We start from the raw sequence: 56,793 nt of genomic DNA, 5'->3' as shown, positions 1-56,793 counted from the left end.
TCCCCGCGACCGAGGCGACCATGACGCCCGGTGCTCGTTGTATGTGTCGAATGTGCGCCTTCTAGAGGGCCCCTGCACCACCCCCGAGCTCGCGCCCCGAAGCGAGACGCGGCCTGTCCGCACGCCCTGAGCGTCGCGTGACCCGAAGCCGCCCCGCGCACATGTTCTCCCCGGTTCCCCTCCCCAGCGAGAACCGTGTCGCGTCCCTGACCGAATGCACCTGTGCCCGGGCACACCCACGCCCGCGCACTCGACAGTGACGGAATCCCAGTGATCATCACCTCGGGCCTGACCAAGGTCTACCGTGCGCGCGGCCGTGAGGTCACCGCCCTGGACGGCGTCGACCTGCACGTCCGCGAGGGCGAGGTGTACGGCGTCATCGGCCAGTCCGGCGCCGGCAAGTCCTCGCTCATCCGCTGCGTCAACCTGCTGGAACGCCCCACCGCCGGCACCGTGACCGTCGCCGGGCAGGACCTGACCGCCCTGGCCGGCCGCGGCCCGCGTGCCGGGAAGGAACTGCGCCAGGCGCGCAGCCGCATCGGCATGGTCTTCCAGCACTTCAACCTGCTGTCCTCCCGGACGGTCCAGGACAACGTCGAGCTGCCGCTGGAGATCCTCGGGAAGTCCGGGCAGGAACGCTCCCGCAAGGCGCTGGAGCTGCTCGACCTCGTCGGTCTCGCCGACAAGGCCAAGTCCTACCCGGCGCAGCTCTCCGGTGGGCAGAAGCAGCGCGTCGGCATCGCCCGCGCCCTCGCCGGCGACCCGAAGGTGCTGCTGTCCGACGAGGCCACCAGTGCCCTCGACCCGGAGACCACCCGCTCGATCCTGGCGCTGCTGCGCGACCTCAACCGGCAGCTCGGCCTGACCGTCCTGCTCATCACCCACGAGATGGACGTCGTGAAGTCGGTCTGCGACTCGGCCGCCCTCATGGAGAACGGGCGCATCGTCGAGTCCGGCACCGTCAGCGAACTCCTCGCGACCCCCGGCTCGGAACTCGCCTCGGCGCTGTTCCCGCTCGGCGGCGAGGCCTCCGGCGAGGACCGCACCGTCGTCGACGTCACCTTCCAGGGCGAGAGCGCCACCCAGCCCGTCATCTCGCAGCTCGCCCGCACCTACAACATCGACATATCGATCCTCGGCGCGGCCATCGACACCGTCGGCGGCCTCCAGGTCGGCCGCATGCGCATCGAACTGCCCGGCCGCTACGAGGACAACGTCGTGCCCATCGGCTTCCTGCGCGAAAAGGGCCTCCAGATCGACCTCCTGGGCAACGACTCCGAACCGGTGAAGGAAGGTGCCAAGTGACCTGGTCCGAGATGCAGCCCCTGCTGGAGCAGGCGTGTTGGGACACCCTCTACATGGTCGGCTGGTCCACGCTCATCGCCGTCGTCGGCGGACTGCCGCTCGGCATCCTGCTGGTCCTCACCGACCGCGGGGGCCTCCTGCAGAACCTCGCCGCCAACAAGGTCATCGGGCAGGTCGTGAACATCGCCCGCTCCCTGCCGTTCATCATCCTGATGGTCGCGCTGATGGGCTTCACCCGCTCGATCACGGGCACGACCATCGGCGTCGAGGCCGCCATCGTGCCGCTCGCCGTCGGCGCCATCCCGTTCTTCGCGCGCCTGGTCGAGACGGCCGTCCGCGAAGTGGACCACGGGCTCGTCGAGGCCGTGCAGTCCATGGGCGGCAACACCTGGACCATCGTCCGCAAGGTCCTCGTCCCCGAGTCCCTGCCGTCGCTGATCTCCAGCACCACCACCACGATCGTCGCCCTCATCGGCTACTCGGCCATGGCGGGCACCGTCGGCGCGGGCGGCCTCGGCGACATCGCCATCCGCTACGGCTACCAGCGCTTCGAGACCCAGCTGATGTGGATCACCGTCGCGATCCTCGCCGTCGTCATCTCGGTCATCCAGTTCGCGGGCGACTACGCGGCCCGCTCCCTGCACCGCCGCGGCGCCCACTCGGGGCCCGCCCCCAAACTGCGGCTGCTCAAAGCCGCCTCCTGACCCCCCGGACACCCACACGGGGTCGCACCACTCGCAAGGCCATAAGGAAAGGCACTTTTCGTGCGTAACACCGCCAAGATCACCACCGCCGTCCTCGCCGCCGGAGCCCTCACCCTCGGGCTCAGCGCCTGCGGCGCGGACAGCTCGGACACCGACGGGCCCCTGATCGTCGCCGCCAGCCCCGTCCCGCACGCCGAGATCCTGAACTACGTCAAGGACAACCTCGCCCAGAAGGAAGGCCTCGACCTCCAGGTCAAGGAGTTCACGGACTACGTCACGCCGAACACGGCGACGCAGGACGGCTCCGTCGGCGCCAACTACTTCCAGAACAAGCCGTACCTCGACGACTTCAACAAGAAGAACGGCACCGACATCGTGCCGGTCGTCACGGTCCACCTGGAACCGCTCGGCCTCTACTCCCACAAGGTCAAGAAGGCCGACGACCTGAAGAGCGGTGCGACGGTCGCCATCCCCAACGACACGGTCAACGAGGCCCGCGCCCTCAAGCTCCTCGCCGCCGACGGGCTCATCACCCTCAAGGGGGGCGTAGGCAACGAGGCGACCCCCTCCGACATCGCCAAGAACCCCAAGAACCTCAAGTTCAAGGAGCTGGAGGCGGCCCAGACGCCGCGCTCCCTCGACGACGTGGACGCCGCCGTCGTCAACGGCAACTACGCCATCGAGTCCGATCTCAAGCCGTCCAAGGACGCCCTCGTCCTGGAGTCCCCGAAGAACAACCCCTACGGCAACTTCCTCGCCGTGAAGAAGGGCAACGAGGACGACCCGCGCGTGAAGAAGCTCGCCAAGCTCCTCACCTCTCCCGAGGTCAAGAAGTTCATCCAGGACAAGTACGCCGGCTCCGTGCTCGCCTCCTTCTGAGCCCACACCCGGCACCCGCGCACGGGGTTCTTCCCCCACCCGGTGGGAAGGGCCCCGTGGTGCGGATCAGTGCTTTCATGCTGCATGCTGGACAGTTCAGCATGCCCTGAAGGTTCACCGAAGGTTACGGAGCGGCGCATGACGAGCACCTTCCCCAACATCTCCATCAGCACGGAGCGGTTGGTGCTGCGTCCCCTCGACGAAGACGATGTCGCCTCCCTGGCCGCGATGATGAACGACGAACAGGTGGCGGCCTGGACCTCCGTCCCCCAGCCCTTCACGGAGAGCGGCGCCCGCACCTGGATCACCGAGTACGCGCCCGCGCAGCGCACCGAGGGACATGGAATCGACTTCGCCGTCACCGAGTTCCTCACCCAGCGCCTGGTCGGCGTCATCCAGCTCGGCAAGACCAACTGGCACGTGCGCTCCGCCGAGTTGTCGTACATCATCGCCCCCTGGGCACGCGGTGAGGGCTACGCCTCCGAGTCCGCCCTGGCCACCGCCCAGTGGCTCTTCGGGGACCAGAAGTTCGAACGTATCGAGCTGCGCACGGCGGCCGACAACACAGCCTCCCAGCAGGTCGCCCAGAAGATCGGCTGTATCAGCGAGGGCGTGCTGCGCAACGCCTGTATAGCCCGGACCCGTGCCGAGGACGGCACATGGACCGACGTACGCACCGACTTCATCGTCTGGAGCCTGCTCCCCGAGGACCTGGAGGGCGTCGGCGAACAGCTCCGCGACGGCTTCACGTCCTTCGGCGACTGGAACTGACCGGAACCACCCGGAGGACACCGGCGCCGACGGCACCGGTACTCCCCCCTTCACCTCCACCGGGTACCCTCACGGAGCCCGCCCCCGGGCTGCTCCCTCTCACGCCACGCAGACGACCTGCGAAAACCCCTGGAGACTGACGACGATGGCCGACCGCGTCACGGTGATCGGCTGGGACGGTTCGCCGCTGACCGCCGCGGCGAGCGCCGCCCTGGGCGCCGCCACGCTGGTGGCCGGCGCCGCCCACCACCTGGCGCTCCCCGAGGTGCCCGCGGGTGCCGAGCGCATCCGCCTCGGCAGTGTCGCCCTCGCCGCCCGCCGCATCGCCGCCCACCGCGGCACGGCCGTGGTCCTCGCCGACGGCGACCCGGGCTTCTTCGGCGTCGTACGCACCCTGCGGGCCCCCGAGTTCGGCCTCGAGGTGGAGGTCGTCCCCGCCGTCTCCTCCGTCGCCGCCGCCTTCGCCCGTGCCGGGATGCCCTGGGACGACGCACAGGTGGTCGTCGCACACCCCCGTACCCTGCGGCGCGCGGTCAACGTGTGCCGAGCCCACACCAAGGTGGCGGTCCTCACCTCACCCGGCGCCGGCCCCGCCGAACTCGGCCTGCTCCTCGAAGGAGTCCACCGCTCCTTCGTCATCTGCGAGGAACTCGGCACCGCACGCGAACGCGTCGCCGTCGTCACCTCCGAGAAGGCCGCCGACCACACCTGGCGCGACCCCAACGTCGTCATCGTCCTCGGCGGCCCGGCCCGGCCGGACACGGCGGGGGAGAGCGGCGGCTGGATCTCCGGCCGCGACCCGTCCGCCGGGCCGCGCGGCTGGACCCTGCCCGCCGACGCCTACGGCTCGGACCTCGGTGAGGGCGAGACCCAGCTGCTGCGCGCCTCCCAACTCGCCCGTCTAGGGCCCCGCGTCGGCGACCTCGTGTGGGACATCGGCTGCGGCAGCGGCGCCTTCGCCGTCGAGGCCGCCCGGGCCGGCGCCGCCGTCCTCGCCGTCGACGGCGACCGGACCGCCTGCGCCCGCACCGACACCGCCGGCCGCCGCCTCGGCGTCCAGCTCCAGATCGTGCACGGCACCGCCCCGCACATCCTGGAGAACCTCCCCGAACCGGACGTCGTCCGCGTCGGCGGCGGCGGAGCGGCCGTCGTCTCGGCGGTCGCCGACCGCCGCCCGCAGCGCATCGTCACGCACGCCGCCACCCGTGACGCCGCCGAACTGATCGGCCGCGACCTGACCGAGCACGGCTACGGCGTCGAGTGCGCCCTCCTCCAGTCCGTCGAACTCGAAACCAGGGCCTGGACGGAGAAGGAACGGAGCGTCGCGTTCCTGCTCAGCGGCGTCCTGCCGAAGCGCGGAGCCTGACCCCGCGACCGTCCCCGTGATCGGTTTGTCGTACTGCGCGCGGTAGGCTGGCCGATCGCTGCACCGCACAAGGACGCCCGGCGCTTCGTCGGTCAATGTCCGGAAAACCCGCCCGTTTTGGGGTGTGTGTGGTACGGCAGAACCGGAGGGCGCGCAACGTGGCGCAGTCCACAGCGGAACCGTCGCGGATCAAGCTGCCGTGGGGGTGGTTCGACCGCGACAATGCCAGTGAATGGCTTTGTCGCCTTTTCCGGACGGACCGTTCGTGCCGCTGGGGACGCACGCTCGTTCTTCACTGCGGGGCGGTCGGTGCGCCGTCCCGGGCGAGCTGGTCGTAGGAGCACTAACCGATGGGCGAGGGGTACGCATGACCGACACCGGCCAGGTCCCGGGCGAGGGACTGCCGGAGAGCGCAGGCATGGTGGAGCAGCCGGACGCCCCCGCGCCCGGTGCGTACCCCTACCTCTCCGAGACCACCGCCGAGGACGAAGACCTGCTGCTGTTGCCGGGCGCCCAGGGCGCCTGGGGCAACGAGGTCCCGCCGCCCGCGCCGGAGCCGGTCCAGGAGGCCGTGCACCAGCCCGGCCCGCACGAGATCTCCGGCCGCGACAGCGGCTCGGTCGACCTCGGCGGCGTCCGCCTGCCCGACCCGCCGCCGATCCCGCCCATCACCCCGCGCCGGCCCCTGCACCTCGGCCCGCCGCTGCCCGACAGCTCGGCGAGTCCCGTGCGCTCCCTCGCAGACCGCGGCCCCGCCGACGCGCCGGTACGCCAGCCGGCACCGTCCCCGGCGGGTCCCGAGTACCTCGACGGCCCCCATACCCCCGAGGCGCAGGCGCAGCCCGCCACGCCCTGGGGCGTACCGGCCCCGCACCCGGCCCAGGTGAGCGCCGGGGCGGTGCCTGCGGAAACGGTTGTTCCGGCAGCGGAACCGATGGGCACGGCCCAGGCGGTCGCGACCCAGGTGCCGGCGGAGGCGAACCACACGGCACCGTCGGCCCAGGCCGCACCCGCGCAGCCCCTTCCCGCCGAGCAGCCCACCGGGGTCCCGGCGACCGCCGAGCCCGAGCAGGTCGTCCCCGAGACGGAAGCGGCTGCGGTGGGTGACCCCGTGGTTCCGGCTGGTGTTCCCGGTGTGGGCCCGGCGGAGGGGCAGCCGGCTGCGGCCGAGGCCGGTCAGGCTCCTGCGCATGTTCCCGTCGGTGCGGCTGTCCCCGCCGGTGCGGGTGCCGGCCCGGACGGGGCCCAAGTCGCCGCCCCGGAGCAGGTCGTGGCAGCGCAGGGGGAAGACCCCGCGGTCCTGGACGTGGACGCGGCGGCGGGCCGAGTGACTGCCGCCCAGATCGGCCTGGTCGCTGCCGCTGGTTCCGCCGGTGTGGCAGAGGCCCAGCCGGCCGAGGCCGGGTACGTGACTCCCGAGCAGGCTGCGGCCGCCGCGGGCGACCCCGCCGGGCCCGATGCGGGCCAGGTGGCCACCGCCGACGCGGGGGCGGTGGCTGCGCCGGAAGCGGTGGCGCCGCCGGCACCGGAGCCGGGAGCGGTCGCGAACGGCCCTGCGCGCAACGGTGAACCCGCCGGTGTGTCTCCTGAGGCTCCCGGACCGGACGCCACCGTCGGACAGCCCCCGACGACCGCTGCCGAGCAGACCGTGGCACCGGCTCCCGCCCCGCAGGCCGACCCTGCTCCGCAGGCCGACCCTGCTCCGCAGGCCGTCCAGGTCCCCCAAGCGGTCCCGTTCCCGGATGCTGCCGCTGCCCCGGAGCACGCGGCCGTCACCCCGCCCGAGCCGACCGGTGGCGAGGCCCCCGCCCTGGTACCGGACGAGGCAACCCCCGACGCCGCCGCTCCCGCGTCCGAGGTGGCAACCCCGGCGCCGGAGGCCGTTGCGCAGACGCCGGCTCCGGGCGTTACCCCCGAGGCCGCCGTGTCAGCCCCGCACGAGGCCGCCGCGCCGGGTGCGGACGCCACCGCCTCCGAGACCGTGATGCCGGAGCCGGAGCCGGAGCCGGAGCTCGAGGTCACCGCCGAAGACGCTGGGCCGCAGCCGCAGCCGCAGCCGGTAATTGACGCCGCGTCGGCCGCTCAGGAACCTGAGGCGGCGGCTCCGCGACCCGTCCCTGCCGGCCCCCACCTCGAGGCGCCCGGCCAGGTCGCCGTTGCCCAGGCCACCGAACCGGTCGGCCCGGAAGATACCGCTCCACCCGTCGGGGCCGCCGCCTCTGGCCCGGCCCCGGTCGCCGAGGGGGCCGCAGCCCCGACAGCCGAAGGTGTCGTCACCCCGGTCCCGGAACCGGAACCGGCAGCCCAGGTCCCCGCACCCGCCCCCACTCCCTCGCCGGACACCACCCCGGAGGCGACCGTCCCGGCCCAGCCCCCCGCGGCAGCGACACCCGCCGAGGCCCCCGCACCCGCTCAGGCACCCGAGGCAACCGAGGAACCCGTGCCTGCCCCCACCGCCGACGCGGCGGACCCGGCCCCGGCTCCGGAGGCGGTCACGGCCGCCCCCACCACCGAGACCGTCGAGCCCGCCCCCGCCCCCGAGGCACCTACATCCGCCGAGGACGTCACCGTCGTGCTCCCCGCCCCCGCCTCGGACGAACAGCCCGGACAGCCGGTGCAGGGCCCGCAGCAGTCGCGGCCGGCGACGCCCGGGACGCCGGAGCCCCCCGCACCCGCCGTCACCGTCCCGGCACCCCGCGACGGCGACGCCGAACTCGCACAGAACGCCGACGACCTGGACACCCGGGCCGCCGAACAGGAAGACCTGGCCGACCAGGAACGCCGAGAAGAGAGCGCGGCCGCAGTGGCAGAAGCCCGTCAGTCCACCGGCCCCGCGGCCCCCGGCTACGACCCCGCCGAGCGCGAGGCCGTCCTGAAGGTCATGCGCGAACGCCGTGACATCCGCAACGGCTTCCGCAGCGACCCGATCCCGCACGAGGTGCTGCTGCGCGTCCTGGAGGCCGCCCACCACGCGCCTTCCGTCGGGCACTCACAGCCCTGGGACTTCGTCGTCATCCGCTCCGCCGACACCCGGCGCGCGATGCACGAACTGGCCATGCGCCAGCGCGACGCCTACGCGAAGTCCCTCCCCAAGGGCCGGGCGAAGCAGTTCAAGGAACTGAAGATCGAGGCCATCCTCGACACGCCGGTGAACATCGTGGTCACCGCCGACCCCACCCGCGGTGGCCGCCACACCCTCGGCCGCCACACCCAGCCCCAGATGGCCCCGTATTCGGCCGCCCTGGCCGTGGAGAACCTCTGGCTCGCCGCCCGCGCCGAGGGCCTCGGCGTCGGCTGGGTCAGCTTCTTCGACGAGCGCGAGATGGTCCGCGCCCTCGGCCTGCCCGAGCACCTGGAGATCATCGCCTACCTGTGCGTCGGCTACGTCGACGAGTTCCCGGACGAGCCCGAGCTGTTGCAGGCCGGCTGGTCCAAGCGCCGCCCGCTGTCGTGGGTCGTGCACGAAGAGACATACGGCCGCCGTGCCCTGCCCGGAGAGGAACCCCACGACCTGCTCGCCGAGACCGTCGCGCAGATCCGCCCGTTGGACGCCAAGGCGCTCGGCGAGGCGTGGGAGCGCCAGAAGCGTATGACCAAGCCGGCCGGAGCGCTGGGCATGCTGGAGATCATCTCCGCGCAGCTGTCCGGCCTGTCCCGCCAGTGCCCGCCGCCCATCCCGGAGCCCGCGGCCGTAGCGATCTTCGCGGGCGACCACGGTGTGCACGCCCAGGGCGTCACCCCCTGGCCGCAGGAGGTCACGGCCCAGATGGTGGCCAACTTCCTCGGCGGCGGAGCCGTCTGCAACGCCTTCGCCACCCAGGTCGGTGCCGAGGTCTGCATCGTGGACGTGGGTGTCGCCGCCGACCTCCCGGCCACCCCGGGCCTGCTGCCCCGCAAGATCCGTGCCGGCACGTCCGACCTGACGACCGGTCCCGCCATGACCCGCGAGGAGGCCAAGCAGGCCATCGAGGTCGGCATCGAGACCGCCCGGGACCTGGTCGCCGCCGGCAACAAGGCGCTGCTGACCGGTGAGATGGGCATCGCGAACACCACCGCGTCCGCCGCCCTGATCTCCGTCTTCACGGGCGCGGACCCGGCGGAGGTCACCGGCCGGGGCACCGGAATCAACGACGAGACCCTCGCCCGCAAGACCGAGGTCGTCCGCCGGGCCCTGGAGCTCCACCAGCCGGACCCGGCCGACCCGATCGGCGTGCTCGCCGCGATCGGCGGCTTCGAGCACGCCGCCATCGTCGGCCTGCTCCTCGGTGGCGCCTCCCTGCGTACGCCGGTGATCCTCGACGGCGTCAGCGCCGGCGCCGCCGCCCTGGTCGCCCGCGCGATCGCCCCGGAGGTCCTGGCCGCGTGCATCGCGGGCCACCGCAGCGCCGAGCCGGGCCACGTCGCCGCCCTCAACAAGCTGGGCCTGCGCCCCCTGGTCGACCTCGACCTCCGGCTCGGCGAGGGCACCGGCGCCCTGCTCGCCCTGCCGCTGGTCCAGAGCACGGCCCGGGCGATGCACGAGGTGGCGACGTTCGACTCGGCAGGAGTCACGGAGAAGTAGGGCTCGACGCCGGCCCCGTGGGTGTGTGGGCGGGCGGTCCGCGGGGCGGATCGCCCGCCCACGGACCCACGGGGCCGCCCACCGGCGGCACCCTCGGGTGCCCAGTCACTGGACCACCTGAGCCGCCCTCCCTCCCGCCCACTAAAATCCGCACGTCAGGGCACTGAACACCGCCGCAACAGGAGCCGCACCTCATGGCCGAACATCCCGCCTACCCCGTAGGCCTCCGCCTCACCGGCCGTCGTGTGGTCGTCCTCGGCGGCGGCCAGGTCGCCCAGCGCCGCCTCCCGGCACTGATCGCGGCGGGCGCGGACATCCTCCTCGTGTCCCCCGAGGCGACGCCCTCGGTCGAGGCCATGGCGGACGCCGGCGAGATCACCTGGGACAGGCGCCCGTACCGGGAGGGCGACCTCGCGGACGCCTGGTACGCCTTGATCGCCACGAGCGACACGGAGGCGAACGGCAGGGCATCGGCCGAGGCGGAACGCCACCGCGTCTGGTGCGTCCGCTCCGACGACGCCGACAGGGCCACCGCCTGGACCCCGGCGACCGGCCACAGCGAGGGCGTCACGGTCGCGGTCCTGACCACCGACGCCAAGGGGCGCGACCCTCGCCACACCGCCGCCGTCCGCGACGCGGTCGTCGAGGGCCTGCGCGACGGCACGCTCGTCGCCCCGCACCACCGCACCCGCACCCCCGGAGTCGCCCTGGTCGGCGGCGGCCCCGGCGACCCGGACCTGATCACCGTGCGCGGCCGCCGCCTGCTCGCCGAGGCGGACGTCGTCATCGCGGACCGCCTCGGCCCGCGCGACCTCCTCGCCGAACTGCCGCCCCATGTCGAGGTGATCGACGCGGCGAAGATCCCCTACGGCCGCTTCATGGCCCAGGAGGCCATCAACAACGCGCTGATCGAGCACGCGAGGCAGGGCAAGTCGGTCGTCCGCCTGAAGGGCGGCGACCCGTACGTCTTCGGCCGCGGCATGGAGGAGCTCCAGGCCCTCGCCGAGGCGGGCATCCCCTGCACGGTCGTCCCCGGGATCTCCAGTTCGATCTCGGTCCCGGGCGCTGCCGGCATCCCGGTCACCCATCGCGGCGTCGCCCACGAGTTCACCGTGGTCAGCGGCCATGTCGCGCCCGACGACGAGCGCTCCCTCGTCGACTGGCCCGCCCTGGCCCGGCTGACCGGCACGCTGGTGATCCTCATGGGCGTAGACAAGATCGGAAAGATCGCCGAGACGCTCGTCGCCCACGGAAAGCCGGCCGGCACCCCCGTCGCCCTCGTCCAGGAGGGCACGACCGCCGCTCAGCGCCGCGTCGACGCCACCCTCGCGACGGTCGCGGAGACCGTGCGCACCGAGGACGTGAAGCCGCCGGCGGTCATCGTCATCGGCGAGGTCGTGAAGGTCGGCTCCCCCGCCCCGGCGACGAATGAGTAACCCCGGGTAACCCAACCCGTCCCGAGCCGTTGGCACCACACCCAGGACAAGGCAGTATCACCCTGTGGCCGATCTCATCACCGTCGAGGATCCCGACGACCCGCGTCTGCGCGACTACACCGGCCTGACCGACGTGGAGCTGCGCCGCAAGCGCGAACCCGCCGAGGGCCTGTTCATCGCCGAGGGCGAGAAGGTCATCAGAAGGGCCAAGGAAGCGGGCTACGAGATGCGGTCCATGCTGCTCTCGGCCAAGTGGGTCGACGTCATGCGCGACGTCATCGACGAACTCCCCGCCCCGGTCTACGCCGTCAGCCCGGAGCTCGCCGAGCAGGTCACCGGCTATCACGTGCACCGCGGCGCGCTCGCCTCCATGCAGCGCAAACCCCTGCCCACGGCCGCCGACCTCCTGCGGACCGCCCGCCGCGTCGTCGTCATGGAGTCGGTCAACGACCACACCAACATCGGCGCGATCTTCCGGTCGGCCGCCGCCCTGGGCATGGACGCCGTCCTGCTCTCGCCCGACTGCGCCGACCCCCTCTACCGCCGCAGCGTGAAGGTCTCCATGGGCGCGGTCTTCTCCGTCCCGTACGCCCGCCTCGACACCTGGCCGAAGGGACTGGAGTCGGTCCGCGAGGCGGGCTTCACCCTCCTCGCCCTCACCCCCGACGAGAAGGCCCGCTCCCTCGACGAGGCCGCCCCGCACACCATGGACCGCGTGGCCCTGATGCTCGGCGCCGAGGGCGACGGCCTGTCCACCCAGGCCCTGGTCGCCGCCGACGAATGGGTCCGCATCCCCATGTCCCACGGTGTGGACTCCCTCAACGTGGGCGCGGCCGCCGCCGTGGCCTTCTACGCCGTGGCCACCGGCCGGCCCACGGCCTAAGGACGCCCGTGGAGCAGCGCGAGGCGATCGTCGCCGTACTCCGGCGCGGCGAGCGCCTCCTCGCGATCCGGCGCGGTCCGGCCGTCGCCCGGCCCGGCTACTGGCAGCCTCTCAGCGGCAAGGTCGAGCCGGGCGAGACCCAGGAGCAGGCGGTCGTCCGGGAGACCCGCGAGGAGGTCGGCCTCACCGTCGTTCCGCAGGCGAAGGTCTGGGAGTCGGAGACCGACGACCACCGCTTCCGTCTCCACCGGTGGACCGCCCGGGCCGACACCGGCGAGGTGGTCCCCGACCCGCGCGAGGTCGCCGAGACCCGTTGGGTCACTCCGGGGGAGTTCCTGGCCCTGGACCCGGTCTTCGACGGCGACCGCGAGTTCTTCGAACGGATCATGCCGCGGCTGTGACACCCCGCTGAGACCGGACGTCGTTCCACGGCCCGGGTCGCGCGATGCGGGCCCCTACGGCGCGAAGCTGCGCGGAGGGTCGTCCTGCTGGACGTGCTCCTGCCGCACGCCGACCCCGTCGCCGCCGAGTCCCCGCGCCGGCCCCTGGCAGCCCTGCACCAGGGCGATACCCACCGCCACCAGCAGCGTCACCACGACGAACACGAACAGCCGCTGCCGCAGCAGCCGCGGATTCGCGGGCCGCAGCCGGGTTCCCGTGTTCCTGGACGCCGGGCGTCCGGCGCCGCTGTGCGGAGCGGGGCGCCCGCCACTGCCCGATCGCGTCCCATCGCGTCCGGCGGGCGTCGGCCGCGCCCCCGACCGCGACGGGGCGCCGCCACGCGAGGCGCCGGGTCCGCGCATCGGGGTCCTGCCGCGGCTTCCGCTCCCCGTCGACCGGTTCCCGCCCCCGGTCGCCCGGACTCCGCCCCGCGCACCCGTCCCGCTCTGCGAAGCCGCACCGTCCGGCGAGGCATGGCCGTCCCGGGAGGGAGCGGAACCCCGGGGCGGGGGAGTGCCCCGGCCCCGCTGCGCCCCGGAACTCTGCTGCCCCTGCGGACGCCGGACCCGCTCGGGGTAGGTGTCGACGGGCCGGTCGCCGTCGGCACCGCGCGGCGCGGGCGGCCGGACACCGGCCAGATCCTGCGACTCCCGGGCGGCGATCTCCTTGAGGCGCAGCGACAGTTGGAGCGTGCTGGGCCGCTCCTCGGGGTCCTTCGCCAGACACGCCCGGACGAGCGGAGCCAGCGCGTCGGGCACACCGTGCAGCTGCGGCTCCTCGTGCACCACGCGGTACAGCATCACCTCGGAACTGCCGTGCCCGAAGGGCGAGTCGCCCATCGAGGAGTACGCGAGCGTGGCACCGAGCGAGAACACGTCCGTGGCCGGTGTGACGGCGGCCCCGCGCACCTGCTCCGGCGCGAGGAAGCCGGGCGAGCCGACCGCCGTGCCGACATGGGTGAGCGTCGAGGCGCCGGTGGCCCAGGCGATGCCGAAGTCGATGATCCGCGGCCCCTTCGGGGACAGCAGGATGTTGGACGGCTTCAGGTCCCGGTGCACCACCCCGGCCTCGTGCACCGCGACCAGGCCCTCCGACAGGGCGGCACCGACGGCCGCGACATCGGCCGCGCAGAGCGGGCCCTCGGCCGCGACCTTGTCGTGCAGTGATGGGCCGGGTACGTACTGCGTGGCGAACCAGGGGCGGTCCGCGTCGAGGTCGGCGGCCACCAGCCGGGCCGTGCAGCCGCCACGGATCCGCCGGGCCGCCGAGACCTCACGGGCGAACCGGGAGCGGAACTCCTGGTCCTCCGCCAGGTCGGGACGGATGACCTTGAGCGCGACCCGCTGCCCCTTCTTGTCGGAGCCCAGGTAGACCACGCCCATCCCGCCCGCGCCGAGCCGCCTGTGAAGCTTGAACGAGCCGACGACGCGCGGGTCCTCGCGCCTCAGGCGCATCATCGCCATGTTCATCCCCGCTGCCCGGTCCTGTGACGAGCCACAGCTTACGTTTCCGCGGCCGCCCGCGCGCAGAGGCCGCGCCCTCTCAGGGTGATGGATTGTCAGTGGTGGGTGGGAGACTTGAAGAGTGGTCAGGGAGGGCGCGGAGAGGCGGACTTCGCGTGCGGAGTGATCCCAACCACCCGTCGCAGAAGGGGGATTGGTCCTGTGAAGGGTGATCGTGTGGAGATAGTCGTGGATGCGGGGGACACGACGCGCACCTACGAGGTCGTGGCGAGCAGAGCGGGCCGCAGGGTGGAGACCGCGGTGCGCCGAGGTGTCGTGGAAGTGAGCGAAGTCACCCGAAGCGGGACGGTCGTCCGTACCGCCCGCTTCATGGCGAATCGGGTGCTCGCGCTCGTGGAACAGCCCGTTCCGCGGGAGGAGAGCTCAGACAAAGAGGGATGATCCCGGCGTCCCGTCGGGGAAGACCCTGAGACCCGCGGCTGCGTCTCCACCCAGGGGAGTACATCGCAGGTGGCGGCTCATCCTAGGGGAGGCCCGGCAATCGGTACGAGGGCATGACGCCGGGGAGGGGCCGGACGCCTAGATTTGAGGTCAAGCGGCGGGTGGCAGCACTCGTCCCCCGAGGTCAGACGCTCGCCGCTGTAAACCACAACGGAGAACGGTCAGGAGAGGGACCATGGCCCAGACGGCACCGCGGACACTGCTCCGCGAGGAGGGACGCAAGGCGTACGCCGCCGCGTTCCGCCCCCGCCGCCAGGGCCGTCGCCACCCGCTGGTGGCGACGCTGATGGCCCTTCCCCTGGCGGTCCTGCTCCTCCTCGTCTTCGACGGGTGGGAGACAGTGGCCACACAGGCGTCGTCCGTGGGAGAGATGCTGGGGCGCTGAGCGGCGACCCCAGGCCCGGAAGAGCGGTCCGGGCGGGAACATCACACCCATGAAACCCCGTGGGGACGGGGGTGCGGCGGACGGCACAGATGCCGGCGCAGCTGGGGAGCTGCGCCGGCATTGCTTTGCCTTCAGCCGGTTGCCCCGCCTCCGCTGCGGGGCATGCGTGCCGCCGAAGGCGCCACCGACGGCCAGAGCGAGCACCCCAATCCAGGCCGCCACGCCCCACCCGGACGCCGAGCACCTATTGCCCGCAGTTCCTGGCGCCGTGCACCGGACACCGGCAGCTCCGGACGCCGAGCACCTGATGCCCGCAGTTCCTGGCACCGCGCACCGGACACCGGCAGCTCCGGACGCCGAGCACCTGATGCCTGCAGTTCCTGGCGCCGTGCACCGGACACCGGCAGCTCCGGACGCCGAGCACCTGATGCCCGCAGTTCCTGGCACCGCGCATCCGATGCCGCCACTTCCCGACGCCGCGCACCCCACCGCACGTACCCTCACCCCGTGACCCCCGCCCCACTCCTGCGCGCGCTCGCCGTCAGGGCCCGAGTCGCCGCACACGCGCGCTCGTCGGCCTGTCCCTGCGGCGCGGCCACGCTCGCGGACCGCCCCGACGGCGTCGTCGTACGCCACGCGGACACCGTCGCGAAGGCCCACCCACCGGACAGCGACCCGGCCGAACTCGCCGGCCGCCTCGATCTGGCCACCCGCCTCCCCGGCATCCTCCTGCCTCCACTCGACCCCGCCCCGCTCGCCCTGCACGGACGCCTCGTGACGTTCTGGCCGTACGGCGCACCCGTGGATCCCGGCGACCCGGACGCCGCCCCTTGGGAAGCCGCCGCCACTCTCCTCGCCCGCCTCCACCGCGCTCCGGCCCCGCCGGACCTGCCTCCCATGCGCGGCCCCGCGAAGGCGGCCCGGGCCGTGGCCCGGCTCCGCGAGGCCGGTCCGCACCCCGCGGCCGCCCCCGTCCTGCGCGCCTGGGCCACCCTCCCGCCCTGGGCCCGGGCCGAGGCCCCGATGCCGCACACCGGCACCCTCTGCCACGGCGACCTCCACCTCGGCCAGCTCGTCCGCCGTCCCGCCCCCGACGGCCCCTGGCTGCTGATAGACGTGGACGACCTCGGCACCGGCGTCCCCGCCTGGGACCTCGCCCGCCCCGCCGCCTGGTACGCCTGCGGCCTGCTCCCGCCCGGGGAGTGGACCCGATTCCTCACCGCCTACCGCGAGGCCGGCGGTCCCGCCGTCCCCGTCGAGGGCGACCCCTGGCCCGCCCTCGACGTCGCCGCCCGCGCCCTCACCGCGCAGACCGCGGCCCGGGCCGTCGCCAAGGCGGTCGCGGCCGGGCGCCCGCTGGACGAGGTGGAGCAGGCGGTCGTGGACGCCTGTGACCGAATGGCTACCGTCCCGGCACAGTTGGCGCAGGAGCACGCGAAGTAGGGTGCAACCGACTGCAGCGGGACAGAGTCTGTCCTGGCGAGATGTGAAGCAGGACCGACCGGCGAGGAGTTGAACCACCATGCAGTGTCCGAAGTGCCGTGCACCGATGCACACGTACAACCGCAACGGTGTCCAGATCGAGCAGTGCAGCGGCTGCCGCGGGATCTTTCTCGACTACGGCGAGCTGGAGTCCCTGACCCGCCTCGAGGCACAGTGGTCCCAGCCCGCCCCGCCGCCCCCGCCCGGCCCGCAGGCCTACCCGGCCCCGCCGGCTCCCGCCTGGGGCGCCCCGCACGGCGGCCACGGCCATCATGGTCATCACGGCCACCACCGCAGCAAGAGCTTCGGCCACATGCTGTTCTCGTCCTGACGCGCCTCGCGGGACGACGACGCGAAACGCAAGGAGCCCCCGGCCGCGAACGGCCGGGGGCTCCTGTGTGATGTGGACGATACTGGGATTGAACCAGTGACCTCTTCCGTGTCAGGGAAGCGCTCTCCCGCTGAGCTAATCGTCCTCGGGGCCATGTGTACGGACTGTGTCCGCTCATGGGCACTGCGTGCGCGATACTGGGATTGAACCAGTGACCTCTTCCGTGTCAGGGAAGCGCTCTCCCGCTGAGCTAATCGCGCGGGTGGGACCTTGAGAGATCCAGTGGACGATACTGGGATTGAACCAGTGACCTCTTCCGTGTCAGGGAAGCGCTCTCCCGCTGAGCTAATCGTCCTTGGAGGTGGAGACGGGATTTGAACCCGTGTAGACGGCTTTGCAGGCCGTTGCCTCGCCTCTCGGCCACTCCACCAGGAGTGCAGGGGTTCGGGAAGATCCCCTTGCTCTTTCGAGCGAACGACGAGGTTCGAACTCGCGACCTCAACCTTGGCAAGGTTGCGCTCTACCAACTGAGCTACGTTCGCCTGTCTTTCCGATCCGCTCTCGCGGCCCGGCGACGTGTTGAACTCTAGCGGATACCGGGGCCAGTACAAAAACGCGTTTGTGCAGCGTGCTGCGCTTCCCCTGCTCAAGGGCGTCACAGGGCCGTCGGCGGGGCATCGCGGCCACCCGCGAGACGCCCGCCATAGACTCGACTGCGTGCTCGACCTCCCTCCTCTCGCCCGCTTCGGCGACCGCGTCGCCACCGGGCTCCTCGACGTCACCGACGACCCCGAAGCCCTGGAGTCCAGCGGTTTCTGGGCCGTCTGCGCGGACTTCGAGGGCCGGCTGACCTGCGCCCGCTTCGCGCAGGTCCGGACCGCGGACGTGCCCGCCCCCGTGCCCGGCGCATGGCACGGGCCGGCGGCCGGTGACTGGACGTCCTCGCTCGACCGCGCCGCGTACACGGCCGCCGTCCGGCGGATCCGCGACCACATCGCGGCCGGCGAGGTCTACCAGGCGAACCTGTGCCGGGTGCTGTCGGCGCCCGTCCCGCCCGGCGCCGACGTGGACGCCCTCACGGCACTGCTCGCCCGCGGCAACCCTGCACCGTATGCGGGAACGATTCGCCTGCCCGGGCACGGCGTGGAGATCGCCACCGCCTCGCCCGAACTGTTCCTGCGGCGCGACGGCCGGATCGTGGAGTCCGGGCCGATCAAGGGCACCGGCAGGACGGAGGCGGACCTGCTGGAGAAGGACTACGCCGAGAACGTGATGATCGTGGACCTCGTCCGCAACGACATCGGGCGGGTGTGCGCCACGGGCAGTGTGACGGTGCCCGACCTGTGTGCCGTCGAGAAGCACCCGGGGCTGGTCCACCTCGTCTCGACGGTCCGCGGCGAGCTCGATCACGGGGCCGGCTGGGCCGAGCTGATCGGCGCCGCCTTCCCTCCCGGCTCGGTCACCGGCGCGCCCAAGTCCAGCGCGCTGCGGATCATCGACACGCTCGAGACGGCGCCCAGGGGGCCGTACTGCGGCGGGATCGGGTGGGTCGACGCCGACCGGCGGGTCGCAGAGCTGGCCGTCGGCATCCGTACGTTCTGGATCGACCGGGCGGAGGGCGTACTGCGCTTCGGCACCGGCGCCGGCATCACCTGGGGCTCCGATCCCGAGGGGGAGTGGCGCGAGACCGAGCTGAAGGCGTCCCGGCTGCTCGCGATAGCGTCGGGAGCGTACGAGGTGAGTGGAGAGGACCTCCGGGAGGACCTGACGTGAAGATCTGGCTCGACGGCGGACTGCAGGACACCGAGTCCGCCCGCGTCTCCGTCTTCGACCACGGCCTGACCGTGGGCGACGGCATCTTCGAGACGGTGAAGGCCGTGCACGGCCGGCCGTTCGCCCTCACCCGGCACCTCGACCGGCTGACCCGGTCCGCGCGCGGCCTGGGGCTGCCGGATCCGGACCACGACGAGGTGCGCCGCGCCTGCGCCGCGGTCCTCGAAGCCGGCCCCGTGCCGCTCGGCCGTCTCCGCATCACTTACACCGGTGGCCACGGCCCCCTCGGCTCCGACCGCGGCGACCACGGCCCGACCCTCGTCGTCGCCCTCGGCGAGACGACCCGCCGCCCCGACTCCACCGCCGTGATCACCGTGCCCTGGACCCGCAACGAGCGTGGCGCCCTCACCGGCCTGAAGACCACCTCGTACGCCGAGAACGTCGTCGCTCTCGCCCGGGCGCGTGAACAGGGCGCCTCCGAGGCCCTGTTCGCCAACACGGTGGGACAGCTGTGCGAGGGCACCGGGTCGAACGTCTTCGTCGTCCTCGACGGCGAGATCCACACCCCGCCGGTCGCCTCGGGCTGCCTCGCGGGCATCACCCGAGCGCTGGCGGTCGAATGGACCGGCGCGAAGGAGACCGACCTGCCGCTGGACGTCCTGGAGCGGGCCGAGGAGATCTTCCTGACGTCCACCCTGCGGGACGTACAGGCCGTGCACCGCGTCGACGGCCGAGAGCTGTCCGGCGCGCCCGGTCCGGTGACCGCCAAGGCCATGCGGCTCTTCGAGGAGCGGGCCGGCAGCGACCTCGACCCCTGACAGCCCCCGGAAAATCGGCTGAAGGGGGCCGTGGTTGCGGGTAGAACACCCCTGATGACCACGACCCTGCGGCCGACCGAGCCGCTTCAGCAGAACGCCGACGGGACGCGCTCGCGCCGCTACCAGGTGTGCGTGAACAGCCGTCCCGTGGGGGCGATACACCTCGGCACGCATCCCGTGTTCGGCCGGGCGGTGGCCCGGATCATGGAGCTCCACATCGACGAACCGGACCGCAGGCGGGGCCGGGGCACGGTCGCCGCGCTCGCCGCGGAGGAGGTGGCGCGCGGTTGGGGGTGCCGCCGCATCGAGGCGGCCGTCCGCGCCACGTCCGAGGCGGGCCTGCGGCTCGCCACGGCGCTCGGCTACGTCGTCCGCAACCGCGGCATGGAGAAGCAGCTCGGCGACACCCCGCCGGAGCTGCCCGGGGGCAGCCGCGCCCGGCCCATGACCGAAGCCGAGTTCGGCCCTTGGCTGGAGAAGGGCAAGGAGGAGTACGCGCGCAGCTGGATCGAGCGGGGCGTCCCGGAGGCCGAGGCCCGGGCCAAGTCGGAGCGCGACCACGCCACTCTGCTGCCCGACGGTCTCGCCACCCCCGGCATGCTGATCAGCGTCGTCGAGCACCTGGGGACACCGGTGGGCACGCTGTGGCTGGCGGTGCGCGCGGACAGCGCGTTCGTCTTCGACGTGGAGACCGACGCCGCCCACCGCGGAAAGGGCCACGGCCGCACCCTGATGCTGCTGGCCGAGGCCCAGACGATCGCGGAGGGCAGGCGGACGCTCGGGCTCAACGTCTTCGCCGGCAACACCCCGGCCGAGCGGCTGTATGCGTCGCTCGGCTACGAGACCGAGCGGTACGCCATGTACAAACCGCTGCTCTAGCGTCCCGGGAGCCGGGAGCGGAGCGGGGGAGTCAGTGCTCCCGCCCGGCCAGCAGCCGGTCCGCGATCTCCTCGATCCGCTCGCGCAGCCCCTCCTGGCTCTTGCCGCCGTCGAGCCGCTCACCGCCGATGACGTACGTCGGGGTGCCGGTCACGCCGATCGCCTTGCCCTCGGCCTGGTCGGCGTCCACGATCAGGATGTGCCGGCCGTCGACCAGAGCGGTGTCGAACTCCTCGGCGTCCAGGTCCAGTTCGCGGGCCACCTCGACCAGGAAGGGTTCCCCCTTACGGGCCAGCTCCTCGACCCGCCCCAGCAGGGCCTCCGCGTACGGCCAGCCCCGGCCCTGCTCCCATGCCTCCTCCGCTGCCTGGGCGGCGGCGAAGGCGTGCTTGTTCTTCTCCAGCGGGAAGTGCCGCAGCCGCAGCTCCAGACGGTCGCCGTAGCGGGCGCGCAGGGCATGGAGATCGTCCAGCGCGGTACGGCAGTCCGGGCACTGGAGGTCGCACCAGATCTCGAGGACGGGGGCGGTGGAACGGTCGGAGGAGGGGTCGCTCATACCGACAGTCTTCCAGCAGGCGCGACCGGGAGCGCGGCCCGCATCGGAACCTGCGGAGGAGGGGACCCGGAGATGTCCCTGATGTCGGGCCCGGAGCATGGCCCGCCGGGGTGCGGCGGGTGCAGGATGGAAGGGACGAAAGTGTTCCGACCCGATGCGCCACGCCTGGAGGACCGGATGATTGCCGAGACCGTCTGCTCCGCCGTGTCCGCGGCAGGCCTGGGCATCGCGGTCGTCACGGCGTACCGCAAGCGCTACCTCACCGCGGTGCGTGTCGCGGCCTACTCCCTCGTCCCGATCGGCCTGGTGATGACGGGGGTGGTCGAGTGGCTGGCCGACACCGCGTTCAGCCCGACGGCCTGGGCCGGATTCGGGGTGCTCGGTCTCGCGTGGGTGCTGTTCATGACCACGCGAGCCGTGGAGCGCCGGCGCGGTGGCACCCGTAAAGAGCGCAGGGCCGCGGCCCGGGCGGCCGAGCGGCCCGACGCGGTGGCACCCGCCTCGGCGCCCTCCCTGGGTCAGGGCTCCCGCCCGGCGAACCGGCCCGCGCCGGCGTCCCGCGGCGAGGACGACTTCAGCGACATCGAGGCCATCCTCAAGAAGCACGGCATATGACGGCCGCCCCGCCCGGGACTGAATCGTCACAGTGAGTCCGCTGACGCGCGGAAGTGATCACAACCCGAACCGGACCTCGCGGAATCGGCGCACTCCCGCACGGAACGAGCGCACTGATCGCGTTCGGCCGGGCGACTGCGTCATCATCGCCGCGAGATGCTGGACACGACGAAACAGAGCGACCCCGCCCCGCCGCAGGACGAGCCATGTCCTCCGCGGGAGGAGCCCTTTCTCCCGCCGGACGAGCCACGTCCCCGGCAGGACGAGCCGCGCGGTTGCCTCTTCGCCCTCTCCCAGCCACCGCTGATGATCTTCCTGGCGGTGATCGGGAGCCTGCTGCTCATGGCCTCGTTGCACGATCTGCTGTTGCTGTGAGCCTGACCCGCGGTACCCGGCGCCACCCGCCGGGGCCGCGCCGGCATCGACGGCCTCGGCGCGAGGCGGTCGGCATCGACGACCTCGGCATGGGCCGGTAGGTGCCGGCGACCTCCGGGGTTCCGCGAACCGGCGGCGGCGGTCAGCCCGCGGCTTCCTTGCGGCGCGCGCGATACGCGGCCACGTGCAGGCGGTTTCCGCAGGTGCGGCTGTCGCAGTAGCGCCGCGAGCGGTTACGGGACAGGTCGACGAAGGCGCGCCGGCAGTCGGGCGCCTCACAGCGCCGCAGCCGCTCCTGCTCTCCGGCGACCACGAAGAACGCCAACGCCATCCCGCAGTCGGCGGCCAGGTGATCGGCGACGGAGGCACCGGGGGCGAAGTAGTGCACATGCCAGTCGTAGCCGTCGTGGTCCGTGAGCCGGGGGGTGGTTCCGGCGGCCGCGACCAGGTCGTTGATCTGCCCGGCGGCGGCCCGGGCGTCGGGGGCGGCGAAGACGGCGGCGAAGCGTCCGCGGATCTTGCGCACCGCGGACAGGTCGAACTCCGAGAGCACCCCGACATCGCTGATCTCGTGGTTCCGCACGAAGTCCGTGAGGGTCGCCACGTCCGGCAGCCCGTCCGCCGCCGTGTCGTCCTCCGGTGCGGTGTTCACCAGATCGACCACGGTGTCGAGGGCGCACCGGGTGTCGTGGGTGATCAGCACGATTTGCTCCCTGGCCTGAGGGTCGGGCGGGCGCCCGCCGATGCTGGCCGATGGTAACGGCTCCGCCATCGCCGGACCCTCCAGATGCCCGCACATGGCTTCGAATACAACGCCGCAGGGCGCTCGGGGGTTCCCGAGCGCCCGGCAGCGGTTGCGAGTGAGCGGGGGAGGGCGTACCCGCGAACCGGCGCCGAGCCGCGTGAGCCGCGGTATCGGCGCCGGTGTCATCCCGTGTGCGGTTGTCCTGGCCCGAGCCGTCTCCCCGAGTGGACGGCGCCGGGCGGCTTTGTGGGGGCCTCGCCCTAGCTTTCCGCCAGGATGTGCGAGAGCTCCTGGTCGAGGTCGAAGTGCCGGTGTTCCGTGCCGGGCGGCACGGCGGCGTCGGTCCGCTTCAGGAAGGACTCCAGCGCCCGCGCCGGGGCCTCCAGCAGGGCCTCGCCCTCCGGCGAGCTCAGGGCGATGCACACGACGCCCTGACCGTGACTGCGTGATGGCCAGACGCGGACGTCGCCGGTGCCCGTGGGGCGGTGAAGTCCCTCGGCGAGGAGGTCGCGGGCGAACACCCACTCGACGGTCTCCTCGGCTCCGGTGTGGAAGGTGGCGTGCACGGCGTAGGGGTCGGCCGTGTCGTACCGCAGGCCTGCGGGGACAGGCAGGGAGGACTCGCTCGACACAACGAGGCGCAGGTGCAGCTCGCAGCTGACCGTGGTGTTCATAAGCGCCAGGGCCTTTCGCTCAGTGTGCGCTCGGGGATTCGCACGTCGGCGAAATCGACATGCCACCTACGGTGCCGTTGTAAACCCCTCTGAGTGTTTTGCGTGCCTTTACGTAACTCTTCCGGCCGAGGGGTCGTTCGCGTCGTGCGTCCATTCCGGTGACTGGTTTCGCTCGGGTAGTGTTCGGCCGTATGAATACGGGGAGTAACGAGCCGGGCGAGGTGGTCGTGGCGTCGGACGGATCGGGGCCGGGCGAGGTGCACGGCGACCAGGACCGCGGGCTCGGCTCGCGAGCGCCGGAATTCATCAAGGCGCGCCGGGCGCTGCACGTGAGCTGGCAGGTCGGCGTCTTCATCATCGGCCTCGCGGTCGTCGTGGCCGGCATCATCATGCTGCCGCTTCCCGGACCGGGCTGGGTCGTGATCTTCGGCGGCATGGCGATCTGGGCGACGGAGTTCGTCTGGGCCCAGCTGGTGCTCCGCTGGACCAAGCGGAAGGTCACCGAGGCGGCCCAGCGGGCCCTCGACCCCAAGGTGCGGCGCCGCAACATCATCCTGACGTTGATCGGGCTGGTGATCGTGGGCGTCCTGCTCGGTGTCTACCTGTGGAAGTTCGGCATCGTCATGCCGTGGAAGATCGAGGACCAGTGAGCGTCACAGGCACCCGCTGACATGGGGTAATGTTCTTCCTGCGCCCGGGCGATTAGCTCAGTGGGAGAGCGCTTCGTTCACACCGAAGAGGTCACTGGTTCGAACCCAGTATCGCCCACCCGGACCGGCAGCCCACCTGCGACTACGCAGGTGGGCTGCCGTTGTCGTATCTGCCGAAGTGTCGCCGGGCCTCCGGGCGGGAGACGGGGCCGGGAGATCGCTGACGGAGGGCTTGCCCGCGGCGCTCGGTACCGCCGGGCGGCGTGGCTGGAACACCGCCCCGCCCATCGGCCGGCGCGGGTGCCGCATGCGTCTCCAAGGTCCCGGAGGGCGCCGAGGTCCGTCCGCTGAGGGCTGTCGCATGCGCCGCGGGGGAGGCGAACCGGCGAAGCGCGGGGGAGCGGCCTGTCACCCGGCACCCTGCGCCGCCCGGTCTGCGACCACCATCGATCCCGCCGGGCGCACCGACTCGTCCGTCAGGGCGCTCCCTCCGGTGCCGTCACCCCGTAGACAATCGCACCCCGCAACGACTCGGCAGCGGCCTGGCCGGAAAGGGTCCTCGATCCCGCACCCTCCGGTCGCCGGCCCGGCGTCGCTTTTCGGTCGCGCCCGAAAGCGGCCCGGCTCGCCCCGCCGCAGGCGGCGCCTCGACCGCATCGACGTCACCAGCGATGTCGCCCGAGCCGAGTCCCCGGCCCCACCTCCACGGCCCGCCCCGTCGCCCGCCGCCTCGGTAAGAAATTCTTGTCCGAATCATTGACGCACTCTCAGCCCCTCCGTACCTTGTGCCAGCAAGCGCTTACTTGAAACGATTCATGCAAGCGGGACGACGCGCGGGGAGGTCCAACCGTGGTGAACGGCAGGAATGTTGAGAGACGCACGATTTTGAAGGCGGCCGGAGCCACGGCAGCCGCGCTGGGGCTGGCCGCGACGACCGGCTGCGGTGGTGACGGAGGGGCCTCCGCGGACGGGACGGTGACGATCCGTTACGCGTGGTGGGGCGCGGAGGACCGTGCCGAGAGAATCAACAAGACGATCGCGCTCTTCGAGAAGAAGTACCCGAAGATCAAGGTGAAAACGGACTTCCAGCCTTATCCCGACTTCTGGAAGAAGTTCAACACCCAGGCCTCCGGCGGGAATCCGCCGGACGTGTTCCAGAATGCGATCGGCTTCCTCCGGAAATACGACGCGAAGAACGTGCTGCTCGATCTCAGCGAGCAGGCGAAGGCCGGCAACCTCCGGATGGACGGATTCCGCGCGGGCCTCGCGAAGTTCGGTGAGATCGACGGCAAGCTCCTCGGCGTCCCCGTCGGTTCGAACTCCATGGCCCTGGTCATCGACAAGCCCGTCTACACCCGGGCCGGGGTGAAGCCGGAGCAGGGATGGACCTGGGACGACTACCACGCGGCGATGAAGAAGATCCGCCAGAAGACGGGGCGTGCCGGTGACACCGGCCCGTACAACATCATGTACCTCTACGACCTCTACCTGCGCCAGAACGGCAAGGCGTTCTTCACCGAGGACGCGCTCGGCTTCACCGAGGCGGATCTGACGGACTGGTGGACCAAGGCCAAGGAAGGCGTCGAGGACGGCAGCTACGCCAACCAGAAGAAGGTCGCCCAGATCAAGCCCAAGTCCGCGGTCGCCGGCGAGCTCGCCGGCGGCGAGTTCACCTGGGATAACTTCACCGTCCGCTACACGGCCGAGGGCAAGAGCGAGTACGGCCTGGCCCCCATCCCCACGACGGACGGCAAGAAGACCGGCCAGTACCTCGGCTCCCTCATGCTGAGCGCCTCCAAGCGCACCCAGCATCCCAAGGAAGTCGCCCAGTTCATCGACTTCATGGTGCACGACCCCGAGGTCGCCAAGATCATGGGCTACGACCGTGGCGTGCCCGCGACCCAGGCGCAGTACGACGCGTACAAGCCGACCGACGAGGTCAACAAGGCGATCGCCGCCTACGAGGAGTCCCTCGTCACGGCGGGCGTGCTGGAGCCCATCACCCCGCACCCGAACGGCGCGGACGTCTGCGAGGCCGCCTTCCTGCGCATCGGCGAGGAACTCGGCCTGGGCAAGCGCTCGGTCGACGAGGCCGTCAAGCAGTTCTTCACCGAGTCGAAGACGGCTCTCGGCACCTGATGGGAACCACCGTGACACACGCCCCTGCGATGGAGGGCCTGTCCCAGGACTCCGAGCCGCGGCACGGTCCGGTGAAGCCCGAGCGCCCCGCCGCCCTCAAGCGGCGGCGGCGCCGGGAGAACCTGGCCGGCTATCTCTTCATGTCCCCCTGGATCGCCGGGTTCCTGCTGCTCACCGCGGGCCCGATGATCGCCTCGCTCTACTACGCCTTCACCGACTACAACCTCTTCGACGCGCCCCAGTGGATCGGCCTCGACAACTTCTCCGAGATGTTCGGCGATCCGCGCTGGCGCCACTCGGTGCAGGTGACGCTCTGGTACGTCGCCGTGGGCACACCGCTCAAGCTGATCGCCGCCCTCGGCGTGGCGCTGCTGCTCGCCCAGAGCCGGCGCGGGCAGGCCTTCTACCGGGCCGCCTTCTACGCGCCGTCGCTCATCGGTGCGAGCGTGTCCGTCGCGATCGTGTGGAAGGCGATCTTCTCGGACGACGCGATCGTCGACCGTACCCAGAAGATCTTCGGCATCGACGCCGGCGGCTGGACCGGCGACCCGGACCTGATCATCTACAGCCTGGTGGCGCTCACCGTCTGGCAGTTCGGCGCCCCCATGGTCATCTTCCTGGCCGGGCTCAAGCAGGTCCCGCGCGAGCTGTACGAGGCGGCCGAGGTCGACGGGGCGGGCAAGCTGCGGCGGTTCTGGAACATCACGCTGCCGATGATCTCCCCAGTGCTCTTCTTCAACGTGCTGCTGGAGACGATCCACTCCTTCCAGATCTTCAGCTCGGCGTACATCGTCGGCGGCGGCGCCGGAGGCAATGCCTGCGGTCCGGCCGACGGGTCGATGGTCTACACCTGCTACCTCTACGTCCAGGGCTTCGAGAACAGCCGCATGGGCCTGGCCTCCGCGATGGCCTGGCTCCTGCTGATCGCGGTCGCCCTGGTGACGGCGGTGCTGTTCTGGTCCCAGAAGCGCTGGGTGCACTACGAGGAGGGCGCCCGATGAGCTCCCCCGATCTCTCGACTCCGCTCGGTCAGGGGGCACCCCCATCGGCCACCGAGATCAAGCCCACCGGGAGGCTCCGGCACAAGCTGCCCGGGTCCCTGGCCTGGCACATCGGCTCACTGCTGATCCTCGCGGTGATCCTCTACCCGGTGATCTGGGTCGTCGGCGGGTCCTTCAAGAAGAGCGAGGACATCGTCGGCAGCCTGGACCTCTTCCCGGGCGACCCGGTCATCGCCAACTACACGAGCCTCGCCGACGGCATCGCCGACATCCCGGTCTCCACGTTCTTCTTCAACTCGCTCTTCCTCGCCGTGGGCTCCGTGATCGGCATCCTGGTGTCCTGCTCGCTGACGGCGTACGCCTTCGCGAGGATCCGGTTCGCGGGCCGCAATCTGCTGTTCACCCTGATGATCGGCACGCTCCTGCTGCCGTACCACGTGCTGCTGATCCCGCAGTACGTGCTGTTCCGCAACCTGGAGCTGATCAACACCTACACGCCGCTGCTGCTCGGCAAGTACCTGGCAACCGAGGCGTTCTTCGTCTTCCTGATGGTGCAGTTCATGCGCAACATGCCCAAGGAGCTGGACGAGGCGGCCCGCCTCGACGGCTGCGGGCACCTGCGGATCTACTGGTCGATCGTGCTGCCGCTGGCCCGGCCGGCCCTGATCACCAGTGCGATCTTCACCTTCATCAACTCCTGGAACGACTTCATGGGCCCGCTGATCTACCTCAACGAGCCCGACAAGTACACGGTCTCGCTCGGCCTGAAGATGTTCGTCGACCAGGAAGGGCTGGCCAACTACGGCGGCATGATCGCCATGTCGCTGGTCGCGCTGCTGCCGGTGCTCGCCTTCTTCCTCGCCTTCCAGCGCTATCTGATCGACGGCATGGCCACGTCGGGTCTGAAGGGCTGAGGGCGGCATGGCCGGGACACGGGTGAAGGCACGGGGGGAGTCGGCACTGGCCGAGCGTTTCGCGGTGTTCGCGGAGTGCCTGCTGACCGGTGTGTGGATCGCGGTGGCCTCCCTGGGGGTGGTCACCTATCCCGCCGCGTTCGCCGCCGGGGCGCGGCATCTGCGGCGCCGTACCGCTCATGAGGGCGGTGGCTGGCGGGAGTTCGCCGCCGACTTCCGCACGGCCCTGCGCGGCGGGTGGCTCGCCGGGCTCGCCGGGTGGGCGGCGGTGGCCGCGGTCTGGGTGGACGTGCAGGCGGCCCGGGCGGGGATTCCCGGCGGGCCGCTCGTCGGAGCCGTCGGAGTCGTCGCGCTGATCGGGCTCGTCGTGGCCGGCCTGCGGGCGGCGGCGGTCTGGGCGCCGGGAGCGCGCTGGCGGACGCTGCTGGCCGGGGCCGGGCGGCGCACGGTGCTCGACCCGGCCGGGTCCTTCCTGATCGTCGGCGGGCTGGCCGTGGTGGCCGTGTCCGCCTGGTTCGCCGCGCCGCTGGCGGTCGCCGTCCTCGGGGCCGTGGCGGCGGCCGCCGTCGCAGTGGAGGAGCGGTACCCGCACCGCTGAACGGCGGCCTCCCCCCCTCTCCAGGCCGGCCGGCACGCCGCGCCTCTCTCTGTCATGCCTCTGACCAGCGCACGGAACTGCTTCCCGCACGGACAAGGAAAGGCATCATCGCCATGTCTCCCATCCCCCGCAGGTCCCTCCTCAAGGCAGCCGCCGTCACCGGAGCCGCCGCTCAGTTCAGCTGGGCGCTGGGAGCCCAGCACGCCCAGGCCGCGCCCGGAGCCGAACCCGCCGACGCGGACCCGGTGACCCTGGACTGGCTGGAGGACGGCGGTCTCGGTGCCGCTCCGGGTTCCACCGTCGGTGTGCCCTGGCCGAAGGGCGCGTACCAGAAGGACCAGACCTTCGCGCTGACGGACGCCGGCGGCAAGGCCGTACCCGTGCAGTCCTGGCCGATCGCCTACTGGCCCGACGGCTCCCTGAAATGGACCGCGCACGCGGTCGCCTCGGGCGACGGCAAGCTCACCCTCGCCGCCGGGACGCCCGGCGCACCGGAGAAGAAGGTCACCGTCCAGAAGCGCGGCGGCACCATCGACATCTCCACCGGCGTCATCACCGCCAGGATCGGCACGTCCGGCTCCACCCTCGTCAAGTCCGTCACCCGGGGCTCCACGGAGATCGCCAAGAACGGCCGGCTCGTGCTGATCCGCCAGCCCGAGATCGAGGACGAGGACCAGGGCGCGGTCAGGACCGAGCGCTTCGACGGCACCATCTCCAAGGTCGAGGTCGAACAGGCCGGCCCGGTCCGCGCGGTCGTCCGCATCGACGGCAAGCACCGCAAGGGCGGCCGCGGCTGGCTGCCGTTCTCGATCAGGCTCTACTTCTACGCGGGCGCCGACTCCTTCCGCATGGTGCACACCATCACCTACGACGGCACGCAGGAGCCGGGCAAGGCCAGTGGTGACTTCATCCGCGGCCTCGGAGTCCGCTTCACCGTGCCGATGCGGGACGAGGCGTACGACCGCCACATCCGGATCGGCGGCGACGGCACCGGACTGCTGCGCGAAGCCGTCAAGGGCATCACCGGACTGCGCCGGGACCCGGGCGCGGCCGTGCAGTCGGCCCAGTTCGAAGGCAGGAAGCTGCCCGACCCCGCCACCTGGGACCAGCGGGTCACGACCCGCCTGCAGTACATCCCCGAGTGGGGCGACTACACCCTCTCCCAGCTGTCCGCCGACGGCTTCACGCTGCGCAAGCGCACCAAGAAGGGGCACGGCTGGGTCGGCGCGGGTGGTGGCCGGCGCGCGTCCGGCTTCGGCTATGTGGGCGGGGCGAGCGGCGGGTTCTCCTTCGGACTGCGCGACTTCTGGGAGAAGTTCCCCGCCCAGCTCGACATCCGGGACGCCCACACCGACGAGGCCGAGGTGACCCTCTGGCTCTGGTCGCCCGAGGCGCAGCCCATGGACCTGCGCTTCTACCACGACGGCATGGGCCAGGACACCTACCCCGAACAGCTCGAAGGCCTCAACATCACCTATGAGGACTACGAGCCGGAGTTCGGCACCCCGTACGGCATCGCCCGCACCTCCGAACTCCTCTTCTGGGCCAACGACTCGACCCCGGGCCCCGACCGGCTCGCCGAGCAGGTCGAGGCCGTCCGCGTGCTGCCGCAACTGGCCGCCCCGCCCGGCCAGCTCATCAAGGCCAAGGTCTTCGGACCGGGCCTGTACTCCGAGCCCGACCGCTCCACCCCCGCCAAGGCGAAGATCGAGGACCACCTGGACTTCCTCTTCACCTACTACAAGGACCAGGTGGAGCAGCGCCGCTGGTACGGCTTCTGGGACTACGGCGACATCATGCACACCTACGACACCTTCCGGCACCAGTGGCGGTACGACATCGGCGGCTACGCCTGGGACAACTCCGAACTGTCGCCGGACCTGTGGCTCTGGTTCGCCTACCTGCGCTCCGGCCGCGCCGACATCTTCCGCTTCGCGGAGGCGATGACCCGGCACACCGGCGAGGTCGACGTCTACCACCTGGGCAAATGGGCGGGCCTGGGCACCCGGCACGGCGTGCAGCACTTCGCCGACAGCGCCAAGCAGCAGCGCATCGCCAACACCACCTACCGGCGCTACTACTACTTCCTCACGGCGGACGAGCGGGTCGGCGACCTCATGCACGCCAACGTCGACTCCGACGAGACGTTCCTCGTCCTCGACCCCATCCGCAAGATCCGCACCGAGCCCTACACACCCGACCGGCACGCCCTGTCGATCGGCTTCGGCACGGACTGGAGCGGCCTGGTGTCGGCCTGGCTGACGGAGTGGGAGCGCAAGGGCCCCAAGTGGGAGAAGGCCAAGGCCCGCGTGCTGTCCACCATGGAGACCATCGCCGCCCAGCCCAACGGCTTCGTCCAGGGCACCGGGCTCTACGACCTGGACACCGGCAGGTTCGCCGTCGCGGACAAGCCCGTGGTGAGCGTCTCCCACCTGTCGGCCGTGTTCGGCCTCAACGAGTTGTGCGCCGAACTCATCGACCTCGTCGACATGCCGGAGTTCAACGAGGCGTACTTCGACTACTGCCGTCACTTCAACGCCACCAAGGCCGAGCAGAAGGCCCGCTACGGCTCGGACTTCGGCAGCCTGCTGCTGTTCCAGGGCCACTCGCGCCTCGATGCCTACGCGGCCGTCAAGACCGGGGACGAGAAGCTCGCCAAGCGGGCCTGGGAGAAGTTCTACAACTCCGACGGCTACAAGGAGTCGGCACCCTGGCGGACGGAGAAGCTGAGCGGCCCGGCCGCGCTGGTGCCGGGCAGCGAGGCCACCTGGGTGTCCACGAACGACACCGCGCTGTACGGTCTCGCCGCCATCGAGAACCTGGCGCTGCTCGGCGACCGGATGCCGTAGCGGGCACGGACACGGGCGGGTTCCCGGGGCGGCGCCCCCTGGAACCCGCCCGACTAGTCGATGATCTGGTGGAAGAACAGCACGGCCGGAGCCGTCACCCCGCCGCCGACGCTCACCGCGACGGGCCATGTGTTGCCGGCCAGTGCCGACAGGACGGTGGCACCGATGCCGACCAGGGCCGCGAGCAGGAAGACGATGGCGGCGCGCTGGGTGAGGAGCGGCCCGTCCCGGCCGGTGCGCCGACGGTTGGCCTGTGCCACCGAGTGCTCCCTACCTCACTCCGACAGCGGGCTCGAGCACGGGTACGTCCCAAGGGTCCTGCGCGGGACGCAGCAGTTCGAAGCGGACGCCGTCGCCGGCACCGCCCGTCCGGATCCCGTACACGGCGGGTTCGGGCAGGCTGTTGTAGTGGAACGGCGTCGAGAAGTAGTAGGCGCCGGTGTCCGGGACGGTGACGATGTCACCGGGTTCCAGGAGGGGCAGAGCGCGGTCGCGGGCCAACAGGTCCCCGGCGAAGCAAGCGGGACCCGCGATGTCCTGGCGGACCGGTCCGCCCCGCTTGGCCCTGCCGCTCGCGTCGTGCGCCTCGATCCGCAGCGGCCAGGCGTCGGGGTTGAACACCGTCCGGGTGGCCACCTGCACACCGGCGTGGGTGACCGCGATCGGCCGGCCGCCCATGCTCTTCGTGTACTCGACGTACGCGGCGGTGAACCCGTTCTTGGCGAGGACGGACCGCCCGAACTCGGTGACGATCTCGTACCCGCCGGAGAACAGGGCGGGCGCCTGGGCGCGCAGCTGCCCTACGTAGGTGTCGAACGTCGGCGTGGTCTCGTCGTCGGCGAAGTTCACGGGGAGTCCGCCGCCGATGTCGACGCCGACGACCTGGCGCCGCCCGAGCGAGGCGTTGACCTCCTCGGCGAACGCCACGGCCCGCCCGACCCCGCCGGCCATGAGGTCGAGCGGGCAGCCCTGCGAACCGGCGTGCGTGTGCACCCAGGTCAGCCACGGGTGGTCGTGGTAGGCGCGCAGCAACCGCTGCCGGCTTCCCGGATCCGCCAGGGGGACACCGAACTTCGACGTGCTGGTCGCCGTGCTCATCGCGGCGATGCTGCCGCCGCCGAGCTGGGAGTTGACGCGCACCCCGATCCGCGAGACCGGGGCGCGGCCGTCCAGCGCCCGGTCGATCCTCGCCAGTTCCTGGTAGTTGTCCGCGTTGACGGTCACACCCAGGCCGAGGGCGTGCCGCAGTTCGCCCTCCGTCTTGGCGGGGGAGTCGAAGACGATCCGGTCCGGTGCGAACCCGGCTGCCAGCGCGCGGGCCAGCTCACCCGCGGTGGCCACCTCGCAGCCCATGCCCAGCCGCCTCAGCTCCGCCAGCACCGGCACCAGGCAGTTCGCCTTCGCGGCGAACGCGTGCAGCACAGGCGGCGAGGAGGGAAAGGCGCGATGCAGCGACTCGACCGTTGCGGCGACGCCGTCGAGGTCGACGAAGGCGGCCAGCTGGGACCGCTCGGCGTCCAGCAGTCCCTGCCGCACCGCTTCCCGCAGGATCCGTTCGCGCCGCTCGGCGGCGGGGGTCAGTCCGGTCATGGTGAGCCTTCCGGTTCGTCCACGCTGCCCGGGACCGCCCCGGGTGGAACACCAGGCTGCGGTCCGCACCGGCACCGCGTCTTCGTCGAGTCGTCAAAGAAGGAGGCTTCACCGACGGCCTTCGGACGCAACAACTCCGCCAGCGCGCACAGGAGTTGTGCGATACGACAAGACGGAGGCCCTTCGATGGTGACCCCGGCCGAACGGCGGACGGCACGCGTGCGGTCGCGCCTCCGCTGCCGGTCACTCGGCTTGGTGTGCCTCAGGCCTCCCCGCCCAGACGCAACTGCAGGTGGGCGAGCAGCCGGGCAATCGGGACTCTCCAGGTCCAGTCCTGACACCTGCCTGATCCTGCGCAACCGGTAGCGCAGGCTGTTGGAGTGCACGCCCAGCGCGCGCGAGGCGGCGGACACGTCGCCGAAGTGGTCGAGGTAGGCGCGCAGGGTCTCCACCAGGCAACTGCCGCCGTGATCGGCGTCGAACTCCCTCAGCCGGGCCACCGAGGTCCGCGCGGGCAGCGTCAACCCGCGCAGGGCCTCGACGACCTGGAGAATGCCCACGGTGTCCGCGACGTCCGCGCTCCGCGCGACGGCGTGCGGCCCGGCGGCCGCGACGAGCGCCCGCAGGGCCTGTTCGGCCGACCGGCGGGATGCGGACGCCCCGGCCAGGCCCGGAACCACGTCGCCGAGCCCCACCTTCACCGTCGAGCCGATCGTCGCCGACAGCTGATCGGCCAGTGCGTTCCCGAGCCGCCCGACCTGGCCGTCGGCCCGCTCGGGGTCGCGTTGCAGACCGCTCAGCAGCACCAGGGCCCCACCGCCCGCCGGGACCACCACGACTCGGTGTCCGAGGGCCGCGCAGTGCAGGGCCAGCAGGCCGGACAGCCCGGACGGGCCATCGTCCGACGGGTGGCCGGACCCGACGCCCACCGCCAGGACGGCACAGGGCTCCCGGGGCGGCAGCGAGGCGCGTTCCGCGAGCACCTCGACGGATCCGCGGTCCTCCAGCAGCGCCCGGGCCGCATCCTCCACCAGCCGGCCGTCCGAACGGTGGGTGCGGTGATGGAGCAGGTGCGCGGCGGCGGTCCGGGCCGCCGCGCGCAGCGTTTGTGCGGCGTCCGGTGACAGCGGGCGGCCGGCCACCGCCGCCACCCAGATGGACCCGAGCGCCTCTCCGCCCGCCCGCACGGCGCCCACCAGACGTTCAGGGTCCTGCCCGTGGGCGGGCCGGTGCAGCACATCGCCCGCACCCCACAGTGCCTGGAAGAACCCCGCTTCCCGCATGGCCGCCACCCGCCAGGGCGGCACACGACGGCCGAGGATGGTCAGCCGGCGCATCTCGTCCACGTTCTCCTCGGTGGACGAGTACGCCAGCACCCGCGACTCCGTGTCCTCGATCGTCACCGAGCCTCCCACCAGGGCGGCCACCGCATCGGCCAGTGAGTCCAGATCGCCCAGGGGTACGCCGCTGGTGGCGGGCACCGGGGGAGCGCCCGCCGCGGCCAGCCCGGCCCTGAGCACCCCCACGAGTTGCGCCCAGGTGCACCAGGCGGTGCGGAAGAGCAGCGCCGTGCCGCCTTCCTCCGCGGCCGCCTGCAACGCCCGTGCGGCGGGATCGGGCCGGCCCGGGCCGAACACCACACCCGTCGCACCGGCCTCACCGGCCCGGCGCACCACATCGGCCGCATGGGCGGATCCCGGGTCGACGCCGACCGCGAGCAGTAACTCCCGCGGTCTGATGGCCGGTTCCAGGGCGTCCAGCACATGGACGCCGGTGACCTGCGTCCGCAGTCCCGCCGGGGCCGTGTGCAACTCCACGGCTCCCGCCCCCACCACCGAGAGCAGGCGCTCCAGCGTCCCCTGCTCCCCGGCGCCCGTGCCCCCGCCCGCCGATTCCCCCGGACCCGTCATGATGCCCCCCGTCCACGCCGAGCGTGCCGCTGTCGCGGCGGCCGAGCGGAGAACGTATGACATCACGGGACTTGTCCGCAGTCGAGACGGCCTCGGGGCTCTCAGTCCATCCTTCCCAGGACCTCCCGCACCCGCCGGACGTCCCGGATCCGCTGCTCGTACGTCGCCCCGAGGGCGAGCAGCAGGAGGCCGGCGAGGGCGGGGGGCGCCCAGCGGGGGAGGGCTCCCGTCACCTGCACGACGTACGGGGCGAGTTCGTGCAGGGTGACCAGGCTCAGCACCGAGCCGCCGAGCACCAGCGGTGCCCGCAGGTGGTGCCGGGCGCCCAGCAGGGTCACCAGCAGCGCCGCGGCGCCCAGCAGCAGCGGCCGTGTCCACTGCGGGTCGGTCCAGGCCGCGACCAGGCTCGGCAGGAGGGTCGCGGCGAGCCCGGGGCCGTACGCCGTCCAGGAGGAGACCCGCGGGTCGCGGCGCCGGCGCAGCGCTCCGACCAGCAGCGCCGGGACGGTCACCGGGAGGGTGTAGGCCTCGGGCGTGCCGACGTCCCAGGCGGCCAGCCGGACCCAGGCGGCCAGCACGAACAGGGCCGTGGCCGCGTAGCCGACGGGACGGCGCTCGGGACGCAGGGCCGTGCCCGCGGCGATCACCCCGCACAGGGCCAGCACCAGCGCGAGCATCGGCGGGTCGGTGACGGCCAGCGCCACGGCGAACAGACCGACGGCGGCTCCCACGGCCTCGACGGGCACCGTCGCCCGCGACACACCGAGACGTGCCGCCAGCGCAGCGGCGGCAGCCGCAACCGCGAGGACCAGCAGGGCGGTTCGGGCCGCCGGCCAGTCCGCCGCGGCACCCGAGGCCGAAGCCAGCGCGGCGGCGTGCACGAGAGCCGCCGGAGCGGTGAAGGGGGAGACGTCCGCCCGCCACGAGGCCGCGGCGAACAGCGCCGTCAGCACGGACAGCACGGCGAGGGTCGCGGACTGGGAGGCGAGGGCGACCAGGGTGAGACCGGCGGCCGTGACCAGGGCGAGGACGAGAGCCGTGACCTGCGCGGCCGACGCCGCGAGCCGGCACGCGGACAGCGCGGCCGCCGTCATGACGCCCAGAACCAGCATGCCGAACACATACGGGATCTCGAGGATCGCCGGAAGGATCAGCGCCGTGGCCCACAGGAGGCCGAGAGCGCCGAGCCGGGCCCGTGAACGCCACACCCCCGCGCGGACCGCCAGGGCGAGCACGGCGGCGACGGCCACCAGCACCATCGGAGCAACGGCCGCGTGCGGCGGCCAGGGCGCGTCGACGACCACCGCCGCACGGGCGTCCGACGGCGCCCCGCTCCACACCCGGCCCAGCCATCCGGCCGGGCCCAGCAGCACCACGGCCACGACGGGCAGCGTCCACAGCACGGCCAGCGTCTGCACGGCGCCGGAGGCCCAGGCCAGACCCTGCCGCATCGCGTCCGGCAGCCGTTCGACCCGTACCGCCGCCAACAGGGCGATGGCGACGACCAGGTGGGCCGGAACCGCCCACTGCGACGGCAGTCCGGAACGCGCCACCCCGCCGAGCGCCCCCACGACGAGCAGCCCGGACGTGATCGCGAGGCCGAGGGCGTGCCCGACGCCCGGCCCTCGCCGGGCCGAACCCGCGGCGATCGCCGCGGCGAGCAGGAGCAGCGCCCCGGCGCGGGAAGCGTCCCCCGGGCCCTCGGCCGTGAGGGACAGCCAGCCGGCACCCAGCACGCCCCAGCCGCCCACACCGTACGCACCCACGACGGCGGTGACCCGTACCGCTCCGGCCGGCAGCCGCACCACGGCGACCGCGTCGAGCCCGGCCGTCACCAGCAGCGCGGCCGTGATCGGGTACGGACCCGCGTCGGCGGCCAGGGCCCCCAGCAGCGGCGGGAACTGGGCCGCCGCCAGGGCGCAGGGCAGGGGCAGGCGCAGCGCGGACATGGCCGGCAGCAGGCCGTACGCCGTCCAGGTCGCCGCCAGCACCGCCGTCGCGGCGGCCGCGTACCCGGTCCCGTCCGTCCCGGAAAGGGCCGCCGCGTGCAGCGCGTAGGCGTCCAGGAGGGTCAGGGCGAGCCCGAGGCCCGCCACGGACTCGGCCGTCGACCGCAGCCCCCGCTTCAGCAGGACCACGGGCGCGGCGAGCGTGGCCAGCGTGACCGCGCCGAGCACCAGGGCCCGCCCGGCGATCCCCATGTGCCCCCAGCTGACCAGCGTGAACACCGCCGCCGCGAGCGTGAGCAGGACACCGCCGAGGACCAGCAGTACGTTCTGCACGCTGGGCGCGGCGGTCTCGGGGCGCGGCGGTGGCGGGTGCGGCGCCCGTATCCGGGCCTGGGCCGGCGACGCCTGCCGAGTCCGGTGCAGGGCCGCGACCAGCCAGGCGCGACGGGCCAGCAACTGGGCGCGGCGGGCGTCCAGTTGCCGCAGTTCGGCATCGAGGAGCCGCAACTCCTCGGCCGGGGGCGGAAGGTGGGTCATGCCTCGCAGTGTGGTCCGCGTCACCTCGCACGGCATGAGTGCGGGTACTCAGGCCCCTACTCAGACAGTCCGTGCCGCGAGTGGGCAGACTGACGGAATGGACTGGAACCATTACCGCTTCCGCAGTCTGTGGACCCTGCCGGTGCCCCCGGCCACCGTGTACGGCGTGCTGGAACGCCCCGAGGACTACCCGCGCTGGTGGCGCCAAGTCCGGGAGGTGACCCGGCTCGACGACACCACCGGAGTGATCCGCATCCGCTCCGTCCTGCCGTACGACATCACCCTCACGGCGCGGGAGGTGCGGCGCGACCCCGCGGCCGGCGTGCTGGAGACCGCCCTGTCCGGGGACATCGAGGGCTGGGCGCGCTGGACCGTCACACCGCGCGGGGCGGGCAGTCTCGCGCGGTACGACCAGGTCGTCAGCGTGCACAAGCCGCTGCTGCGGCGCCTCGCCGTACCGGGACGGCCCCTCTTCCGCGCCAATCACGCGCTGATGATGCGGTCCGGGCGGCGTGGACTGCTCGGGCACCTGCGAGCGGTTTGAAGGAAGAGTGCCGGGACCTGTATGGTTCAGTGCGTTCCCGGGCGATTAGCTCAGTGGGAGAGCGCTTCGTTCACACCGAAGAGGTCACTGGTTCGAACCCAGTATCGCCCACCGGAAACAGCCGGTCCGTCACAGACGGACCGGTTTTTTCATGCCCTCGGGTTTCTGCGGCGGGTTCTCAGGCAGCCGCCGGCAGGTCCGGACGCAGCGGCCAGGCCGGGTCGACGACCTCGTCCACACCGCTGCGCGCGAACCACGCCTGCAGGCCCCGCGCCTGCGCCGCGTGCCACACCGCCTGCAGGGTGTGCAGCTCACCCGGTGCGAGACGCTCCAGCCGGGACGCGAACCGGCGGCCCACCGCCCGGGTGACCTCCAGCGCCGCCACGGCGTCGGCCGCCGCGTCGTGCGCGCCCTCCAGCGCCACGCCGTAGTGCGCGCACAGGTCGGTCAGGGTGCGGCGGCCCTTGCGGTAGCGGTCCAGGTGCTTGTCCAGGACCCGCGGATCCAGCACGGACAGCGGCGCCGACTCGAACCAGCGCCCGAGCGCCGAGGCGCGGTGGCGGCGCAACTCCCGGTCGAGCAGGGTGAGATCGAACGGCGCGTTCATCACCACGACCGGGCGCCCGGCGTGCGCCTGCTCGGCCAGTGCCTGCGCTATCTCGTACATCACCGGCGCCGGCCACCGGCCGTTGCGCTGCAGGTGCTCCTCCGTCAGTCCGTGCACCTCCGTCGCCCCGGCGGGCACCGGCACCCCCGGGTTCACGAGCCAGCGGCTCACCCGCGGCCGGATGCCCGGCGCATCCTGGACCACGACGGCGGCCGACACGATCCGGTCGGTCTCGACGTCCACGCCCGTCGTCTCCGTGTCGAAGGCGGCCAGCGGCCCCTCATACCAGCACGTCGTCATCGCCCCACAACCCCTCGTTCACCTTCGGCAGTTGACGCACCGTCCGCTGCCCGATCCGGTGATACCCGGGCTGTTTGCGCCGTACGCCGGAAGGAGACAACAGGAGTACGGGTCGTTGCAGTTCAGCGGCCCGCAACGGGGAAACACTTGTTCTGGAAGGCTGTTGGCCATGGCCATTGCGCAGCCCGAACGGGGCGGGCTGCTGCCCGAGCGCACGGCTCCCTCCCGCGGCACTCTCGCCACCACCGCCTGCATGGAGACACTGCAGGTCGGCTATCTGCACGCCGTCGCGGCGGCCGCCGGCTGCTCGCTGTCCCAGCCCTTTCCCGACAACGGCATCGACTGGCACGTCAGCCACAGCGCCCCCGGGCACACGGTCGACGACGAGGTCACCATCAAGGTGCAGCTCAAGGCCACCTACCAGGTGCCGCCCAACCCGCCCGGCCGCACGTTCTCCTTCACCCTCGACAACGACCACCTGGCGAAGCTCGCCCGCACACCCGTGTCGGTGCACAAGATCCTCGTGGTGATGCTGGTGCCGCGCTCCCAGGACGACTGGCTGCGCGCCGGCCACGACCGGCTGGACCTGAGGCACTGCTGCTACTGGACCAATCTCGCCGGACAGCCGATCACCGGCCGCCGCCGCACCACCGTGCGGATACCGACCTCACGCATCTTCGACGACCGGGCCCTGTGCGAGATCATGACGCGGGTCGGGACGGGAGGGAAACCGTGACGCACCGCCCGACCGAGGAGCCACTGAGGCAGGTCCGGCCGCACCCCGCCGACACCACCTGGAGCGGCGCACCGCCCGAGCCGCCCGAGCCCGCCGGCACCGACCCGGCCGTGCTGGGCGCCCTGCTGCGTCGGCACGGCTGGCAGCGGCGCGGCGGCGCCCCCGGACGCTACGGCCGCTGGACCCCGCCCGGCCCCGGCGCCGGCGGCACCAGCCTCCTGGTGCCGGAGAGCCGCGCCTTCCCCGACAGCGACGAGCTGCTCGGCGAGGCCCTGCTCGCCCTGTCCCGCAGCGGCTCGCCGTCCGCCCGCGAGGTCCTCGTCTCCCTCGCCGTGCCCAGCGACGAGATCCGCTGGTGGCACGACGTCCCCGCCGGGCCCGCCGGAGCTGCGTCCTGGACCGCCGAGGACCGGTTGCGCGGCGCCGCCCGCCGGATGCTGCTCGCAGCGGCCCTCGCCACCCGCGCCCGGGCCGGCTACCACGGCGCCCGTCACCGTCGCTCCGCCGCCGCGGCCCTGGAGAACGTCCTCGTCGGCTCCGCCACCGACGGCCGGCTCACCGCCTTCGTGCCGGTCGCAGGCGGCCGCCCCCTGGCCGTACGCCTCCACCAGGCGCTGTTCGCCGCCCGGGAGGCCGTCGACTACCAGCGGGCCACCGGCGGAATGGACGGCTTCGACACCGCCGTCGAGGCCGGGGTGAGCCACGAGCTCACCGAGGCCCTGGTGTCCCTCGTCCGGGGCACGGAGGGCGCCCGGATCGCCGTCGAGTGGGCCCCGGCGGCCGGCGTGCCCGAGGGGTGCGCGCCCTCCGCCGAGCCCGTCGAGTTCTCGCCCGGCGACCTGGCCGTGCTGCGCGAGGCGGGCGCCCGCTATCTGCGTGCGGAACCCGCCGTGCCGGTGCGGATCACGGGAGCGGTGGTACGGCTGCGCCGGGCCGGGCCGCGCGGCGAGGGCACCGTACGGCTGCGCGTGCTGGCCGGGGCCGACGTGCCGAACGTCCGGATCACCCTCGACGAGGACGCGTACCGGATCGCCGGGCACGCCCATCTCGTGGGACTTCCGGTCCGGGTGCAGGGGCGCCTGGAGAGCCGGGGCGGGTTCCGCCGCCTCACCGGTGCCCATGGCGTCGTCCCCGTCCAGGTCGACGACGCCGAGCGGGACCGCCTGATGAAGGAGCTCCACGAGAACCTCGACTTCTTCGAGGGGGCCTGCGAAGGGGACTGACACGTCCTGCGCCGACGGACTGCCCGAGGCCTGCGGAGGGGGCCGCCGGGACTGATTTCGCGTCGGGCGGTCCCGGGTCGGTACGATCCTTATTCGTGCGCGCGCTCGGGTATGGCGCCGCAGCCCCCTTCAGTCAGGAGAGACCGGTGTCAGACGTCCGTGTGATCATCCAGCGCGATTCCGAGCGGGAAGAACGCGTGGTGACGACGGGCACTACGGCCGCCGAGCTCTTCGCCGGCGAGCGCTCGATCATCGCCGCGCGCGTGGCCGGCGAGCTCAAGGACCTGTCGTACGCCCTGTCCGAGGGCGACGAGGTCGAGGGCGTCGAGATCTCCTCCGAGGACGGCCTCAACATCCTGCGCCACTCCACCGCGCACGTCATGGCACAGGCCGTGCAGGAGCTCCACCCCGAGGCCAAGCTCGGCATCGGCCCGCCCGTCAAGGACGGCTTCTACTACGACTTCGACGTCGAGAAGCCGTTCACGCCCGAGGATCTCAAGGCCATCGAGAAGAAGATGCAGGAGATCCAGAAGCGGGGGCAGCGTTTCTCCCGCCGCGTGGTGACCGACGAGGCCGCCCGCGAGGAGCTGGCCGACGAGCCCTACAAGCTGGAGCTGATCGGCCTCAAGGGCTCCGCCTCCTCCGACGACGGCGCGGACGTCGAGGTGGGCGCCGGTGAGCTGACGATCTACGACAACCTGGACGCCAAGACCGGCGACCTGTGCTGGAAGGACCTCTGCCGGGGCCCCCACCTGCCGTCGACCCGGGCCATCCCGGCGTTCAAACTGATGCGCAACGCGGCCGCCTACTGGCGCGGCAGCGAGAAGAACCCCATGCTCCAGCGCATCTACGGCACCGCCTGGCCCACCAAGGACGAGCTGAAGGCGCACCTGGAGTTCCTCGCCGAGGCCGAGAAGCGCGACCACCGCAAGCTGGGCAACGAGCTGGACCTGTTCTCCGTCCCCGAGCAGATCGGCTCCGGCCTGGCCGTCTTCCACCCCAAGGGCGGCATCATCCGCCGGGTCATGGAGGACTACTCGCGCCGCCGCCACGAGGAGGAGGGCTACGAGTTCGTCTACACCCCGCACGCCACCAAGGGGAAGCTCTTCGAGACCTCGGGCCACCTGGACTGGTACGCCGACGGCATGTACCCGCCCATGCAGCTCGACGAGGGCGTGGACTACTACCTCAAGCCCATGAACTGCCCGATGCACAACCTGATCTTCGACGCGCGCGGGCGTTCCTACCGTGAACTGCCCCTGCGCCTCTTCGAGTTCGGGACCGTGTACCGGTACGAGAAGTCGGGCGTCGTGCACGGCCTGACCCGGGCCCGCGGCTTCACCCAGGACGACGCGCACATCTACTGCACGCGTGAGCAGATGTCCGAGGAGCTGGACTCCACGCTCACCTTCGTCCTGAACCTCCTGCGCGACTACGGCCTGACCGACTTCTACCTGGAGCTGTCCACCAAGGACCCGGAGAAGTTCGTCGGCTCGGACGAGGCCTGGGAAGAGGCCACCGAGACGCTGCGCCAGGTCGCCGAGAAGCAGGGCCTGCCCCTCGTGCCCGACCCGGGCGGCGCCGCCTTCTACGGCCCGAAGATCTCCGTCCAGGCCAAGGACGCCATCGGCCGCACCTGGCAGATGTCGACGATCCAGCTCGACTTCAACCTGCCCGAGCGCTTCGACCTGGAGTACACCTCCGCCGACGGCTCCAAGCAGCGCCCCGTCATGATCCACCGCGCGCTGTTCGGCTCCATCGAGCGGTTCTTCGCGGTGCTCCTGGAGCACTACGCGGGTGCCTTCCCGGCGTGGCTGGCCCCGGTCCAGGCCGTCGGCATCCCGATCGGCGACGCGCACGTGGAGTACCTGGAGAAGTTCGCCGCCGCGGCCAAGAAGAAGGGCCTGCGCGTCGAGGTCGACTCCTCCTCCGACCGCATGCAGAAGAAGATCCGCAACGCCCAGAAGCAGAAGGTGCCCTTCATGGTCATCGCGGGCGACGAGGACATGTCCCACGAGTCCGTGTCCTTCCGCTACCGCGACGGTTCGCAGGAGAACGGCATCCCCTTCGACGAGGCCATCGCGAAGATCCTCAAGGTCGTCGAGGAACGCGCCCAGGTCTGATCACGCGGTACGAAGGCCCTCGGGAAGACCCCGGGGGCCTTTGCCGTCCCCCCAGCTCGACGCCATATGCTGCACTGCATGACGAGTGAGCCGGAGCAGCAGCTGGGAGTGGGGACGCAGGACGCGTTCCAGCGTCTGTGGACGCCCCATCGGATGGCCTACATCCAGGGCGAGAACAAGCCCACCGGCCCGGGCGCCGGCGACGGCTGCCCCTTCTGCTCGATCCCGGCCAAGTCCGACGAGGACGGGCTCGTCGTCCGGCGCGGCGAGCAGGTCTACGCGGTGCTCAACCTCTACCCGTACAACGGCGGCCATCTGATGACCGTGCCCTACCGGCACGTCGCCGACTACACCGACCTCACCGCGGGGGAGACCGCCGAGCTCGGCGAACTCACCAAGCAGGCGATGACGGCCCTGCGCACGGCCTCCGGCGCCCACGGCTTCAACATCGGCATGAACCAGGGCACGGTCGCCGGCGCTGGCATCGCCGCGCACCTGCACCAGCACATCGTGCCGCGCTGGGGCGGGGACACGAACTTCATGCCTGTGGTGGGGCACACGCGGGTGCTGCCGCAGCTGCTGGCCGACACCAGGAAGATGCTGGCGGAGGCCTGGCCGACGGCCTAGCCTGCGGGCAGTCGTGCCGCTGGGGCGATGGGGGTCCCCCCTGCTCGAGCGAAGCCGAGAGCTTGGGGGAGGGTGGGCGCAGGCGGCACCTCGCAGCGCCGAGTTGCGCGCGCCCCCGCCCCAGCCGCAGCGCCGGGCACCTCACCGACTAGGCGTCGTAGACGTCTGCCTTCTTCGGCGCAGCCTCCTGCACCGCCCCGCTGAGCGCCGCCGACCTGGACCCGAACTTCTCCACGTCCACCCCGTTCTCCCGCAGCACCTTCAGCGCCGCCGTGTGCACCACCCGCAGCACCGGCGTGGCCGCCCGCAGCGCGTCGTCGGCCATGAAGCGGTGCCGCCACGGCTGGTCGGCCCACGCGTGCCGCAGGCCGAACGGCTCCGGCAGCGTCAGACCGCCGCCGAGCCATTTCAGCACCGGCGGGTACCAGGTCAGCGGGGCGCGCGCGGCCAGCCGTACCACCTCGTCGGCGTCGATCAGCGGGAGCTTCACCGTGCGGGTCTCCCAGAATTTGAACGACTTCTGGACCGTCTTCTCCTTGGCGGCGGGCTTCTCGTTGAACAGCGAGTTCACAGGCCCCAGGGCGTGCCCGGTGACCTCGATGCGCAGCGTGTCGTGCAGCACGGTCACCGTGATCAGCATCGTGATCACCAGGTGGCCGTCCCACAGGGTCCACTGCACGCCCAGGTAGTGCCGGTCGCCGCTGCCGAACTGCTGCTTGTTGCAGATGTCCTGTATGGCGTGCGTCCGGACCGTGTACGCGTCGACGTCCGTGCCGCTCGGCCGGGACACCTCCGTCGCCTTCTCGCCGATCGGCGTGACGACCCAGTGCGTGATGGACGGCTTGGGGAAACCGCCGGTGTTGATGGACGTACGCTCCAGCATGCCGAGACCGCCCTGGATCGCCACGATGACGTCCCAGCTGCGGAACGGGTGGAACTCCTTGCCCGGCTCGGCGGAGACCAGTTCCTCGGCCAGCTGCCAGCTTCCCCACCGCGTGCCCATGCCGAGTATGCCCTTGGGGCCGGCGTAGAAGACCGAGTTGGAACGCTGCTCGGCCGCGAGGCGGGCCAGCTCCTTGCGGACCTGCTCGGCCGCGTCACCGGGGTTGCCGGGGACGGCCTCGGGGATCTTGGCGCCGACACCGCCGCCCGACAGCAGGCTCGACCAGCGCTCCCGCAGGTCCCGGGCGGTCCGCTCGCAGATGTGCTTGGCCCAGAACCAGCCGACGACGGGCATGATCACCGCCGCGCGCCCGTACAGGGCCCAGAATCCCGTGAACGGCATGCGCAGCAGGAACAGCACGGCCAGTGCGCCCACGGCGAGCAGCAGCGTCGTGGCCAGGGCACCCGCACGCTTGTCCTCGCGCCTGGCCATGGTGGTGCGCAGCGTGAACACCAGCAGCCACACGAGGAAGCCCGGCAGGAACAGGAGCCCGCAGATCACCGTGACCGCCGACAGCCAGTTGTCGCGGTCGCGGCGGATGCGGTGGGCCGCCAGGCAGTGCTCCACGACGACCTGGGGCTCGATGCCGAAGGACTGGATCACCGGCTTGCGCTCGGCACCCAGCATCCGGTCGATCACCGCGCGCGAGAAGGCCTCGCCGAGCCTGGGGCGGAAGATCTTCGCCCAGGAGCGCGGCGGGGTCACCTTCGACTGGTGCCACTCGTTGTCGGCGGCCAGGATCTTGGTGACCTCGTCGTCCCGGTACGCCGCCGCGGCCAGCGCGTAGGTCGCCGCCGTCTGGCCGCTCGCACCCGCGAGGGGCACCTGGGCCCCCGGGCTGAAGTCGAATCCGTCCGTCACTGCCGCCCCCATCGCTGCCGCGTCCGCATCTGCGGCCTTCCCGACTTCCGCGCTCCGCACACCTGTTGATCAGGTCATCAGCGTATCCGTCCGTACCGGCGAGCGGGGGCGGGCGACCCGTCAAGCCGCCCGCCCCCGCGGAGGGGAGCCCCCAGGGGGACCTTGGTGGCGCCCGGCGCCAACTACGAGGCCACGCGCTCCTCTTCACGCACCCGGTCCGCGACCTGCTGCGGCATCGGTTCATGCCGTGCGTACCGCCGGCTGAACTCCGCCGTGCCGTGCGCCATCGACCGCAGGTCGATCGCGTACCGGCCGATCTCGATCTCGGGCACCTCGGCCCGGATCAGCGTGCGCCCGCCGGGGGTCTGCTCGGTGCCGAGCACCCGCCCGCGCCGCCCCGACAGGTCGCTCATCACGGCGCCCACGAAATCGTCACCGACCAGCACCGACACCTCGGCCACCGGCTCCAGCAGATGGATCTTCGCGTCGGCCGCGGCCTCCCGCAGCGCGAGCGCGCCGGCCGTCTGGAACGCGGCGTCGGAGGAGTCCACCGAGTGCGCCTTGCCGTCCAGGAGGGTCACCCGTACGTCGATGAGCGGATACCCGGCCGCCACCCCCCTGGCCGCCTGAGCGCGTACGCCCTTCTCCACCGACGGGATGAACTGCCGGGGCACCGCGCCGCCCACGACCTTGTCGACGAACTCGATGCCGGACCCGCCGGGCAGCGGCTCGACCTCGATCTCGCAGATGGCGAACTGCCCGTGCCCGCCGGATTGCTTGACGTGCCTGCCCCGGCCCGCCGACCTGGTCGCGAACGTCTCGCGCAGGGACACTCGGTGCGGCACGACGTCGACCTGGACGCCGTACCGGCTGCGCAGCCGCTCCAGGGCGACATCGGCATGCGCCTCGCCCAGGCACCACAGGACCACCTGGTGGGTGTCCTGGTTCTGTTCGAGCCGCATCGTCGGGTCCTCGGCCACCAGCCGGGCCAGGCCCTGGGAGAGCTTGTCCTCGTCCGGTTTGCTGTGCGCCTGGATGGCCAGCGGCAGCAGCGGGTCGGGCATCTGCCACGGCTCCATGAGCAGCGGGTCGTCCTTGGCGGACAGGGTGTCGCCGGTCTCCGCGCGGCCCAGCTTCGCCACACAGGCCAGGTCACCCGCGATGACGTGCGACACCGGGCGCTGCTGCTTGCCGAACGGCGTGGACAGGGCGCCGATCCGCTCGTCGACGTCGTGGTCCTCGTGCCCCCGGTCGGCCAGCCCGTGGCCGGAGACGTGGACCGTCTGGTCGGCGCGCAGCGTGCCGGAGAACAGCCGGATCAGCGACAGCCGGCCGACGTACGGGTCGGAGGAGGTCTTCACGACCTCCGCGACCAGCGGAGCGTCCGGGTCGCACGGCTTGAGCTCCCGCGGCTTCCCGTCGATCGTCGTCACCCGCACCGTCTCGTGCTCCAGCGGCGTCGGGAAGCCCCGCGTGATCAGCTCCAGCAGCTCCAGGGTGCCGAGCCCGTGCCGGGCGCCCTCACCCGCGGGGGCGGCGGCCAGGACGGGGAAGAAGACGCCTCGTGCGACGGCCCGCTCCAGATCATCGACGAGCGACTTGACGTCGATCGGCTCCCCGCCGAGGTAGCGGTCCATGAGGGTCTCGTCCTCGCTCTCGGAGATGATCCCCTCGATGAGCCGGTTGCGGGCCTCCTCGATCAGCGGCAGCTGGTCCTCGCCGGGCTCGGACTCCTTGCGCTCGCCGGTCGAGTAGTCGAACAGCTTCTGCGACAGCAGGCCGATCAGCCCGGTCACGGGCGCGTGCCCGTCAGGAGCCTGGGGGCCGTGCAGCGGCAGGTAGAGCGGCAGGACCGCGTCGGGGTCGTCCGCGCCGAAGGCCTCGGCGCAGCTCCGGGTCATCTCCTCGAAGTCGGAACGCGCCGACTCCAGGTGCGTGACGACGATGGCCCGGGGCATGCCCACGGCCGCGCACTCCTCCCACACCATGCGGGTCGAACCGTCCACGCCGTCCGAGGCCGAGACGACGAAGAGGGCCGCGTCCGCCGCGCGCAGGCCGGCCCTGAGCTCACCGACGAAGTCGGCGTATCCGGGGGTGTCGAGGAGATTGACCTTGATGCCGTCCCACTCGACGGGCACCAGGGAGAGCTGTACCGAGCGCTGCTGCCGGTGCTCGATGTCGTCGTAGTCGGAGAGGGTGCCGCCGTCCTCCACGCGGCCCGCCCGGTTCACCGCCCCCGCCGTGAGTGCGAGGGCTTCCACCAATGTGGTCTTGCCCGATCCGGAGTGGCCGACCAGCACCACATTCCGTACGGACTGAGGGTGGTCGGCCGCTTGTGCCCTGCCGGCGGCCCCAGGGTGTGTCTGTGCCTTGTCGCCCATGATCCTGCCTCCCGTGCACGGTGAGGTCCCTGTGGGCGCGGACACGCGGAAGCCGCGTGCGGTGCGGCTCCGGCGACGCCCGCGGTCATTCGACCTTCCCACTCCCGTCACGGCGCGTCCATACGAGCGACGCGAGCGCGCCGCCCGGCAGGGGCTCGCGGGTTCCCCCGAAAGGGGTCCGGGTGCCCGGCCCTCGCCCAGGCGCGCGCGTGACTACGATGGGCCAGCCGGTGGCCAGCAGGGGCCAGACGGCGACACCGACCCTCGGGAAGGCCATGCTGAACAAGTACGCGCGTGCATTCTTCACGCGTGTCCTCACACCGTTCGCCGCGTTTCTGATCCGGCGGGGCGTGAGCCCCGACACCGTCACGCTCATCGGCACCGCCGGTGTGGTCGCGGGCGCGCTGGTCTTCTACCCCATGGGCGAGTTCTTCTGGGGCACGGTCGTGATCACGCTGTTCGTGTTCTCTGACCTCGTCGACGGCAACATGGCCCGTCAGCTCGGCCGCTCCAGCCGCTGGGGTGCCTTCCTGGACTCCACGCTCGACCGGGTCGCCGACGGCGCGATCTTCGGCGGCTTCATCCTCTGGTACGCCGGCGGGGGCGACGACCTCGTCCTGTGCGCCGTCTCGATCTTCTGCCTGGCCAGTGGGCAGGTGGTGTCGTACACCAAGGCCCGCGGCGAGTCGATCGGCCTGCCGGTGGCGGTCAACGGGCTCGTCGAGCGGGCCGAGCGGCTGGTGATCTCCCTGGTCGCGGCGGGGCTCGCGGGCCTGCACGCCTTTGGTGTCCCCGGCATCCAGTACCTGCTGCCCGTCGCCCTGTGGATCGTCGCCGTGGGCAGCCTCGTCACGCTCATCCAGCGGGTCGTCACGGTCCGCCGGGAGTCCGCGGAGGCCGAGGCCGCGGCGGCCACGCCGGACGGCCAGGACAATGAGGACGAGCAGCAGAACGCCTCTCACGGGAGCGAGGCGGCCACGTGAGCGCTCAGGACCGGCTGACGGACGCGCTGTACGGCCTCGGCTGGGGCACGGTCAAGAAGCTCCCCGAGCCGGTCGCCGCGCGCCTCGGCCGGACCATCGCAGACCTGGCCTGGAAGCAGCGCGGCAAGGGTGTCCAGCGCCTGGAGAGCAACTACGCGCGCGTGGTGCCCGGCGCGAGCCCCGAGCGCCTCGCCGAGCTGTCCCGCGCGGGCATGCGCTCCTACCTGCGCTACTGGATGGAGTCCTTCCGCCTCCCCGCCTGGAGCAAGGAGCGGATCAAGGGCGGTTTCGAGGCGAAGGACCTGCACCACCTCACCGAGGGCATGGCCGCCGGCAAGGGCGTCATACTCGCCCTGCCGCACCTCGCCAACTGGGACCTCGCCGGCGCCTGGGTCACCACCCGGCTCGGCATCCCCTTCACCACGGTCGCCGAGCGCCTGAAGCCCGAGACGCTCTACGACCGCTTCGTCGCCTACCGCGAGGGCCTCGGCATGGAGGTCCTGCCGCACAGCGGCGGCACCGCCTTCGGCACGCTGGCCCGCCGGCTGCGCGACGGCGGCCTGGTCTGCCTGGTAGCCGACCGCGACCTGTCCGCCTCCGGCGTCGAGGTCGAGTTCTTCGGCGACACGGCCCGCATGCCGGCCGGACCCGCCCTGCTCGCCCAGCAGACCGGCGCCCTGCTGCTGCCCGTGACGCTCTGGTACGACGACTCGCCCGTGATGCGGGGCCGCGTCCACCCGCCCGTAGAGGTCCCCGAGGCGGGCACGCGCGCCGAGAAGACGTCCGTCATGACGCAGGCGCTGGCCGACGCCTTCGCCACGGGGATCGCCGACCATCCGGAGGACTGGCACATGCTGCAGCGCCTGTGGCTCGCGGACCTCGACCCCGCGAAGGGGCGCCCGTGAGAATCGGTATCGTCTGCCCGTACTCCTGGGACGTACCGGGCGGCGTGCAGTTCCACATCCGTGACCTCGCCGAGTACTTCATCCGCCTCGGCCACGAGGTGTCCGTCCTGGCCCCGGCCGACGACGACACCCCGCTGCCGCCGTACGTGGTCTCGGCCGGACGTGCGGTGCCGGTGCCGTACAACGGCTCGGTGGCCCGGCTGAACTTCGGTTTCCTGAGCGCGGCCCGGGTGCGCCGCTGGCTGCACGACGGCGCGTTCGACGTGATCCACATCCACGAGCCGACCTCGCCGTCGCTGGGGCTGCTGACCTGCTGGGCCGCCCAGGGGCCGATCGTCGCCACCTTCCACACGTCCAACCCGCGCTCCCGCGCGATGATCGCCGCGTACTCGATCCTCCAGGCCGCCCTGGAGAAGATCAGCGCCCGCATCGCGGTGAGCGAGTACGCACGCCGCACGCTGGTGGAGCACCTCGGCGGCGACGCGGTCGTGATCCCCAACGGCGTGGACGTCGACTTCTTCGCCGATGCCGAGCCCAAGGCCGAGTGGCAGGGTGACACGATCGGCTTCATAGGGCGTATCGACGAGCCCCGCAAGGGACTCCCGGTGCTGATGAGGGCCCTGCCGAAGATCCTCGCCGCGCGCCCGCAGACCCGGCTGCTCGTCGCCGGGCGCGGCGACGAGGAGGAGGCCGTGGAGTCCCTGCCGGCCGAGCTGCGCTCCCGCGTCGAGTTCCTCGGCATGGTCAGCGACGAGGACAAGGCCCGCTTCCTGCGCAGTGTCGACCTGTACGTCGCGCCCAACACCGGCGGCGAGAGCTTCGGCATCATCCTCGTCGAGGCCATGTCCGCCGGAGCCCCCGTGCTCGCCTCCGACCTGGACGCCTTCGCCCAGGTCCTGGACCGCGGGGCGGCCGGCGAACTGTTCCCCAACGAGGACGCCGACGCCCTGGCCGACGCGGCCGTCCGGCTGCTGGCCGACCCGGAGAGGCGGGCGGAGCTGCGCGCGCGGGGGAGCGCCCACGTACGGCGCTTCGACTGGTCGACCGTCGGCGCGGACATCCTGTCCGTCTACGAGACGGTCACGGCCGGAGCGGCGGCGGTGGCCGAGGACGAGCGGACGACCGGTCTGTGGGGGCGGCTGGGGTTCGCCCGGGACTGATGCCGGGTCGGCACCGGGCCGGCGGTCGGCCACGGGCGGGGCGGGGTGAACGGCGAGACCGCGCGTGCCGCTAGCCTTGCCGCCCGTGACCACCACTCTCATCTGGATCGCCGTCGCCCTGGTCGCGATCGGGCTCTACCTGAGCTGGACCGCCGGCCGGCTCGACCGTCTCCACGCGCGGATCGACGCCGCCCGGGCCGCCCTGGACGCGCAGCTCCTGCGCCGGGCCTCGGTGGCCCAGGAACTGGCGACCTCGGGAGTCCTGGACCCGGCCGCCTCGATCGTGCTGTACGAGGCCGCGCACGCCGCCCGGCAGGCCGAGGAGGACCAGCGTGAGGTCGCCGAGAGCGAACTGAGCCAGGCGCTGCGGGCCGTCTTCGGCGAGGCGCCGCAGGTGGAGGCGGTGCGGGAGGCACCCGGGGGAGAGGAGGCGGCCCGGGAACTCACCGAGGCGGTCCGCAGGGTGCCGATGGCCCGGCGCTTCCACAACGACGCCGTACGGGCGGCCAGGGCGCTGCGCCGGCACCGCAAGGTGCGCTGGTTCCGCCTGGCCGGTCACGCGCCCTTCCCGATGGCCTTCGAAATGGACGACGAGCCTCCGGCGGCCCTGGTGGACCGGGCCGCCTGAACCGCGGACACCCGGCGTTTGCCGGCCGTCCACCGCAAAAGGATCCACGGCGTTGTCATTGGCCCTTGCTGTGGCCTGGTTCTCTCACGTTTCCTCAGTGCTGCAGAAACCCCCTTTCCCCTCAGCGAGGTCACCCGTGTCCATCTCCGAAAACCAGGCTCCCGAGACCGGTACCGCCCGAGTGAAGCGCGGCATGGCCGAGCAGCTCAAGGGCGGCGTCATCATGGACGTCGTCACGCCGGAGCAGGCGAAGATCGCCGAGGACGCGGGCGCCGTCGCCGTCATGGCCCTGGAGCGGGTCCCGGCCGACATCCGCAAGGACGGCGGCGTGGCCCGCATGTCCGACCCGGACATGATCGAGGGCATCATCGACGCCGTCTCCATCCCGGTCATGGCCAAGTCCCGCATCGGCCACTTCGTCGAGGCCCAGGTCCTGCAGTCCCTCGGGGTCGACTACATCGACGAGTCCGAGGTCCTCACCCCGGCCGACGAGGTCAACCACAGCGACAAGTTCGCCTTCACCACGCCGTTCGTCTGCGGCGCCACCAACCTGGGCGAGGCCCTGCGCCGCATCGCCGAGGGCGCGGCCATGATCCGCTCCAAGGGCGAGGCCGGCACCGGCAACGTCGTCGAGGCCGTCCGCCACCTGCGCCAGATCAAGAACGAGATCGCCCGCCTGCGCGGCTACGACAACAACGAGCTGTACGCCGCCGCCAAGGAGCTGCGCGCCCCGTACGAGCTGGTCAAGGAAGTCTCCGAGCTCGGCAAGCTCCCCGTGGTGCTGTTCTCCGCCGGCGGTGTCGCCACCCCGGCCGACGCGGCCCTGATGCGTCAGCTCGGCGCCGAGGGCGTCTTCGTCGGCTCCGGCATCTTCAAGTCCGGCGACCCGGCCAAGCGCGCCGCCGCCATCGTGAAGGCGACCACCTTCTACGACGACCCGAAGATCATCGCGGACGCGTCCCGCAACCTCGGCGAGGCCATGGTCGGCATCAACTGCGACACCCTCCCCGAGGCCGAGCGCTACGCCAACCGCGGCTGGTAAGGCACAGGACTCCATGAGCGACACCCCCGTCATAGGCGTCCTGGCCCTCCAGGGCGACGTACGGGAGCACCTCGTCGCCCTGGCCGCGGCCGATGCCGTGGCCAGGCCGGTGCGGCGCCCCGAAGAGCTCGCCGAGGTGGACGGCCTCGTCCTCCCCGGCGGCGAGTCCACCACCATCTCCAAGCTGGCCGTCCTGTTCGGCCTGATGGAGCCCCTCCGCGCGCGCGTGCTCGACGGCATGCCCGTCTACGGCACCTGCGCCGGCATGATCCTGCTCGCCGACAAGATCCTCGACCCGCGCTCGGGCCAGGAGACCATCGGCGGCATCGACATGATCGTGCGCCGCAACGCCTTCGGGCGGCAGAACGAGTCCTTCGAGGCGGGCGTCGACATCCAGGGCATCGAGGGCGACCCCGTGGAGGGCGTCTTCATCCGGGCCCCCTGGGTGGAGTCCGTCGGCGCCCGGGCCGAGGTGCTCGCCGAGCACGACGGCCACATCGTCGCGGTCCGCCAGGGCACCGCGCTGGCCACGTCGTTCCACCCGGAACTGACCGGCGACCACCGCGTCCACGCCCTGTTCGTCGACATGGTGCGGGCGAACCGGGAAGCCGACTCCTTGTAGGATTCCTGCGTTCGTTGCTGAGATGGGTTACGCGAAGGAGACAGGCAGATGTCCGGCCACTCTAAATGGGCTACGACGAAGCACAAGAAGGCCGTGATCGACGCCAAGCGCGGCAAGCTCTTCGCGAAGCTGATCAAGAACATCGAGGTCGCGGCCCGGATGGGTGGCGTCGACATCGAGGGCAACCCCACTCTCTACGACGCCATCCAGAAGGCCAAGAAGCAGTCGGTCCCGAACAAGAACATCGACTCGGCGGTCAAGCGCGGCGGCGGCCTCGAGGCCGGCGGCGCCGACTACGAGACGATCATGTACGAGGGTTACGGCCCCAACGGTGTCGCGGTGCTCATCGAGTGCCTCACCGACAACCGCAACCGCGCCGCCTCCGACGTCCGCGTCGCCATGACCCGCAACGGCGGCTCGATGGCCGACCCGGGCTCGGTGTCGTACATGTTCAGCCGCAAGGGCGTCGTCATCGTCCCCAAGGGCGAGCTGACCGAGGACGACGTCCTCACGGCCGTCCTGGACGCCGGCGCCGAGGAGGTCAACGACCTCGGTGAGTCCTTCGAGGTCATCAGCGAGGCCACCGACCTGGTCGCGGTCCGCACCGCCCTCCAGGACGCCGGCATCGACTACGACTCCGCCGACTCCAGCTTCGTGCCGTCCGTCCAGGTCGAGCTGGACGAGGAGGGCGCCAAGAAGATCTTCAAGCTGATCGACGCGCTCGAGGACAGCGACGACGTGCAGAACGTCTTCGCCAACTTCGACGTGAGCGACGAGGTCATGGAGAAGGTCGACGCGTAAACGCGCCGCGAACGCCGCATCTCGGCGGGCCGGGGGACATACGTCTTCCGGCCCGCTGTCGTTGTCGGTGGCAGCGGATAGCCTGGCGTAGCCAAAAGATCACCGTCCACGGACCGCGACCATCAATTGAGGAACCACGACGGTGCTCAGCCAGGTCCGCGAGAGCGGCGGCGGTTTAGCCGCAAAAAAGGGAGGGCGCGTGCGCGTACTGGGGGTGGACCCGGGGCTGACCCGGTGTGGTGTCGGTGTCGTCGAGGGGGTCGCGGGGCGGCCGCTCACGATGGTAGGCGTCGGCGTCGTCCGCACGCCCGCCGACGCCGACCTCGGCCACCGCCTCGTGGCGGTCGAGCAGGGCATCGAGCAGTGGCTCGACGAGCACCGGCCGGAGTTCGTCGCCGTGGAACGGGTCTTCAGCCAGCACAACGTCCGCACGGTGATGGGCACCGCCCAGGCCAGCGCCGTCGCCATGCTCTGTGCCGCCCGCCGCGGGATCCCCGTGGCGCTGCACACCCCGAGCGAGGTGAAGGCGGCCGTCACCGGCAGCGGCCGGGCCGACAAGGCACAGGTGGGCGCCATGGTGACCCGCCTGCTCCGGCTCAGCGCCCCGCCCAAGCCCGCCGACGCGGCCGACGCCCTCGCCCTCGCCATCTGCCACATCTGGCGCGCCCCCGCGCAGAACCGACTCCAGCAGGCCGTCGCCCTGCACACCGCACGAGCACCGAAAGGCCGGACGGCATGATCGCCTTCGTCAGCGGCACAGTGGCCGCCCTCGCTCCCGACACCGCGGTCGTCGAGGTCGGCGGCGTCGGCATGGCCGTGCAGTGCACGCCGAACACGCTGTCCACGCTCCGCATGGGCCAGCCGGCCAAGCTGCACACCTCCCTCGTCGTGCGGGAGGACTCCCTCACCCTGTACGGCTTCGCGGACGACGACGAGCGGCAGGCCTTCGAGCTGCTCCAGACCGCGAGCGGCGTGGGACCGAGACTCGCCCAGGCGATGCTGGCCGTGCACACCCCGGACGCACTGCGCCGGGCCGTCGCGACCGGCGACGAGAAGGCCCTCACCGCCGTCCCCGGCATCGGCAAGAAGGGCGCCCAGAAGCTGCTCCTGGAGCTGAAGGACCGGCTCGGCGCACCGGTCGGAGCACCCGCCGTCGGCGCACCGGTCAGCACCGGCTGGCGCGACCAGCTGCACGCGGCTCTGATCGGCCTCGGCTACGCGACCCGGGAGGCCGACGAGGCCGTCGCCGCCGTGACCCCGCAGGCCGAGGCCGTCGAGGGCACGCCCCAGGTCGGGCAGCTGCTGAAGGCGGCCCTGCAGACGCTGAACCGAGCCCGCTGATCCACGACTCTCTGAGGCACATCTATGAACTGGGACGACACGACCGACACCACCGCCGGCGAGCGGCTGGTGGACTCTGTCGCCGACCGTGAGGACCAGGCCGTCGAGGCAGCCCTGCGCCCCAAGGACCTGGACGAGTTCATCGGCCAGGAGAAGGTCCGCGAGCAACTCGACCTCGTGCTGCGCGCCGCACGCGCGCGTGGGGCCACGGCCGACCACGTGCTGCTCTCCGGCGCCCCCGGCCTCGGCAAGACCACCCTGTCGATGATCATCGCGGCCGAGATGGGCGCCCCGATCCGTATCACCTCGGGCCCCGCCATTCAGCACGCCGGCGACCTCGCCGCGATCCTCTCCTCCCTCCAGGAGGGCGAGGTCCTCTTCCTCGACGAGATCCACCGCATGTCCCGGCCCGCCGAGGAGATGCTGTACATGGCCATGGAGGACTTCCGCGTCGACGTCATCGTCGGCAAGGGCCCCGGTGCCACGGCGATCCCCCTGGAGCTGCCCCCCTTCACCCTGGTCGGTGCCACCACCCGGGCCGGCCTGCTGCCCCCGCCGCTGCGCGACCGTTTCGGCTTCACCGCGCACATGGAGTTCTACGAACCGGCCGAACTGGAGCGGGTCATCCACCGCTCGGCCGGTCTCCTGGAGGTCGAGGTCCGGCCGGAGGGCGCCGCCGAGATCGCCGGACGCTCCCGTGGCACGCCGCGTATCGCCAACCGCCTGCTGCGCCGCGTCCGCGACTACGCCCAGGTCAAGGCCGACGGACTGATCACCAGGGACATCGCGGCGGCCGCCCTCGCGGTGTACGAGGTGGACGCGCGCGGCCTCGACCGCCTCGACCGGGGTGTGCTGGAGGCCCTGCTCAAGCTGTTCGGCGGGGGCCCGGTCGGCCTCTCCACGCTCGCTGTCGCGGTGGGGGAGGAACGTGAGACCGTGGAGGAGGTCGCCGAGCCCTTCCTCGTACGGGAGGGACTCCTGGCCCGCACCCCCCGCGGCCGGGTCGCCACGCCCGCCGCATGGGCGCATCTCGGCCTCACCCCGCCACGCTCCCAGACCACTGGAAACGGACAACAGGACCTGTTCGGGGCGTGACGGGACCCTCACGGCTCCGGGGCGGCGAGGTCGCGGCGAGGTCACTGGCCGGACCAGGAACCCCGGTGCCATGCTGAGCGTTGTTCCATGCGCGCGGACTCGCTTAGACTCCGCCGATGCCGCCTTTGACGGCGGCGTACACACCCCCAACCATCTGGCCGCTCACAGCGCGGTCGTGTGAAGGAAGTACCGACCCGTGAGTCTCCTGACCCTCCTCCCGTTCATCGTGCTCATCGGGGCCATGTTCCTGATGACCCGATCGGCAAAGAAGAAGCAGCAGCAGGCCGTGGACATGCGGAACCAAATGCAGCCGGGCAGCGGCATCCGCACCATCGGGGGCATGTACGCCACGGTCAAGGAGGTCAACGAGGACACCGTCCTCGTCGACGCCGGTCCCGGCGTCGACCTCCTCTTCGCCAAGAACGCCATCGGCGCCGTCCTCACGGACGACGAGTACAACCGCATCGTCCACGGCGTCGAGCACGACCTGAAGTCCGACGCCGACCTCGTCCCGGACGACGCCTCCTCCCTCACCGGGACCGACGACTCCGCCGCCGACGCCCCCGCCGACGACAAGGCCGTCGACCTCGGCAAGAAGGACACGGCCGATGAGCCGGCCGGCGAGGCGACCGAGGCGAAGACGGACGCAGAGCCGAAGAAGACCGACGGCGACTCCGAGGCGAAGTAGTCGTGACCCGGGGTGGGGGGGGGCGGGCCGCGCCCCCCCCCCCCCCCCCCCCCCCCCCCCCCACCCCCCCCCCCCCCACCCCCCCCCCCCCGCCCGCGCCCGG

At 72.0% G+C, this 56,793-nt stretch carries 51 protein-coding genes and 7 tRNA genes; 42 read left to right on the top strand and 16 right to left on the bottom strand.

From position 1 onward, the window contains the following. The first annotated feature begins 270 nt into the window (after window positions 1-270). The 9 genes from ABTX60_RS18805 (at window position 271) to ABTX60_RS18765 (ending at window position 12,306) form a co-directional block, all read left to right on the top strand. A complete protein-coding gene (locus ABTX60_RS18805) occupies window positions 271-1,305 on the top strand; it encodes a methionine ABC transporter ATP-binding protein (protein ID WP_352098139.1) in 1,035 nt (344 codons plus the stop codon). Then, entirely contained in the window at window positions 1,302-2,009 is a 708-nt protein-coding gene (locus ABTX60_RS18800; RefSeq protein WP_107458263.1) for a methionine ABC transporter permease, read from the top strand. The genes ABTX60_RS18805 and ABTX60_RS18800 overlap by 4 nt, the downstream gene beginning before the upstream one ends. 60 nt (window positions 2,010-2,069) lie before the next feature. Further along, complete coding sequence (locus ABTX60_RS18795; RefSeq protein ID WP_352098138.1) at window positions 2,070-2,888, top strand: MetQ/NlpA family ABC transporter substrate-binding protein; 819 nt, start codon at window positions 2,070-2,072, stop codon at window positions 2,886-2,888. A 138-nt stretch (window positions 2,889-3,026) separates the two neighbouring features. Next, window positions 3,027-3,659, top strand: a complete 633-nt coding sequence (locus ABTX60_RS18790; protein ID WP_352098137.1) for a GNAT family N-acetyltransferase — start codon at window positions 3,027-3,029, stop codon at window positions 3,657-3,659. A 145-nt stretch (window positions 3,660-3,804) separates the two neighbouring features. Further along, window positions 3,805-5,025 carry a precorrin-6y C5,15-methyltransferase (decarboxylating) subunit CbiE gene (gene cbiE, locus ABTX60_RS18785; protein WP_352098136.1) on the top strand — a complete coding sequence of 407 codons (1,221 nt, stop codon included), beginning with the start codon at window positions 3,805-3,807 and terminating at the stop codon, window positions 5,023-5,025. Window positions 5,026-5,392: 367 nt separating this feature from the next. Further along, window positions 5,393-9,586, top strand: a complete 4,194-nt coding sequence (gene cobT / locus ABTX60_RS18780) for a nicotinate-nucleotide--dimethylbenzimidazole phosphoribosyltransferase (RefSeq protein WP_352098135.1) — start codon at window positions 5,393-5,395, stop codon at window positions 9,584-9,586. Between the two features lie 194 nt (window positions 9,587-9,780). Next, complete coding sequence (gene cobA / locus ABTX60_RS18775) at window positions 9,781-11,022, top strand: uroporphyrinogen-III C-methyltransferase (RefSeq protein ID WP_352098134.1); 1,242 nt, start codon at window positions 9,781-9,783, stop codon at window positions 11,020-11,022. Window positions 11,023-11,086: 64 nt separating this feature from the next. Further along, window positions 11,087-11,905 (top strand): TrmH family RNA methyltransferase, encoded by an 819-nt coding sequence (locus ABTX60_RS18770; RefSeq protein WP_352098133.1) that lies wholly within the window; start codon window positions 11,087-11,089, stop codon window positions 11,903-11,905. Between the two features lie 8 nt (window positions 11,906-11,913). Beyond that, window positions 11,914-12,306, top strand: a complete 393-nt coding sequence (locus ABTX60_RS18765) for an NUDIX domain-containing protein (RefSeq protein WP_352098132.1) — start codon at window positions 11,914-11,916, stop codon at window positions 12,304-12,306. Between the two features lie 54 nt (window positions 12,307-12,360). Here ABTX60_RS18765 and ABTX60_RS18760 read toward each other — a convergent pair whose 3' ends face one another. After that, complete coding sequence (locus tag ABTX60_RS18760; RefSeq protein WP_352098131.1) at window positions 12,361-13,815, bottom strand: serine/threonine-protein kinase; 1,455 nt, start codon at window positions 13,813-13,815, stop codon at window positions 12,361-12,363. A gap of 195 nt (window positions 13,816-14,010) precedes the next feature. On the opposite strand from ABTX60_RS18760, the gene ABTX60_RS18755 reads away from it, so the two are divergent. From ABTX60_RS18755 to ABTX60_RS18740, 4 genes are all read left to right on the top strand, one after another. After that, entirely contained in the window at window positions 14,011-14,250 is a 240-nt protein-coding gene (locus ABTX60_RS18755; protein WP_053668256.1) for a DUF8836 family protein, read from the top strand. A gap of 235 nt (window positions 14,251-14,485) precedes the next feature. After that, complete coding sequence (locus ABTX60_RS18750) at window positions 14,486-14,695, top strand: hypothetical protein (RefSeq protein ID WP_053668257.1); 210 nt, start codon at window positions 14,486-14,488, stop codon at window positions 14,693-14,695. A gap of 507 nt (window positions 14,696-15,202) precedes the next feature. Continuing rightward, a complete protein-coding gene (locus ABTX60_RS18745) occupies window positions 15,203-16,138 on the top strand; it encodes a phosphotransferase family protein (protein ID WP_352098130.1) in 936 nt (311 codons plus the stop codon). Between the two features lie 79 nt (window positions 16,139-16,217). Continuing rightward, window positions 16,218-16,508 carry a TFIIB-type zinc ribbon-containing protein gene (locus tag ABTX60_RS18740; RefSeq protein ID WP_352098129.1) on the top strand — a complete coding sequence of 97 codons (291 nt, stop codon included), beginning with the start codon at window positions 16,218-16,220 and terminating at the stop codon, window positions 16,506-16,508. Between the two features lie 73 nt (window positions 16,509-16,581). Here ABTX60_RS18740 and ABTX60_RS18735 read toward each other — a convergent pair. The 5 genes from ABTX60_RS18735 to ABTX60_RS18715 all read right to left on the bottom strand — a co-directional run bounded on the left by ABTX60_RS18735 (window position 16,582) and on the right by ABTX60_RS18715 (window position 17,050). After that, window positions 16,582-16,653 (bottom strand) — tRNA-Val (locus ABTX60_RS18735). A 43-nt stretch (window positions 16,654-16,696) separates the two neighbouring features. Next, window positions 16,697-16,768: transfer RNA gene (locus ABTX60_RS18730), tRNA-Val, on the bottom strand. Between the two features lie 23 nt (window positions 16,769-16,791). Continuing rightward, a tRNA-Val gene (locus ABTX60_RS18725) sits at window positions 16,792-16,863 on the bottom strand. Between the two features lies 1 nt (window position 16,864). Then, a tRNA-Cys gene (locus ABTX60_RS18720) sits at window positions 16,865-16,938 on the bottom strand. Between the two features lie 39 nt (window positions 16,939-16,977). Further along, a tRNA-Gly gene (locus tag ABTX60_RS18715) sits at window positions 16,978-17,050 on the bottom strand. A 175-nt stretch (window positions 17,051-17,225) separates the two neighbouring features. On the opposite strand from ABTX60_RS18715, the gene ABTX60_RS18710 reads away from it, so the two are divergent. Genes ABTX60_RS18710 through ABTX60_RS18700 form a run of 3 tightly spaced genes read left to right on the top strand, consistent with a single transcriptional unit; the run spans window position 17,226 to window position 19,978 of the window. Further along, entirely contained in the window at window positions 17,226-18,281 is a 1,056-nt protein-coding gene (locus tag ABTX60_RS18710; protein ID WP_352098128.1) for a chorismate-binding protein, read from the top strand. Continuing rightward, window positions 18,278-19,099, top strand: coding sequence for an aminotransferase class IV (locus ABTX60_RS18705; RefSeq protein WP_352098127.1), 822 nt, complete (start codon window positions 18,278-18,280; stop codon window positions 19,097-19,099). The genes ABTX60_RS18710 and ABTX60_RS18705 overlap by 4 nt, the downstream gene beginning before the upstream one ends. 54 nt (window positions 19,100-19,153) lie before the next feature. Further along, window positions 19,154-19,978: a GNAT family N-acetyltransferase gene (locus ABTX60_RS18700; protein ID WP_352098126.1), complete on the top strand. Its 825-nt coding sequence runs from the start codon at window positions 19,154-19,156 to the stop codon at window positions 19,976-19,978. 31 nt (window positions 19,979-20,009) lie between these two features. Here the strand turns inward: ABTX60_RS18700 and ABTX60_RS18695 are convergent, their stop codons facing one another. Beyond that, a complete protein-coding gene (locus tag ABTX60_RS18695; protein WP_352098125.1) occupies window positions 20,010-20,534 on the bottom strand; it encodes a DsbA family protein in 525 nt (174 codons plus the stop codon). Between the two features lie 177 nt (window positions 20,535-20,711). On the opposite strand from ABTX60_RS18695, the gene ABTX60_RS18690 reads away from it, so the two are divergent. Beyond that, complete coding sequence (locus ABTX60_RS18690; protein WP_352098124.1) at window positions 20,712-21,149, top strand: hypothetical protein; 438 nt, start codon at window positions 20,712-20,714, stop codon at window positions 21,147-21,149. Between the two features lie 156 nt (window positions 21,150-21,305). Then, window positions 21,306-21,524 (top strand): hypothetical protein, encoded by a 219-nt coding sequence (locus ABTX60_RS18685; protein WP_352098123.1) that lies wholly within the window; start codon window positions 21,306-21,308, stop codon window positions 21,522-21,524. Window positions 21,525-21,666: 142 nt separating this feature from the next. On the opposite strand, the gene ABTX60_RS18680 is transcribed toward ABTX60_RS18685, so the two are convergent. Then, window positions 21,667-22,227 carry a CGNR zinc finger domain-containing protein gene (locus tag ABTX60_RS18680; protein WP_352098122.1) on the bottom strand — a complete coding sequence of 187 codons (561 nt, stop codon included), beginning with the start codon at window positions 22,225-22,227 and terminating at the stop codon, window positions 21,667-21,669. A 302-nt stretch (window positions 22,228-22,529) separates the two neighbouring features. After that, window positions 22,530-22,943, bottom strand: a complete 414-nt coding sequence (locus ABTX60_RS18675) for an SsgA family sporulation/cell division regulator (RefSeq protein WP_004002642.1) — start codon at window positions 22,941-22,943, stop codon at window positions 22,530-22,532. A gap of 191 nt (window positions 22,944-23,134) precedes the next feature. Between ABTX60_RS18675 and ABTX60_RS18670 the strand changes: the two genes are divergently transcribed. From ABTX60_RS18670 to ABTX60_RS18640, 7 genes are all read left to right on the top strand, one after another. Then, entirely contained in the window at window positions 23,135-23,593 is a 459-nt protein-coding gene (locus tag ABTX60_RS18670; protein ID WP_352098121.1) for a TIGR02611 family protein, read from the top strand. 46 nt (window positions 23,594-23,639) lie between these two features. Then, a tRNA-Val gene (locus tag ABTX60_RS18665) sits at window positions 23,640-23,711 on the top strand. A 731-nt stretch (window positions 23,712-24,442) separates the two neighbouring features. Next, window positions 24,443-25,732: an ABC transporter substrate-binding protein gene (locus ABTX60_RS18660; protein ID WP_352098120.1), complete on the top strand. Its 1,290-nt coding sequence runs from the start codon at window positions 24,443-24,445 to the stop codon at window positions 25,730-25,732. Beyond that, entirely contained in the window at window positions 25,732-26,733 is a 1,002-nt protein-coding gene (locus ABTX60_RS18655) for a carbohydrate ABC transporter permease (protein ID WP_352098119.1), read from the top strand. Before ABTX60_RS18660 ends, ABTX60_RS18655 begins: the two co-directional genes overlap by 1 nt. After that, on the top strand, window positions 26,730-27,647 hold the full coding sequence (locus tag ABTX60_RS18650) for a carbohydrate ABC transporter permease (RefSeq protein ID WP_352098118.1): 918 nt from the start codon (window positions 26,730-26,732) through the stop codon (window positions 27,645-27,647). The genes ABTX60_RS18655 and ABTX60_RS18650 overlap by 4 nt, the downstream gene beginning before the upstream one ends. 7 nt (window positions 27,648-27,654) lie before the next feature. Then, a complete protein-coding gene (locus ABTX60_RS18645; RefSeq protein ID WP_352098117.1) occupies window positions 27,655-28,245 on the top strand; it encodes a hypothetical protein in 591 nt (196 codons plus the stop codon). 113 nt (window positions 28,246-28,358) lie between these two features. Further along, window positions 28,359-31,094: an exo-rhamnogalacturonan lyase family protein gene (locus ABTX60_RS18640; RefSeq protein ID WP_352098116.1), complete on the top strand. Its 2,736-nt coding sequence runs from the start codon at window positions 28,359-28,361 to the stop codon at window positions 31,092-31,094. 53 nt (window positions 31,095-31,147) lie between these two features. On the opposite strand, the gene ABTX60_RS18635 is transcribed toward ABTX60_RS18640, so the two are convergent. From ABTX60_RS18635 to ABTX60_RS18620, 4 genes are all read right to left on the bottom strand, one after another. Beyond that, complete coding sequence (locus ABTX60_RS18635; protein WP_053668272.1) at window positions 31,148-31,354, bottom strand: hypothetical protein; 207 nt, start codon at window positions 31,352-31,354, stop codon at window positions 31,148-31,150. 10 nt (window positions 31,355-31,364) lie between these two features. Beyond that, a complete protein-coding gene (locus ABTX60_RS18630; protein ID WP_352098115.1) occupies window positions 31,365-32,684 on the bottom strand; it encodes a type III PLP-dependent enzyme domain-containing protein in 1,320 nt (439 codons plus the stop codon). Beyond that, entirely contained in the window at window positions 32,681-34,594 is a 1,914-nt protein-coding gene (locus tag ABTX60_RS18625; protein ID WP_352098114.1) for a helix-turn-helix domain-containing protein, read from the bottom strand. The genes ABTX60_RS18630 and ABTX60_RS18625 overlap by 4 nt, the downstream gene beginning before the upstream one ends. 101 nt (window positions 34,595-34,695) lie before the next feature. Continuing rightward, a complete protein-coding gene (locus ABTX60_RS18620; protein WP_502992350.1) occupies window positions 34,696-37,116 on the bottom strand; it encodes an SCO7613 C-terminal domain-containing membrane protein in 2,421 nt (806 codons plus the stop codon). A 61-nt stretch (window positions 37,117-37,177) separates the two neighbouring features. On the opposite strand from ABTX60_RS18620, the gene ABTX60_RS18615 reads away from it, so the two are divergent. Together ABTX60_RS18615 and ABTX60_RS18610 are read left to right on the top strand one after the other, a co-directional pair. Next, window positions 37,178-37,624 carry an SRPBCC family protein gene (locus tag ABTX60_RS18615; RefSeq protein ID WP_352098112.1) on the top strand — a complete coding sequence of 149 codons (447 nt, stop codon included), beginning with the start codon at window positions 37,178-37,180 and terminating at the stop codon, window positions 37,622-37,624. Window positions 37,625-37,663: 39 nt separating this feature from the next. Further along, window positions 37,664-37,735, top strand: a tRNA-Val gene (locus ABTX60_RS18610). A gap of 67 nt (window positions 37,736-37,802) precedes the next feature. On the opposite strand, the gene ABTX60_RS18605 is transcribed toward ABTX60_RS18610, so the two are convergent. After that, window positions 37,803-38,531: a 3'-5' exonuclease gene (locus ABTX60_RS18605; RefSeq protein WP_352098111.1), complete on the bottom strand. Its 729-nt coding sequence runs from the start codon at window positions 38,529-38,531 to the stop codon at window positions 37,803-37,805. 169 nt (window positions 38,532-38,700) lie between these two features. Here ABTX60_RS18605 and ABTX60_RS18600 point away from each other — a divergent pair, with 169 nt between their 5' ends. The 4 genes from ABTX60_RS18600 to ABTX60_RS18585 all read left to right on the top strand — a co-directional run bounded on the left by ABTX60_RS18600 (window position 38,701) and on the right by ABTX60_RS18585 (window position 43,240). Further along, a complete protein-coding gene (locus ABTX60_RS18600; RefSeq protein ID WP_053668277.1) occupies window positions 38,701-39,267 on the top strand; it encodes a DUF4365 domain-containing protein in 567 nt (188 codons plus the stop codon). Next, entirely contained in the window at window positions 39,264-40,490 is a 1,227-nt protein-coding gene (locus ABTX60_RS18595) for a hypothetical protein (RefSeq protein WP_352098110.1), read from the top strand. Before ABTX60_RS18600 ends, ABTX60_RS18595 begins: the two co-directional genes overlap by 4 nt. 146 nt (window positions 40,491-40,636) lie before the next feature. Further along, on the top strand, window positions 40,637-42,613 hold the full coding sequence (thrS, locus tag ABTX60_RS18590; RefSeq protein WP_352098109.1) for a threonine--tRNA ligase: 1,977 nt from the start codon (window positions 40,637-40,639) through the stop codon (window positions 42,611-42,613). A gap of 66 nt (window positions 42,614-42,679) precedes the next feature. Then, window positions 42,680-43,240 (top strand): HIT family protein, encoded by a 561-nt coding sequence (locus ABTX60_RS18585; protein ID WP_031104476.1) that lies wholly within the window; start codon window positions 42,680-42,682, stop codon window positions 43,238-43,240. Window positions 43,241-43,388: 148 nt separating this feature from the next. Here ABTX60_RS18585 and ABTX60_RS18580 read toward each other — a convergent pair whose 3' ends face one another. Together ABTX60_RS18580 and ABTX60_RS18575 are read right to left on the bottom strand one after the other, a co-directional pair. Further along, window positions 43,389-45,056, bottom strand: coding sequence for an AbeC-like domain-containing protein (locus tag ABTX60_RS18580; RefSeq protein WP_352098108.1), 1,668 nt, complete (start codon window positions 45,054-45,056; stop codon window positions 43,389-43,391). A gap of 170 nt (window positions 45,057-45,226) precedes the next feature. After that, window positions 45,227-47,425, bottom strand: a complete 2,199-nt coding sequence (locus ABTX60_RS18575) for an elongation factor G-like protein EF-G2 (RefSeq protein ID WP_352098107.1) — start codon at window positions 47,423-47,425, stop codon at window positions 45,227-45,229. 218 nt (window positions 47,426-47,643) lie between these two features. Here ABTX60_RS18575 and pgsA point away from each other — a divergent pair, with 218 nt between their 5' ends. The 11 genes from pgsA (at window position 47,644) to yajC (ending at window position 56,690) form a co-directional block, all read left to right on the top strand. After that, on the top strand, window positions 47,644-48,408 hold the full coding sequence (gene pgsA / locus ABTX60_RS18570) for a phosphatidylinositol phosphate synthase (RefSeq protein WP_352098300.1): 765 nt from the start codon (window positions 47,644-47,646) through the stop codon (window positions 48,406-48,408). Continuing rightward, window positions 48,405-49,313, top strand: a complete 909-nt coding sequence (locus ABTX60_RS18565) for a phosphatidylinositol mannoside acyltransferase (RefSeq protein WP_352098106.1) — start codon at window positions 48,405-48,407, stop codon at window positions 49,311-49,313. Before pgsA ends, ABTX60_RS18565 begins: the two co-directional genes overlap by 4 nt. Continuing rightward, window positions 49,310-50,473 (top strand): glycosyltransferase family 4 protein, encoded by a 1,164-nt coding sequence (locus tag ABTX60_RS18560; RefSeq protein WP_352098105.1) that lies wholly within the window; start codon window positions 49,310-49,312, stop codon window positions 50,471-50,473. The genes ABTX60_RS18565 and ABTX60_RS18560 overlap by 4 nt, the downstream gene beginning before the upstream one ends. A gap of 85 nt (window positions 50,474-50,558) precedes the next feature. Further along, window positions 50,559-51,101 (top strand): LemA family protein, encoded by a 543-nt coding sequence (locus ABTX60_RS18555; protein WP_053668286.1) that lies wholly within the window; start codon window positions 50,559-50,561, stop codon window positions 51,099-51,101. A gap of 136 nt (window positions 51,102-51,237) precedes the next feature. Then, window positions 51,238-52,143 carry a pyridoxal 5'-phosphate synthase lyase subunit PdxS gene (pdxS, locus tag ABTX60_RS18550; protein ID WP_030843057.1) on the top strand — a complete coding sequence of 302 codons (906 nt, stop codon included), beginning with the start codon at window positions 51,238-51,240 and terminating at the stop codon, window positions 52,141-52,143. 13 nt (window positions 52,144-52,156) lie between these two features. After that, on the top strand, window positions 52,157-52,765 hold the full coding sequence (pdxT, locus tag ABTX60_RS18545; protein ID WP_352098104.1) for a pyridoxal 5'-phosphate synthase glutaminase subunit PdxT: 609 nt from the start codon (window positions 52,157-52,159) through the stop codon (window positions 52,763-52,765). A 48-nt stretch (window positions 52,766-52,813) separates the two neighbouring features. Continuing rightward, a complete protein-coding gene (locus tag ABTX60_RS18540) occupies window positions 52,814-53,566 on the top strand; it encodes a YebC/PmpR family DNA-binding transcriptional regulator (protein ID WP_344454598.1) in 753 nt (250 codons plus the stop codon). A gap of 199 nt (window positions 53,567-53,765) precedes the next feature. After that, window positions 53,766-54,305: a crossover junction endodeoxyribonuclease RuvC gene (gene ruvC, locus ABTX60_RS18535; RefSeq protein ID WP_352098103.1), complete on the top strand. Its 540-nt coding sequence runs from the start codon at window positions 53,766-53,768 to the stop codon at window positions 54,303-54,305. Further along, on the top strand, window positions 54,302-54,907 hold the full coding sequence (ruvA, locus tag ABTX60_RS18530) for a Holliday junction branch migration protein RuvA (RefSeq protein WP_352098102.1): 606 nt from the start codon (window positions 54,302-54,304) through the stop codon (window positions 54,905-54,907). Before ruvC ends, ruvA begins: the two co-directional genes overlap by 4 nt. A gap of 24 nt (window positions 54,908-54,931) precedes the next feature. Beyond that, a complete protein-coding gene (ruvB, locus tag ABTX60_RS18525; protein ID WP_352098101.1) occupies window positions 54,932-56,002 on the top strand; it encodes a Holliday junction branch migration DNA helicase RuvB in 1,071 nt (356 codons plus the stop codon). 196 nt (window positions 56,003-56,198) lie between these two features. Beyond that, a complete protein-coding gene (gene yajC, locus ABTX60_RS18520; RefSeq protein WP_352098100.1) occupies window positions 56,199-56,690 on the top strand; it encodes a preprotein translocase subunit YajC in 492 nt (163 codons plus the stop codon). Window positions 56,691-56,793 lie beyond the last annotated feature (103 nt).

The sequence above is a fragment of the Streptomyces sp. NPDC126510 genome (assembly GCF_040302345.1).
Taxonomy (GTDB): Bacteria; Actinomycetota; Actinomycetes; order Streptomycetales; family Streptomycetaceae; genus Streptomyces.
The sequence above is the reverse complement of the archived record's forward strand: the minus strand, read 5'-3'. Positions and strand labels throughout refer to the sequence as shown.

Bases quoted from the DNA above. Each gene is read 5' to 3' on its own strand.
- ABTX60_RS18790 (WP_352098137.1), top strand. From the start codon at position 3,027: ATGACGAGCACCTTCCCCAACATCTCCATCAGCACGGAGCGGTTGGTG.
- cbiE (WP_352098136.1), top strand. From the start codon at position 3,805: ATGGCCGACCGCGTCACGGTGATCGGCTGGGACGGTTCGCCGCTGACC.
- cobT (WP_352098135.1), top strand. From the start codon at position 5,393: ATGACCGACACCGGCCAGGTCCCGGGCGAGGGACTGCCGGAGAGCGCA.
- cobA (WP_352098134.1), top strand. From the start codon at position 9,781: ATGGCCGAACATCCCGCCTACCCCGTAGGCCTCCGCCTCACCGGCCGT.
- ABTX60_RS18760 (WP_352098131.1), bottom strand. From the start codon at position 13,815: ATGAACATGGCGATGATGCGCCTGAGGCGCGAGGACCCGCGCGTCGTC.
- ABTX60_RS18750 (WP_053668257.1), top strand. From the start codon at position 14,486: ATGGCCCAGACGGCACCGCGGACACTGCTCCGCGAGGAGGGACGCAAG.
- ABTX60_RS18740 (WP_352098129.1), top strand. From the start codon at position 16,218: ATGCAGTGTCCGAAGTGCCGTGCACCGATGCACACGTACAACCGCAAC.
- ABTX60_RS18700 (WP_352098126.1), top strand. From the start codon at position 19,154: ATGACCACGACCCTGCGGCCGACCGAGCCGCTTCAGCAGAACGCCGAC.
- ABTX60_RS18695 (WP_352098125.1), bottom strand. From the start codon at position 20,534: ATGAGCGACCCCTCCTCCGACCGTTCCACCGCCCCCGTCCTCGAGATC.
- ABTX60_RS18690 (WP_352098124.1), top strand. From the start codon at position 20,712: ATGATTGCCGAGACCGTCTGCTCCGCCGTGTCCGCGGCAGGCCTGGGC.
- ABTX60_RS18685 (WP_352098123.1), top strand. From the start codon at position 21,306: ATGCTGGACACGACGAAACAGAGCGACCCCGCCCCGCCGCAGGACGAG.
- ABTX60_RS18675 (WP_004002642.1), bottom strand. From the start codon at position 22,943: ATGAACACCACGGTCAGCTGCGAGCTGCACCTGCGCCTCGTTGTGTCG.
- ABTX60_RS18670 (WP_352098121.1), top strand. From the start codon at position 23,135: ATGAATACGGGGAGTAACGAGCCGGGCGAGGTGGTCGTGGCGTCGGAC.
- ABTX60_RS18655 (WP_352098119.1), top strand. From the start codon at position 25,732: ATGGGAACCACCGTGACACACGCCCCTGCGATGGAGGGCCTGTCCCAG.
- ABTX60_RS18650 (WP_352098118.1), top strand. From the start codon at position 26,730: ATGAGCTCCCCCGATCTCTCGACTCCGCTCGGTCAGGGGGCACCCCCA.
- ABTX60_RS18645 (WP_352098117.1), top strand. From the start codon at position 27,655: ATGGCCGGGACACGGGTGAAGGCACGGGGGGAGTCGGCACTGGCCGAG.
- ABTX60_RS18640 (WP_352098116.1), top strand. From the start codon at position 28,359: ATGTCTCCCATCCCCCGCAGGTCCCTCCTCAAGGCAGCCGCCGTCACC.
- ABTX60_RS18630 (WP_352098115.1), bottom strand. From the start codon at position 32,684: ATGACCGGACTGACCCCCGCCGCCGAGCGGCGCGAACGGATCCTGCGG.
- ABTX60_RS18625 (WP_352098114.1), bottom strand. From the start codon at position 34,594: ATGACGGGTCCGGGGGAATCGGCGGGCGGGGGCACGGGCGCCGGGGAG.
- ABTX60_RS18620 (WP_502992350.1), bottom strand. From the start codon at position 37,116: ATGCCGTGCGAGGTGACGCGGACCACACTGCGAGGCATGACCCACCTT.
- ABTX60_RS18615 (WP_352098112.1), top strand. From the start codon at position 37,178: ATGGACTGGAACCATTACCGCTTCCGCAGTCTGTGGACCCTGCCGGTG.
- ABTX60_RS18605 (WP_352098111.1), bottom strand. From the start codon at position 38,531: ATGACGACGTGCTGGTATGAGGGGCCGCTGGCCGCCTTCGACACGGAG.
- ABTX60_RS18600 (WP_053668277.1), top strand. From the start codon at position 38,701: ATGGCCATTGCGCAGCCCGAACGGGGCGGGCTGCTGCCCGAGCGCACG.
- ABTX60_RS18585 (WP_031104476.1), top strand. From the start codon at position 42,680: ATGCTGCACTGCATGACGAGTGAGCCGGAGCAGCAGCTGGGAGTGGGG.
- ABTX60_RS18580 (WP_352098108.1), bottom strand. From the start codon at position 45,056: ATGGGGGCGGCAGTGACGGACGGATTCGACTTCAGCCCGGGGGCCCAG.
- ABTX60_RS18575 (WP_352098107.1), bottom strand. From the start codon at position 47,425: ATGGGCGACAAGGCACAGACACACCCTGGGGCCGCCGGCAGGGCACAA.
- pgsA (WP_352098300.1), top strand. From the start codon at position 47,644: ATGGGCCAGCCGGTGGCCAGCAGGGGCCAGACGGCGACACCGACCCTC.
- pdxT (WP_352098104.1), top strand. From the start codon at position 52,157: ATGAGCGACACCCCCGTCATAGGCGTCCTGGCCCTCCAGGGCGACGTA.
- ABTX60_RS18540 (WP_344454598.1), top strand. From the start codon at position 52,814: ATGTCCGGCCACTCTAAATGGGCTACGACGAAGCACAAGAAGGCCGTG.
- ruvA (WP_352098102.1), top strand. From the start codon at position 54,302: ATGATCGCCTTCGTCAGCGGCACAGTGGCCGCCCTCGCTCCCGACACC.
- ruvB (WP_352098101.1), top strand. From the start codon at position 54,932: ATGAACTGGGACGACACGACCGACACCACCGCCGGCGAGCGGCTGGTG.